37 protein-coding genes and 4 pseudogenes (1 of these 41 running past the window's edge) are annotated in these 40,445 nt (G+C 62.0%); 11 read left to right on the plus strand and 30 right to left on the minus strand.

From position 1 onward, the window contains the following. A protein-coding gene (locus tag GGQ64_RS14250; protein WP_183805338.1) for an amino acid ABC transporter permease crosses the window boundary here: on the plus strand, positions 1 to 218 show its final stretch. The gene continues 838 nt to the left of window position 1, outside the view; 218 of the gene's 1,056 nt are visible here — the last part of the coding sequence; its start codon lies beyond the left edge, outside the window; it ends in the stop codon at positions 216 to 218. Between the two features lie 142 nt (positions 219 to 360). On the opposite strand, the gene GGQ64_RS14255 is transcribed toward GGQ64_RS14250, so the two are convergent. Beyond that, the gene (locus GGQ64_RS14255; RefSeq protein WP_183805340.1) at positions 361 to 1,401 is read right to left on the minus strand and encodes an isopenicillin N synthase family dioxygenase; all 1,041 of its coding nucleotides are present in this window, start codon (positions 1,399 to 1,401) and stop codon (positions 361 to 363) included. 193 nt (positions 1,402 to 1,594) lie between these two features. Further along, positions 1,595 to 1,897 (minus strand): hypothetical protein, encoded by a 303-nt coding sequence (locus GGQ64_RS14260; RefSeq protein ID WP_183805486.1) that lies wholly within the window; start codon positions 1,895 to 1,897, stop codon positions 1,595 to 1,597. Between the two features lie 129 nt (positions 1,898 to 2,026). Between GGQ64_RS14260 and GGQ64_RS14265 the strand changes: the two are divergent. Next, positions 2,027 to 2,470: pseudogene (locus GGQ64_RS14265) on the plus strand (IS5 family transposase); the annotation flags it as partial. Between the two features lie 27 nt (positions 2,471 to 2,497). On the opposite strand, the gene GGQ64_RS14270 reads toward GGQ64_RS14265, so the two are convergent. From GGQ64_RS14270 to GGQ64_RS14290, 5 genes and pseudogenes are all read right to left on the minus strand, one after another. Further along, the gene (locus GGQ64_RS14270) at positions 2,498 to 3,268 is read right to left on the minus strand and encodes an ABC transporter ATP-binding protein (RefSeq protein ID WP_183805478.1); all 771 of its coding nucleotides are present in this window, start codon (positions 3,266 to 3,268) and stop codon (positions 2,498 to 2,500) included. Between the two features lie 13 nt (positions 3,269 to 3,281). Then, positions 3,282 to 4,274 carry an ABC transporter substrate-binding protein gene (locus GGQ64_RS14275; protein ID WP_183805342.1) on the minus strand — a complete coding sequence of 331 codons (993 nt, stop codon included), beginning with the start codon at positions 4,272 to 4,274 and terminating at the stop codon, positions 3,282 to 3,284. Between the two features lie 44 nt (positions 4,275 to 4,318). After that, positions 4,319 to 5,179, minus strand: a complete 861-nt coding sequence (locus GGQ64_RS14280) for an ABC transporter permease (RefSeq protein WP_183805480.1) — start codon at positions 5,177 to 5,179, stop codon at positions 4,319 to 4,321. Between the two features lie 190 nt (positions 5,180 to 5,369). Further along, positions 5,370 to 6,715, minus strand: a pseudogene (locus tag GGQ64_RS14285) (LLM class flavin-dependent oxidoreductase). A gap of 101 nt (positions 6,716 to 6,816) precedes the next feature. Next, positions 6,817 to 7,749, minus strand: coding sequence for a TauD/TfdA dioxygenase family protein (locus GGQ64_RS14290; RefSeq protein WP_183805344.1), 933 nt, complete (start codon positions 7,747 to 7,749; stop codon positions 6,817 to 6,819). 337 nt (positions 7,750 to 8,086) lie between these two features. On the opposite strand from GGQ64_RS14290, the gene GGQ64_RS14295 reads away from it, so the two are divergent. From GGQ64_RS14295 to GGQ64_RS14310, 4 genes are read left to right on the plus strand one after another with little or no spacing between them, the layout of a single operon-like run. Further along, positions 8,087 to 8,374 carry a DUF971 domain-containing protein gene (locus GGQ64_RS14295; RefSeq protein WP_183805346.1) on the plus strand — a complete coding sequence of 96 codons (288 nt, stop codon included), beginning with the start codon at positions 8,087 to 8,089 and terminating at the stop codon, positions 8,372 to 8,374. A gap of 9 nt (positions 8,375 to 8,383) precedes the next feature. Further along, positions 8,384 to 10,120 carry a fumarate reductase/succinate dehydrogenase flavoprotein subunit gene (locus GGQ64_RS14300; RefSeq protein WP_183805348.1) on the plus strand — a complete coding sequence of 579 codons (1,737 nt, stop codon included), beginning with the start codon at positions 8,384 to 8,386 and terminating at the stop codon, positions 10,118 to 10,120. A gap of 11 nt (positions 10,121 to 10,131) precedes the next feature. Then, a complete protein-coding gene (locus GGQ64_RS14305) occupies positions 10,132 to 10,365 on the plus strand; it encodes a 4Fe-4S dicluster domain-containing protein (RefSeq protein WP_183805350.1) in 234 nt (77 codons plus the stop codon). Between the two features lies 1 nt (position 10,366). Then, a complete protein-coding gene (locus GGQ64_RS14310) occupies positions 10,367 to 11,323 on the plus strand; it encodes a HEAT repeat domain-containing protein (RefSeq protein WP_183805352.1) in 957 nt (318 codons plus the stop codon). 17 nt (positions 11,324 to 11,340) lie between these two features. Here GGQ64_RS14310 and GGQ64_RS14315 read toward each other — a convergent pair whose 3' ends face one another. Beyond that, positions 11,341 to 12,147 carry a Crp/Fnr family transcriptional regulator gene (locus GGQ64_RS14315; protein WP_425488511.1) on the minus strand — a complete coding sequence of 269 codons (807 nt, stop codon included), beginning with the start codon at positions 12,145 to 12,147 and terminating at the stop codon, positions 11,341 to 11,343. Between the two features lie 343 nt (positions 12,148 to 12,490). Here GGQ64_RS14315 and GGQ64_RS14320 point away from each other — a divergent pair, with 343 nt between their 5' ends. Genes GGQ64_RS14320 through GGQ64_RS14330 form a run of 3 tightly spaced genes read left to right on the plus strand, consistent with a single transcriptional unit; the run spans position 12,491 to position 15,521 of the window. Beyond that, the gene (locus GGQ64_RS14320) at positions 12,491 to 13,903 is read left to right on the plus strand and encodes an ABC transporter substrate-binding protein (RefSeq protein WP_183805354.1); all 1,413 of its coding nucleotides are present in this window, start codon (positions 12,491 to 12,493) and stop codon (positions 13,901 to 13,903) included. Between the two features lie 8 nt (positions 13,904 to 13,911). Further along, positions 13,912 to 14,694 carry an ABC transporter permease gene (locus tag GGQ64_RS14325; protein ID WP_183805356.1) on the plus strand — a complete coding sequence of 261 codons (783 nt, stop codon included), beginning with the start codon at positions 13,912 to 13,914 and terminating at the stop codon, positions 14,692 to 14,694. Then, a complete protein-coding gene (locus GGQ64_RS14330) occupies positions 14,694 to 15,521 on the plus strand; it encodes an ABC transporter ATP-binding protein (protein ID WP_183805358.1) in 828 nt (275 codons plus the stop codon). Before GGQ64_RS14325 ends, GGQ64_RS14330 begins: the two co-directional genes overlap by 1 nt. 47 nt (positions 15,522 to 15,568) lie before the next feature. Here GGQ64_RS14330 and GGQ64_RS14335 read toward each other — a convergent pair whose 3' ends face one another. From GGQ64_RS14335 to GGQ64_RS28300, 10 genes and pseudogenes are all read right to left on the minus strand, one after another. Further along, positions 15,569 to 16,783 (minus strand): MFS transporter, encoded by a 1,215-nt coding sequence (locus tag GGQ64_RS14335; protein ID WP_183805361.1) that lies wholly within the window; start codon positions 16,781 to 16,783, stop codon positions 15,569 to 15,571. 163 nt (positions 16,784 to 16,946) lie between these two features. Then, positions 16,947 to 17,918 carry a sugar-binding domain-containing protein gene (locus tag GGQ64_RS14340; RefSeq protein ID WP_183805363.1) on the minus strand — a complete coding sequence of 324 codons (972 nt, stop codon included), beginning with the start codon at positions 17,916 to 17,918 and terminating at the stop codon, positions 16,947 to 16,949. A gap of 98 nt (positions 17,919 to 18,016) precedes the next feature. Continuing rightward, the gene (locus GGQ64_RS14345) at positions 18,017 to 18,736 is read right to left on the minus strand and encodes an amidohydrolase family protein (protein ID WP_183805365.1); all 720 of its coding nucleotides are present in this window, start codon (positions 18,734 to 18,736) and stop codon (positions 18,017 to 18,019) included. Positions 18,737 to 18,746: 10 nt separating this feature from the next. After that, a complete protein-coding gene (locus GGQ64_RS14350; RefSeq protein ID WP_183805367.1) occupies positions 18,747 to 19,736 on the minus strand; it encodes an ABC transporter permease in 990 nt (329 codons plus the stop codon). A gap of 10 nt (positions 19,737 to 19,746) precedes the next feature. Beyond that, positions 19,747 to 22,260 carry an ATP-binding cassette domain-containing protein gene (locus tag GGQ64_RS14355; RefSeq protein ID WP_183805375.1) on the minus strand — a complete coding sequence of 838 codons (2,514 nt, stop codon included), beginning with the start codon at positions 22,258 to 22,260 and terminating at the stop codon, positions 19,747 to 19,749. 66 nt (positions 22,261 to 22,326) lie between these two features. Continuing rightward, positions 22,327 to 23,370, minus strand: a complete 1,044-nt coding sequence (locus GGQ64_RS14360) for a substrate-binding domain-containing protein (protein ID WP_183805377.1) — start codon at positions 23,368 to 23,370, stop codon at positions 22,327 to 22,329. A 205-nt stretch (positions 23,371 to 23,575) separates the two neighbouring features. Beyond that, positions 23,576 to 23,772, minus strand: a pseudogene (locus tag GGQ64_RS27810) (IS6 family transposase); the annotation flags it as partial. Between the two features lie 26 nt (positions 23,773 to 23,798). Then, positions 23,799 to 24,341 carry a chromate transporter gene (locus tag GGQ64_RS14365; RefSeq protein WP_343059478.1) on the minus strand — a complete coding sequence of 181 codons (543 nt, stop codon included), beginning with the start codon at positions 24,339 to 24,341 and terminating at the stop codon, positions 23,799 to 23,801. Next, positions 24,338 to 24,922 (minus strand): chromate transporter, encoded by a 585-nt coding sequence (locus GGQ64_RS14370; protein ID WP_183805381.1) that lies wholly within the window; start codon positions 24,920 to 24,922, stop codon positions 24,338 to 24,340. Before GGQ64_RS14370 ends, GGQ64_RS14365 begins: the two co-directional genes overlap by 4 nt. 9 nt (positions 24,923 to 24,931) lie before the next feature. After that, positions 24,932 to 25,315, minus strand: a complete 384-nt coding sequence (locus GGQ64_RS28300) for a tripartite tricarboxylate transporter TctB family protein (protein WP_183805383.1) — start codon at positions 25,313 to 25,315, stop codon at positions 24,932 to 24,934. Between GGQ64_RS28300 and GGQ64_RS14380 the strand changes: the two genes are divergently transcribed. Continuing rightward, positions 25,265 to 26,095, plus strand: a complete 831-nt coding sequence (locus tag GGQ64_RS14380) for an ATP-binding cassette domain-containing protein (RefSeq protein WP_425488512.1) — start codon at positions 25,265 to 25,267, stop codon at positions 26,093 to 26,095. The genes GGQ64_RS28300 and GGQ64_RS14380 overlap by 51 nt on opposite strands. Before the next feature lie 4 nt (positions 26,096 to 26,099). On the opposite strand, the gene GGQ64_RS14385 is transcribed toward GGQ64_RS14380, so the two are convergent. From GGQ64_RS14385 to GGQ64_RS14425, 9 genes are all read right to left on the minus strand, one after another. Beyond that, the gene (locus GGQ64_RS14385) at positions 26,100 to 26,549 is read right to left on the minus strand and encodes a hypothetical protein (protein ID WP_183805387.1); all 450 of its coding nucleotides are present in this window, start codon (positions 26,547 to 26,549) and stop codon (positions 26,100 to 26,102) included. 223 nt (positions 26,550 to 26,772) lie between these two features. After that, positions 26,773 to 27,450 carry an RraA family protein gene (locus GGQ64_RS14390; protein ID WP_183805389.1) on the minus strand — a complete coding sequence of 226 codons (678 nt, stop codon included), beginning with the start codon at positions 27,448 to 27,450 and terminating at the stop codon, positions 26,773 to 26,775. A gap of 7 nt (positions 27,451 to 27,457) precedes the next feature. Beyond that, positions 27,458 to 28,474, minus strand: coding sequence for a hydroxyacid dehydrogenase (locus GGQ64_RS14395; RefSeq protein ID WP_183805391.1), 1,017 nt, complete (start codon positions 28,472 to 28,474; stop codon positions 27,458 to 27,460). Then, the gene (locus GGQ64_RS14400) at positions 28,471 to 29,319 is read right to left on the minus strand and encodes an HpcH/HpaI aldolase/citrate lyase family protein (RefSeq protein WP_183805394.1); all 849 of its coding nucleotides are present in this window, start codon (positions 29,317 to 29,319) and stop codon (positions 28,471 to 28,473) included. Before GGQ64_RS14400 ends, GGQ64_RS14395 begins: the two co-directional genes overlap by 4 nt. Next, positions 29,316 to 30,521, minus strand: coding sequence for a CaiB/BaiF CoA transferase family protein (locus GGQ64_RS14405; protein WP_183805396.1), 1,206 nt, complete (start codon positions 30,519 to 30,521; stop codon positions 29,316 to 29,318). The genes GGQ64_RS14400 and GGQ64_RS14405 overlap by 4 nt, the downstream gene beginning before the upstream one ends. Before the next feature lie 7 nt (positions 30,522 to 30,528). Then, complete coding sequence (locus GGQ64_RS14410) at positions 30,529 to 31,605, minus strand: ABC transporter ATP-binding protein (RefSeq protein ID WP_183805398.1); 1,077 nt, start codon at positions 31,603 to 31,605, stop codon at positions 30,529 to 30,531. After that, the gene (locus GGQ64_RS14415) at positions 31,598 to 33,316 is read right to left on the minus strand and encodes an ABC transporter permease (protein ID WP_183805400.1); all 1,719 of its coding nucleotides are present in this window, start codon (positions 33,314 to 33,316) and stop codon (positions 31,598 to 31,600) included. The genes GGQ64_RS14410 and GGQ64_RS14415 overlap by 8 nt, the downstream gene beginning before the upstream one ends. Positions 33,317 to 33,376: 60 nt before the next feature. Beyond that, positions 33,377 to 34,474 carry an ABC transporter substrate-binding protein gene (locus GGQ64_RS14420; protein ID WP_183805402.1) on the minus strand — a complete coding sequence of 366 codons (1,098 nt, stop codon included), beginning with the start codon at positions 34,472 to 34,474 and terminating at the stop codon, positions 33,377 to 33,379. 3 nt (positions 34,475 to 34,477) lie between these two features. After that, positions 34,478 to 35,230, minus strand: coding sequence for an IclR family transcriptional regulator domain-containing protein (locus GGQ64_RS14425; protein WP_183805404.1), 753 nt, complete (start codon positions 35,228 to 35,230; stop codon positions 34,478 to 34,480). Positions 35,231 to 35,421: 191 nt separating this feature from the next. Between GGQ64_RS14425 and GGQ64_RS28090 the strand changes: the two are divergent. Next, positions 35,422 to 35,547, plus strand: a pseudogene (locus GGQ64_RS28090) (IS6 family transposase); the annotation flags it as partial. 210 nt (positions 35,548 to 35,757) lie between these two features. Here the strand turns inward: GGQ64_RS28090 and GGQ64_RS14435 are convergent. From GGQ64_RS14435 to GGQ64_RS14445, 3 genes are all read right to left on the minus strand, one after another. Next, complete coding sequence (locus GGQ64_RS14435) at positions 35,758 to 36,540, minus strand: ATP-binding cassette domain-containing protein (protein ID WP_183805406.1); 783 nt, start codon at positions 36,538 to 36,540, stop codon at positions 35,758 to 35,760. Continuing rightward, a complete protein-coding gene (locus tag GGQ64_RS14440; RefSeq protein WP_183805408.1) occupies positions 36,533 to 38,788 on the minus strand; it encodes an ABC transporter permease in 2,256 nt (751 codons plus the stop codon). The genes GGQ64_RS14435 and GGQ64_RS14440 overlap by 8 nt, the downstream gene beginning before the upstream one ends. Positions 38,789 to 38,868: 80 nt before the next feature. Beyond that, entirely contained in the window at positions 38,869 to 39,951 is a 1,083-nt protein-coding gene (locus GGQ64_RS14445; RefSeq protein WP_183805410.1) for a substrate-binding domain-containing protein, read from the minus strand. Positions 39,952 to 40,445 lie beyond the last annotated feature (494 nt).

Below are 40,445 nucleotides of genomic sequence, written 5' to 3' on the forward strand. Positions count from 1 at the left end.
TCGGCTTTCTGCTGGCGACATCCCTGCTTGCCGTCATCGGCATCTTCGACCTTCTCAATGCCGCCCGCGCCGCAGCCGCGGATCCAAAATGGCTGGGCTTCTACAACGAGGCCTACATCGTCGTCGCCGTCGTCTATTTCGTCATCTGCTTCGGAGCCTCCCGCTACAGCCAGTGGCTGGAGCGGCGGCTGGCCGCCGGCAGGCGCCAGGCGTGGTGACAGAATACGTTCTGTCAGCTTGAAATGGAAAATGCGGGCGGACCTGGGAGGTCGTCCGCCCGCGTCGGCGTCCCGCAAATGTCGAAACGCCGTGACTGCCCGGCCCAGATCGGGCCGATGATAGGTTTTGCGCGGGTCAGGATCAGGCCTTGGATGGCTTTTCCAGAAGATGCAGCAGGTCCGGATGATGCTTCGCCGCCACATCCGGGTGGGAGCGCAGACGGCTCTTCAGGTGGTTGATGCCGACTTCGCGAAAGATGGGGTTGAGCGGATCGACCGTCACGCCGCGTTCGCCACGTTTCAGCTCCTCCGGCAACGGAATGACAGGGATGGCCGCGTCATAGCGCGCGCCGAGGAAGAAGGCGACGGAGAAGCGTTCCGTACCCGCGGGCGGGGTGACGACGTCGTGCACGTCGGCCCGCACGAAACCGTTCGTCGCAAGCTCCAGAAGCTCCCCGCTGTTGACGACGAAGGTCCCCGGCACCGGCGGAGCCTCGATCCAGACGCCGTCCTCGGTACGGATCCGAAGGCCCGGCGTCGTATCCTGAAGGAGAACCGTGACGAAACCGCCGTCCTTGTGTGCCCCGACGCCCTGGTCGCTGCCGGCGGCATCGCGACCGGGATAGCGGATGATCTTCAAAAGCTGCGAGGGCGACGGCTCATAGATCTCGGCAAAGGCGCCTTCCGGCTGGCCGAGCGAAAGCGCGATGGCCTTCAGCACGTCGATGCCGACGCGGGTGACTTCCGCCTGGTAGCGCAGCAGCAGCGCCTTCAACTCCGGCAGGGCCTCCGGCCACTGGTTCGGACCGTAGAGGCGGTTCCAGGGCGTATCCGGCCCGCTCTCGACCGGCGTGCCTTCGGTGTTGATGTCGAGCTGCTCGCGCCAATCCTGCTCGCCGCGGGTCCGCTCGTAACCGGCGCGGTTGTAGCCGCGAAAATGCGACGATTTCACCATTTCGATCGACAGCTTGTCCGCCTCGGCCAAGGCGAAGAACCGTTTGGAGGCGGCCAGCACGTCCTCGATCAGGCTCTGCGGGACGCCATGGCCGACGAGGTAGAAGAAGCCGTGATCGTGCAGAACGCGGGTCAGCTCCCTGATGAATTCCTCACGCTCGGCGGGGCTTCCATAGAAGCGGGAAAAATCGACGGTCGGCAAGTGGAGAGGCCTAGTATGGATCGTCATGCGGTGGTCCTCGAAAGAAGGGTTCAGACGGGCGGCGCGTCACCCGATGATTTCTGCTGTCGGCGCCCCGGTCGCGACGAAGGTTGAGGCGCCACCCAGACCGGATGCAGGATGAGCCATGACGTCGCAAAGCCAGTGATCGAAACAAGAGTTAGCAAAGCCTATGGCCTACTAAAACTATAGGCAAAGAAAATTATTCCATGTTTGAACCAATAAGAGCATTGTTGATTTCGTCGTGCTTCACGGAGATTTCATGGTGGGCCTGGGGCGGGGCTTGCCGGTCGATTTTCACCTTATCGAGCGTGCGACGATTGAGAAGTCCGATCAAAGGATCTTGGTTGCACACCGCTGACCCCAGCAGCTTTTGAGCACCGAGCGACAATGAGCGAATGACGCTCGGAGCCGGATCACGACTACGGGCCAGAATCTTGAAGATCACCGAGGCCGAGCAGACGCGATGATCGAGCGCCTCCTGGCAGGCGGCATCGACAGCCACCAGACCCGCGCAAACATCATTCGGCTGTGGCAAAGCCGGCATAGGGGAACGGGTGCTCGAGGCGCTGACGGCAGACCGCGATAACCAGTATCTGATGATCGATAGTGCGATCGTTCGTGCCCATCAGCAGGCGGCATCCGGAAAAGGGGGGCCAAGGATCAGGCGCTGGGGCGTTCCCGAGGTGGACTGACCACCAAGATCCACATGCTCGCCGATGCGCTGGGTCGACCGCTGCGCTTCATCGTGACCGCCGGCCAGGTCGGAGACATCACGCAAGCCCCGGCTCTTCTGGAAAGGCAGAGCGGAGATGCCGTTCTGGCGGATAAAGCCTATGACAGCAATGCCTTGCGTGAGACGATTGCCGACATGGGAGCAGAGGCGGTGATCCCGTCAAACCGCACGCGCAAGATCATCATCCCGCACGATGAAGTCGCCTACAAACATCGCAATCGCATCGAACGCTGCTTCAACCGGATGAAGCATTTCCGCCGCTTCGCCACGCGCTACGACCGCAGGACCATTCACTTCGAAGGCTTCATCCACATCGCCGCCGCTATGATCTGGTTACGCTGAATGTCGATCCGGCCTAGTCCCTCGACGTCAGTGCAAACCAAATTCCCGTAACAAATCTTCTCGGTATTTGACGAACCTCGGTTCGCTGCGATCGCGCGGGCGCGGTAGATCGATGTCGAGAAAGCGAATCGCACCGCCCCTTTCTTTCGGCAGGACGAGAACCCGGTCGCCCAGATAGACGGCCTCCTCCAGATCGTGTGTGACAACGACCATTGTCACCCTCTCTTCGCTCCAGATGCGAGTGAGTTCCTCTTGCATGGTGATCTTTGTCATCGCATCGAGCGCACCGAGGGGCTCGTCCAACAGCAATATCTCGGGCTGCACTGTCAGAGCCCGCGCAATCCCGACACGCTGCGCCATTCCGCCCGACAATTGCTTAGGATAGGCATCACCGAAATCGCCGAGGCCTACCAGCGAAATATATCGCCGTGCCCACTCTTCCGCCTGTTTTCGAGGTTCGCCTCGAACCTCGAGACCGAACGCCACGTTACCAAGAACCGTCAGCCAGGGCAGAAGCCTGGGTTCCTGGAAAATGACGGCGCGTTCCCTGCCGACGCCAGTGATAGATCTGCCGTCGATCTGAACATCTCCGCCATCAGCGGCCTCAAGCCCCGCGAGCACACGCAAAAGCGTGGTCTTGCCTGATCCACTCGCTCCAACGATCGTCAGGCACTCGCCCGGCCGTATATCGAGATTAAACCCCTTCAGTACGGTCAAGGCTTTCTGGTTGATTGTGAAGGTCTTGGTCAGGTCTCGAACCGTGACCTGACCCCTTACATTATCTGAAGCAAGCGTCATCATAGCACCGCGTTCACTGAGTGCTGCTATCGCGCTTGTAGAGGATGCTTTCGGCCTGATACTTGCCTTTCGGCAGAGCACCTTCCCGTTCCAGAACCTCTATCCAGAAATCGACGTCCCGTGCGGTCGGAGTTGCAGCCGGCCGGAGCCCAAATCCCGCCCAGAACTGTGCGATTTCCTTGTTCTCCCCTCTTCGCTCAAGAACTTCGGCAAGCTTTGCCTTTGCATCTTCCGGATTTTCTCTCGCCCAGTCAGCGGCGCGGCCGGATTGCTCCACAAAGACCCTGACGGCGTCTGGGTGGGCATTGATGAAGTCGCGTTTCAGAACGACAAAACCGCCTGCGATTTCCCCAAGAATATCAGTATCCGTGAAGATCGCCCGCACGCCGCCATTCTTGCGTAACTGACCGTCGAACGTGGCTTGCCAATGCCCGACGGCGGCAATGTCGACTTGCTTCGAACGGAGCGTCTGCTCGAGTTGCGGTCCGGGAACCGTCACCAATTGCACCTCGTTCTGCTGCTTGCCTTGCTTGTAAAGCGCCTCGCGCACCACATAATCCAGATGAGCACCCAGCGTGTTCACAGCGATTGTCTTTCCGGCAATATCGTTCACCGATGTAATCGGACTGTCCTCAAGCACATAGAAGGTGCCTCTCGTCGTCTCGTTGATTCCGTTTCCGGGAAAGACGCCGACGAAGTCATTTCCGCTCGCAATCGCGTTGAGCACTGCCGGCGTAGCGGCACTCCCCACGTCGATGCTGCCTGATGCCACTCCAAACAGGCTTTGAGGGCCGCCCTGCGAATATCCGAGCGATTCCAGCCGGACATCGGTGCCTTCGAAATAGCCAAGCTCGTTGGCAAGTTCGAAAGCCTCGATGCCGCCATTCGTCGAGAGATGGCGGAAGGTGACTTTTTCGCCTGCCTGGGCCGATAGCGGCGTGACCGCCGAAAGTCCTGCCATCACGATAAAGCTCAGTGTAAGCGAACGGAAGGATAACGATCTCATCAAGGTCTCCATCAAGGAAAGGAAGCAAAACTGGGAGAATGTGGTCAATTCGATACTTCGCTCCATTGGCATAACCTCTTCTGAAGCAGGACCAGCGCGTAATTCACGATCAAACCAAGCAGGGCGAGCAGGAAGATTGCTGCAAACATCAACGGAATTTGGAAATTGTACTGCGCATTCATGACCTGAAAGCCGATACCGCTGTTTGCACCAATCATCTCGGAGGCGATCAGGAGGAGAAGCGCCGTCGTTGCAGAAAGTCTTAGTCCAACAAAGATGGAGGGAATGGCTGCCGGTATCACGACGCGGCGAAAGACCGTAAGGCGCGAGGCCCCATAAACGCGGGCCATCTCGATGAGCTTGGGATCGACTTCCTTCACACCGCTGGTCGTGTTCAGCAAGAGCGGGAACAACGTCGCCCAAAAAATGACGAAAACCTTAGACGCCTCGCCTAGCCCCAGCAGCAGGATGAAGACAGGATAAAGTGCGAGTGCTGAAGTCTGCCTGAAAAGCTGAAGGATCGGATCGAGCGCTCGGTCGACGGCGCGAATCTGCCCCATGAACAACCCGATGGGTATCGCTACGACAACAGCTGCGAGGAAGGCGATGCCAGATCGCTGCAGGCTGATCGCGATATCGTCGAGCAGTGCCCCGCCGACAACCCCGTTCCACAGAGCGACCAGTATGGTGTCGAGCGGTGGCAGGACCGCGGAATTGAACCATCCAACGTGGCTCGCAACCTGCCAGAGCAAAAGAAATCCGAGCAAGACACCGTAACGGGACAGGAATCGTCCCACCAGAGAAATTGGATGGTTCAGGATCTCGACGTTTGCGCGGAACGAGCGGCGGAACGAGCGTCTGCCGTCCCCAATCAGGATCGCTTTTTCAGTGTTTTGCAAAGTCATGGTTTGTCCTTTTGGATCAGCGAGACCTTGTTGATCGAGCGCCCCTGCAACCTTTGCGAGCTCCGGATAAAAGTCGAAATTCGTCGCACCGTCGGAAGGAGAACCGGGATGACGCCACGCAGCGATGTACTGGCCGCCGCCAGGAAGAAACACCCCGAGCTTGATTCGCGAGCCCGGCGTGCCATCTGCGTTACTCCGCAGCCACGGATTTAGGCTTGGGGTTCCAGCGCGGGACCTCCAGTCCGAGGTTCTCCCGTAGGGTCGCTCCCTCGTATTCGGACCGGAACAACCCACGCCGACGCAGTTCGGGAACGACGAGTTCGATGAAATCCGTCAAACCACCGGGCAGCGTGGGCGGCATGACGTTGAAGCCATCAGCTCCACCGTTTTTAAAGCGGTCCTCCAAGAGATCCACGATATCTTCGGCAGTCCCGACAACCTGCCAGTGTCCCCTCGCCCCGGCGATACGCTTGGCCAACTGGTTGATCGTGAGGTTGTCTTTCCGCGCCAGATCGAACAGCAGGTGTTGCCGGCTTTTCCCCCCGTTGGTTTCCGGCAACTCCGGCACCGGTCCGTCGAGTGGATACTGGGACAGGTCAAAATCGCCGATCATGTAGGATAGCAGTCCCACACCGACCGCGGGGTGGATCAGTTCTTGCAGTTCCTCGAATTTTTCCTCGGCTTCCTGTCGCGTGCGACCGACGACAGGGAATATTCCGGGCATGATCTTGAGCTGGCTCTCGCTGCGGCCATATTTTGCCAATCGACCCTTGAGATCGGAGTAGAATGCCTGGGCATCGGCAAGCGTTTGCTGTGCCGTGAAAACGACTTCCGCTGTGCGTGCTGCAAGTTCCTTGCCTGGCTCCGAGGAACCGGCCTGGACGACCACCGTGTGACCCTGTGGTGAGCGCGCGACGTTGAGTGGACCTTTCACTGAAAAATGCTTGCCGCGGTGCCCGAGGACATTCAGTTTTTCGTGGTCGAGATAAAGGCCTGTCTCCTTGTCATGAAGGAAAGCGGCGTCAGCATAACTGTTCCACAGGCCCAACACGACATCGATGAATTCTTCAGCCCGCTCGTAGCGTTCGTGGTGTCTGGGATGGGCCGTGTCCCAAAATTCTGAGCCTCGGCTTCAGTATTGGATGTGACAAGGTTCCAGCCCGCCCGGCCGTCACTGATGAGATCGAGCGAGGCGAAGCGTCGCGCCAATCCGTAAGGATCATTGTAGGTCGTTGACGCTGTCGCAGTGAGACCAATCCTGCTGGTTACGGCTGCAAGACCGGAGAGAAGCGTCGTCGGCTCAAAGAACGCGGACCTCGCAACGCGCGTCCCGGTCTCGGCGCTGGTGTCCTTGACAGCGACGATATCATCCAGAAAGACCATATCGAACTTGGCGGCCTCCGCCTGCTGGGCGATCTGCACAAAAGCCTTGAAGTTGGATCCGAGATCGGCCTGCGCGTCTTTCTGGCGCCATGCGGCAACGTGGTGCCCAGGCGACATCGCAAAGACCCCAAGCTTCATCTGCTTGTTCGACATGATTGATCCTTCTCATTGGACAAATGGAGTTTCTGCCAATTCCAAACAGCAACGTGGACGTATCGCGGGAGACCAAGACCTATAAGTGCGCCACCCGTGGTCTACCCGGCTTTCGTCACTGGAATCTTGGTAACTTTCGTGCGGGTGACGCTTCGACGGCCGTCCACGCCGACAGGCACATCACCGTCAACCGTGGCACGCCGAACCACCCGGTGCTGGTCGCCATAGTCGTTCACCGCATAGTGCTGCGTTGCACGATTGTCCCAAATCGCGACATCGCCGGCTTGCCAGTGCCAACGCACAGTGTTTTCAGGTGATGTGATATAGCTTTGTAAGATTTCGTAGAGTTTGGCGGAATCGCTTTTAGAGAGGCCGACGAACCTGCGGACAAATGAGCCCAGCAGCAACGTGCGCTCCTTGGTTTCCGGATGAACCCTGACCACAGGATGCTCGGTCTCGTAAACCGTGGATGTGAACACCTTATCGTAGTGTTCGGCCTCTTCGGCACTCGCTCGCGGCCGCGCCGCGGCATAGTCGTAGTCATTGCTATGGATCGCCCATAGGCCTTCAACCAGCAACTTCAGCGGCGGGGGAAGATCCTCATAAGCAGCATGGGTATTTGACCAGATCGTGTCGCCGCCGGCCGGTGGTACGACGACACCCCGAAGCACCGAGAACTTTGGATAGGCGTCGACGAAGGTCACGTCCGTATGCCATTGGTCAGCCCGCCCTCCGCCCCGTCCGGAGTCCAACTCCAGGATAGAGGAGGTCCCTTGGACGGCACCTTGCGTAGGATGGGGAACGAGGTCACCGAGCCGCCTGGCGAAGCGCTCCTGTTCCGCATCGTCCAAATGATCCTGCCCCCTGAAAAACACCACCTTGTGCCGCAGGAGTATGCGGTTGATCGCCGACACTGTCTGCTCCGGCAAATCACCCGACAACCTGACGTTTCTTACTTCAGCGCCGGTCCTGACGGTCAGCGGAATTATATCGGAGTCGGCTATTTCCTGCTCGGCCAGTACGGGCTTGGACATTTCATCCTCCATTGTTCAGCGTGACCACAAAACCGGAACTCTAGGTAACTAGAAAATATATTTTTTATATAGAAATTATAGACTAAAAAATTCAGCAATTGTGAAACGTTCGTCCAAGGCCAGTCCTTGACGCAGACGCTCAGCCGGTGTTCGACGCGCCGCTGCGTACTGGCCAGTGGATGTGCTCCAAACGCGTCCCGGTTCCTTAGATGGCTGGATGCCTTGGCTCAAAGGCCGTTGGGAGCAAGGAGGACGAAGCCGAACGTCCATGTTGGCAATTTATTGCGTGTTTCGGCTTCCTCGATTCCTAAGATGGGCGAGCCAATCAGGAAACGTCATGATCGCTCTCAGTCTCAAGGTCAACGCAGCCCGCAGCACCCTATCCGTCACCTGGGACGACGGCGTCGTGTCGGACATCCCGGCGGCGGCGCTGCGGGCGCATAGCCGCGCGGCCGGCCAGGTGCGGTCCCGCATCGACGGTCGGGCAGAAGTGTTCGAGGCGATCACGCTCACCGGCGCCGACCCCATCGGCGCCTATGCGGTGCGCCTCGTTTTCTCCGATGGTCACGACCGCGGCATTTACCCTTGGGTTTATCTGCGCGCGCTCGCCGATTCCACAGTTTGAGGAAAGAGAATGGACGATTTTGTCGACGGGCTTTCGGAAGTCACCTGTGACGTGCTGGTGATCGGCGGGGGAACCGCCGGGCCGATGGCGGCCCTCAAGGCCAAGCAGAAGAACCCGGCGCTGAACGTCGTGCTTCTGGAGAAGGCCAACGTCAAACGCTCCGGAGCGATTTCCATGGGAATGGACGGACTGAACAACGCCGTCGTGCCCGGTTATGCGACGCCGGAACAGTACACCAAGGAGATCACCATCGCCAACGATGGCATCGTGGACCAGGCTCCGGTCTTCAAATACGCCGCACGCTGCTACGACATCATCCAGGAGCTCGACCGTTTCGGCATCCGCTTCCAGAAGGACGCCAATGGCGACTTTGACCTCAAGAAGGTTCACCATCTCGGCACCTACGTGCTGCCCATGCCGAATGGCGAGACGGTCAAGAAGGCGCTCTATCGACAGTTGAAGCGCGAGCGCATCCTCATCTCGAACCGCATCATGGCGACGCGCCTGCTGACGGCGAAAGACGGACGCATCGCCGGCGCCGTCGCGGTCAACACCCGCACGGCCGAATTCCTGGTGTTGCGCGCCAAAACCGTCATCCTCTGCATGGGCGCGGCGGGACGGCTCGGGCTGCCGCATTCGGGCTATCTCTTCGGCACCTACGAGAACCCGACAAATTCCGGCGACGGCTACGCCATGGCCTATCATGCCGGTGCGGCGCTCGCCAATCTGGAGTGCTACCAGATCAATCCGCTGATCAAGGACTATAATGGCCCGGCCTGCGCCTATGTCGCCGGCCCTTTCGGCGCCTACACGGCCAATGCGGAGGGCAAGCGCTTCATCGAGAGTGATTGCTGGTCCGGCCAGATGATGCAGGAGTTCTACAACGAGCTGCAATCGGGCAAGGGGCCGGTGTTCCTCAAGCTCAACCACCTTCATCCCGATACGGTCGGCGAGATCGCGGACATCCTGCACAGGGTCGAGCGCCCGTCGCGCGGGCGGTTCCACGAGGCACGCGGCACCGATTATCGCGAGCGCATGATCGAAATGCACATCTCCGAGATCGGCTTCTGCTCCGGCCACAGCGCCTCGGGCGTCTTCGTCGACGAGTATGCGCGAACGACCGTGTCCGGCCTCTACGCCGCCGGCGACATGGCGAGCGTGCCGCACAACTACATGCTCGGGGCGTTCACCAACGGCGCCGTCGCAGGCGAACATGCAGCCGAGGTCGCGCAGGAGATCGACCTGCCGGACTACGACGCAGATTTCGTGCGGCTGGAACGCGAGCGGATCCTCGCCCCGACGCGGCGGACGGACGGCATTCCACCGAACCAGCTCGAATACAAGGCGCGGCGGCTCGTCAACGACTATCTGCAGCCGCCCAAGGTGACGGCGCGCATGCAGATCGGCCAGGCCCGGCTCGCCGAGGTGCGGGAGGATTTCGATATGGCGCTCGTTGCGCGCAATGCCCATGAATTGCTGCGGGCGCTGGAGGTCTCGTCCATTCTCGACTGCGCCGACATGGCGGCCCACGCCTCGCTGTACCGTACCGAAAGCCGCTGGGGACTCTATCACAACCGCGTCGATTACCCTGAAAAGGACGACGAGAACTGGTTCTGCCACACACTGCTTCGCAAGGTCGATGGCCGCATGGTCTCGGAGAAGCGCGCCATCCAGCCCTACATCGTGCCCATCGAAACCGAAGAGCGGACGGCCTACGAACGTCTGCGCGTTTCCAACCAAGCCTGACGAGAAAAACCATGCCGCTTGCTCTTTCCCCCACCGCCGTGCCCGTTGTCGTCGACGAGGCGAAGTGCATCGCTGACAAGGGCTGTACCGTCTGCGTCGACGTCTGCCCGCTCGATGTGCTGCGCATCAGCGATCTTACCAGCAAGGCCTATATGAAATTCGACGAGTGCTGGTACTGCATGCCCTGCGAGACCGACTGCCCGACCGGGGCTGTCACCGTCAACATCCCTTACCTGTTGCGCTGACATGAGCGTCTTCGACCCCTTCGAGGATTTCGGCGATGCCGAGGAAATCGCCCTCCGCCTCGCCGACGCCGATCCGGCCGTCCGCCGTCTCGCCGTCATCGATCTTGCCGAAGCGGCCAGCCCGGATGTCCTTCGGCATCTTCTCGCCGCGGCCGGCGACAGCGACGCGAGCGTGCGCCTCCAGGTGGCCATCGCGCTTTCGGATTTCGGCACGGCCGATGCCGCCGCCGGGCTCGCCGCGCTCGTGGCGGATGCGGATAACGGGGTGGCACGCGCCGCGGCGGACAGCCTCGCCGAGTTGAAGGACGCAGCCGCCGCGCCCGCCGTCCTGCCGCTCGCCACCCACGAAAGCGCCTTCGTCCGCGCGTCCGCCTTTCGCGGCCTCAAGGGGCTTCGCGCGCCGGCGGCGCTCGGTCCGGCACTCGCCGCCATGAAGGATGCGAGCGCAAAGGTGCGGGCGGAAGCGCTCGGCGTCGTCGCCTATCTCAAACGGGAGGAGACCCTGCCGTCGCTGATCGCGGCGACGCGTGACACGGATGCTTCGGTGCGGGCGGTCGCGGTCAACGCCCTGTCCTTCACCAGCCAGGGCGCCGCAGCCACTGCCGTCGCCGCTGCGCTAGACGATGAAAACTGGCAGGTAAGGGCCGCCGCTGCGGAATCGCTCGGCCGCATCGGCCATGCCTCGGCCATTGACGACCTGACGGTCGGGCTCGCGGACGACTATTGGCAGGTCCGGCAAAAATGCCTCACGGCACTCGGCCGGTTGAAGGCACTGCCGGCGGTCCAGGAGATTGCGGCCTTGCTGGCCAGCGACTTGCCCTCGCTGCGCAAGGAGGCGGCCGCAGCGCTAGGCGAGATCGCCGATCCGTCGACACGTGATGCGCTGACGGCCCATGCCTCCGATGCCGACCCCGACGTGCGCAAGACGGTGCGCTGGGCGTTGACTCGGATCGGTTAATTCCACCCGAAGCGCGGCTACGCGCCGCGCTTCGAGACCATCTCCATCAGCGCATGCGGGCTCTCGATGCGGATGTGGCGCGGCGTCACGGTGACGAGCCCATCCTTCTGGAACCGCTTCATCATCATCGTCACCCATTGCCGCGTCGAGCCGACCATGGCCGCGATCTGGTCATGGGTGACCTTGGCGTTGATGATGATTGCGCGCCCGTCGCGCACGCCGTGGAGATCGCCGAGATTGATGAGGAACTGCGCCAGGCGTTCGATGACCGAGCGGGTGCCGAGCATCTGCGCCATGGCGGAATAACATCGCCCCTTCGCCGCCAGCCCCTGCAGCAGACAGAGGGCGAAATTCGGCAGGTCGACGACCAGTTTCTTCAGCGCCGGCGCGGGAAGGAAGAGGATGCGGCAGCCGCTCAGCGCTTCGCCGGACCAGATATGGACACCGCCGCCGGTCATTTCCGGACCGCCGATGAAATGGCCCTTCGTCCAGTAGGCAAGCGTGATCTCGCGCCCCGAGGGTGCCGTATAGAACACCCGCACTTCGCCGGCCTCTATGATAAAGATGCCGCCGTGCCTGTCGCCCTGGGTGAAGATCGGTTCGCCCGTCTTGAAGGAAAGCTGGCGGCCATGCGCCTTCAGCTTTTCCCATTCCTCCGGCCTAAGGGCGTCGAGAAAATGTGCGCCTTCATCCAGACCCTCGACGCTTTCGCTGAGGAAGAGCGCCTGGTCGCCGGGAAGGATGACGGGGGCGGGCAGGTCGAGGACGGGGTTCTGTTTCGGGCGCACCTCCAGGTTGGCGGTCACGCGGACGTCGAGGCTCACATCGGTCTCCTTCACACCTAATCACTTTTAAAATTATACTTATTCTACCAATTAAGAAGAAAAATAATTGCGACTTCGGGAGTGAGCTTGGAAGATTGTCGTGTGGGGTCTTTTCGGATGCCTTTCTATAAGTAGATGATAACAAACGACTATTTCGATCTTTTTGGCGATAACCAGCTTGCCGCGCGCCCGGCGCCTCGCAGCCCGGTCGCTCCGCCGCGCGCAAGTAATTGCTTATGCCTTTGGGCCCGCCATTCCATAAATTTCGACGACAGCAGCTCGGCGATCGCCGCTGGGGTCAAGAGGCTCAGCGCCCTTCGGGGGCCCATCAAGAGGTATGACCATGACTTTGCGCGCCCACCTGGCTGCGATCACGCTCGCAACCCTCGGCTTCGTTTCGACGGCCGATGCCGAAACCATCCGTGTCGCGATCGGCACACAGGATACGACGATCAACACCGCCACGGGCGGCCTGCTGATCCGGGAGCTCAAGCTCCTCGAAAAATACCTGCCGCGGGACGGCAAGTATCAAGGCGCCGACTACGACATCCAGTGGAAGAACTTCACCAGCGGCGCGCCGATCACCAACGAGCAGATCGCCGGCAAGCTGGATTTCGGCGTAATGGCCGACTTCCCCGGCGCGTTTAACGGCCTCGCCCATATCAACGCCGGCCGCAAAAGCCTGTTCATCACGCCGCTTTCCGGCAGCGTCGGCGGCAGCGGCAACGGCATCGTCGTGCCGGCCGGCTCCGAGATCCAATCGCTTGCCGAACTCAAGGGCAAGACGATCTCCGTGCCCTTCGCCTCCACCTCGCACGGCATGCTGCTGCGCGCCGTCAAAGCCGAGGGCTGGGATGCGGAAAACGACGTCAAGATCATCACCCAGGCGCCGGAAGTCGCCGGGGCGGCACCGAAGGCGGGCCAGATCGAGGCGCATGCGGATTTCGTGCCTTTCGCCGAGCTCTTCCCCTGGCGCGGCATCGCTCGCAAGATCTATGACGGATCGCAGTCGAAGACGCCGACCTTCCATGGCGCGCTCGTCGACGCGGACTATGCGGAAAAATATCCCGAGATCGTGGTCGCCTACCTTCGCGCCGCGATCGAGGCCGATCAGCTGATCGCCAGGGAACCGGAGAAATACAGCGAGCTGATCGCCAAGGTCAGCGGCGTCGAGGCGGAGGTCGATTACCTCTTCCACGGCCCGCTCGGCCTGCAGACGCGCGACCTCACCTGGAAACCCGAATACCGCCAGGCCGTCGCGACGGCGATCGACACGCTCAAGCTTCTGAAAAAAACAGATCGCTCGCTCGACGTCAGCACCTTCGTCGACGACCGCTTCATCCGCGAAGCCTTCAAGGCCTCGGGTCTCGACTACGAGGCCGCGCTGGAGAACTATACCCAGCTTCCGCTCGAAGCGAAGGACGCTGCGACTGGCGAGGCGATCAGCGATGGAACCCGTGTCGCGCAGATCTGGGTGGAGGGCGAGCCGTTGGTCCGCAACTTCGCTTCCGCTGAAAACGCGCTCAAGTCTCTCAAGGTGCTCGAGGCCGAAGGCACGCCCGTTCGCGTATTTTATACGCAGGATCGCGAAAGCGGCATCAAGCTTCTTGGCGCCCAGGCCTGGTTCGTGCATGCCGACGGCGGCAAGGTCGAGGCCTTCCTGCTGAAGGAAAGGGCTGAAGCCTGGGCCAAGGCCAATGGCGGTAGCGTTCTCGACTTCGGTGCCGTCAAGGCATCCATCGTGGCCAGCAACTGAGGTCGGCCATGAACGCACATCCCGCCGGGCGCTGGATGCGCCGAGCAGGGTCCCTCGCCATCTGCCTTATCGCCTGGCAGATGGCATCGGTCCTGAGGCTCGATCTCGGTATCGTCACCTTCCGGAACGTGCCGCCACCCGTGGACGTCGCCGCGGCGGCATTGGATTTCCTGCGCTCGCCGCGGCTCTACGATCACCTCGCCAGCAGCCTTCGGAGGGTCCTGGCGGGCTATGGCATCGCGGCCGTCGCCGGTGTCGCGCTCGGCCTCGTTATCGGCCGGTCGCGGTGGCTCGCGGACTTTCTCCAGGCGCCACTCGAACTCCTGCGCCCGATCCCGGCCGTTGCTTGGATTCCGCTCGCCGTACTGATGTTCCCTTCGTCCGAATGGTCGATGATCTTCATCACCTTCACGGGCGCGCTGTTTCCCATCCTCATCAACACCGTTCACGGCGTGGAGAACGTCGATCCACGACTGATCGCCTCGGCGCGCAGCCTCGGCAGCACGCGAACGGCGATGCTCTTAGAAGTGATCCTTCCGGGAGCGGCGCCGAACATCGTCACCGGCCTCGTCATCGGCATGGGCACGTCCTGGTTCTGCCTCGTCACCGCGGAGATGATCTCCGGCCAATTCGGCATCGGCTATTATACCTGGGAGTCCTATACCTTGCAGAACTATCCCGAAATCATCGTCGGCATGATCCTGATCGGCCTGCTCGGCATGGGAAGCAGCGCGCTTCTGCGGGTGGCGGGCACAGCGCTTCTTCCCTGGCATGCAAAGGAGGGCCGATGATGAACAGCCACGACCCCAACCTTCACGCATTGACGGGTCGCATCAAGGCGCGGAACGTTTCGATCCGCCTCGGCCACGGCAGCAGCGCCTTCGAGGCGGTCAGCGATGTGAGCTTCGAGGTCTCGCCCGGCGAATTCGTCTGCCTGCTCGGCCCCTCGGGTTGCGGCAAGTCGACCCTGCTCGGTGCGCTCGCGGGCCATATCGCGCCCGCTGCCGGGACGCTGGCCGTGGACGGGGACGTCGTGAAAGGGCCTGGTCCCGAGCGGGGCATCGTCTTCCAGCATCATACGCTCTTCCCATGGAAGAGCGCCCGCGACAATGTCGCCTTCGGTCTCAAGATGCGGGGCGTGGCGCGCGGCGAGCGGCGGCGCGAAGCCGAGCGCATCCTCGAACTCGTCGGCCTCGACGGGTTTTTCGACCGCTATCCGCGCCAGCTCTCGGGCGGCATGCAGCAGCGCGTGGAGATCGCCCGCGTGCTCGTCAACAAGCCGCGGCTGCTGCTGATGGACGAGCCCTTCGGCGCGCTGGACGCCCTGACGCGGCTGCGCATGCAGGAACTGCTGCTCGACATCTGGGAACAGTTCCGCAAGACGATCGTCTTCGTTACCCATGACATCGACGAGGCGCTACTGCTCGCGGACCGCATCATCGTCATGAAGGCCCAACCCGGCCGCATCCATGAAGAGATCCGCGTGCCCTTCGAAAGGCCGCGCGGAACGGACATCATGGCGTCGGCGGATTTTGTACGCCTCAAGCAGCATTGCCTGCATCTGCTGCACAGCGATCGGCGCGCCGACACGCTCACCCGCCTGTCGCCCCTCGGGTGAACCGCTGAAACACGCGACCACTCCACGCGTCAACCTCAGCGGCCGCATCATTTTTCTTGCCCTTCATCGATTCGGGGCAGGAACCAGGCCAGCAGCCCGGCCAGCGGGAGGAAGGAGCAGAGCCGGTAGACAGCTTCGACGCCATAACTGTCAGCAAGACCACCCAGAATCGCCGCCGCGATACCGCCAAGACCGAAGTTCAAGCCGTAAAACAGTCCTCCGATCAGGCCGATGCGATTGGGCAAAAGGTCCATCGCATAGATCAGGATAGAGGCAAAGGCACTGGCCATGATCAGATTGATCAGCACTGTCAGCACACCCGTCCAGAACAGATCGGCATAGGGCAGGATCAGTGTCAGCGGCAGTGGCCCGAGCACCGATATCCAGATGATGCGGTAGCGCCCGATGCGATCTCCCACAATCCCGCCAATCAACGCACCTGCTGCCGAAGCCAGCAGGAAGACGAACAGCATCATCTGAGCAGAGGGGATCGAGAGGCCGAACTTATCCATCAGGAAGAAGGTGTAGAAGGACCGGAAGCTCTCGCCATAAGCATTCTTCGAAAACATCAGCAACGTCAGCACAACGAGGCCCACACCGATTGTGAGCGAGGTATGCCCGACGTGCCCGCCGCCATCCTTCTTGTCTCTCGAGCGCATCGCCACGAACTCGGCGCTGATCAGCCGCTGTTTGCTGCCGATCCAGACCAGCAGCATCATGGCTGAAAGGGCGGCAACGGCGAACCAGGCGAGGCTCGGCTGCCCCCAGGGTACGATTATCAGTGCCGCGAAAACCGGGCCAAGTGCACCTCCAGCCTGGCCACCGACCTGGAAGATGCCTTGCGCCAGCCCTTGTCGGCCGCCGGCGGCATAACGCGCCATCCGTGTTGCCTCGGGGTGGAAGATCGACGAGCCGATCCCGATCAAGGCGACAGAAACGAGAATGGCCGGATAGCTGGTCGCAAAGGCCAGACTCACCAGTCCTGACAGAGTGAACATCATCCCGACCACCGGCGAATACGGTGCAGGATGACGATCGGTCACCATACCGATCACCGGCTGCAACAGCGACCCGGCGATCTGAAAGGTCAGGGTGATCATACCGATCTGTACGAAATTCAACGCATAGACGTCCTTCAGGATCGGATAGGCCGCAGGGATCAAGGACTGCATCAAGTCGTTCAACAGATGCGTCAGCCCCAGCACCAGCAGCACAGCAATATGGGTTCTCGGGCGGGCCGCGGGCAGAATGGCTGTTGTCATGTGCTTGTCGTCGGATTTCTCGAAATGAGCGGACAGTGTAGTAGTTGTTCTACCCGCATCCTTGATCACAAGACCTGTGATAAGCAAGCGCGCAGTCCCTGAAAACGCCCGGTCCTGATGGCGAGAGAACGCTTCGACCACGGGCAAGGTGGCGGCGACCGCCTCAATCCATGCCGAGTACCAGCTTCGCCGTGTTCTCGTCGGTGATCAGCGCATTGGCGAGGCGACCGTGCAAGGCGGCGCGGATCGCCGGCGCACGGTGGACACCCGAGGCGACGATGGTCGTCGGCCGGTCGGCCGGCCGCGTGCGGATGAAGGACGTGAGCCGGTTGTGATAGTCGGCATTGACGATGACGCCTTCGGCCGAAATCGCGCAGCCGAGCAGCTCGCCGACTGCGCCGGCCGCCATTGCCTGTCCCAGTTCGGCGGCGGTGATGAAACCGTCCTTGTAGAGCGTCGCCTCCGGCCCCCAATAGCCGATGCCCATGACGAGGAGCGACGCCTCCGCCACCAGCGCATCAAGGACGCGGTGGCCGGGCTGGGTCTGCAGTAGCTCGCGCTCGGCCTCCGTATAGGTGACGACCGGGACAGGGAAGGGATAGCATTGCGCGTTCAGCCGTTCGGCAAGCCGCGTGCAGACGTCGTAGTGGGTGGCGCGGCCGTCGCGCGTCAGGTTGCCCATCAGCGAGACGCAGCGGTGTTGCGGCCGCTCCATCGGCGGCAGGCGGCGGGCGACCTCGCGCATCGCGCCGCCGCTGCCGAGCCCGATCGTCAGCGGCGCGACCTGGTCGAGGACCTTCTCGAGGTAGAAGGTCGCTTGCGTCGCGACGGAAGGGATGTCCTCAACACTGTCGCGTTCGCTCAGACAGACGTCGCAATAGACCAGACCGAAACGGTCGCGGAGGCGATCGGCCAGCTCGATGCATTTCGCCATCGGGTGGACGAGCTCGAAGCGGATCAGCCGCTCGGAATTGGCAAGCGCGATCAGCCGCTGCACGATCTGGCGTGAGACGTTGAGTTCGGTGGCGATCTGCTCCTGCGTCCGGCTCTTGAAGTAGTAGAGCCAGGCGGCACGTGCCGCCAACTCCAGTCGATGTTCCCCGGCCGGATCGGCCCGCTCAATATATCCTGACACGCTGTCTCACCCGGTCTTGTCCGCGCGCCCAGGCGCGGTGGCGATCCTCTAACATATGCGCCGCGCCACGCAATCGCGGACGCGGCGAAAGGCAATGGCTACAGCTTCAAGAGCCGCGCGATGTTGCCGCCGACGATCTGCCGGTAGCCTTCCTCGTCATCGGTCGCCCGGCGCATCTTCTGGAACTCGAACTCGTAGTCGACAAAGGGCGAATCCGTGCCCCAGATGACCTTGTGCGGGCCGATACGCTTTACCGCCGTCTGGATCTCGAAAATCGGCGCTCGCGAGGTCTCGAGATAGAGATTGTCGAATTCACCGGCAAAACTGATCGCCTGGTCGACCGACCAGAAGAAGCCCATATGCGCCATCATCAGCGACACTGTCGGGAAGCGCCTGGCCATGATGGCGAATTCCGGCGGGCTGTTGTAGAGGTCGCTCGCCCCATGCACGATGATGGGGAAGTCGAGCTCTTCCGCCACCTTGAACAACGGGTCGACAAGTTCCGGATCGGCCAGATGATAGCCGTTTATCGTCGGATGCAGCTTCAGACCCTTGAAGCCCCAATCGGAAATGCAGCGGCGAACGATGTCGGCGGCATCGCGCTCCCATGGATTGACGGCGCAATAGGGGATCAGCCGGTCCGGAAACTGTTCATAGGCATCCTTGACAAAATCATTGGTGAAATTGCCCTCGACGAAGGGAAAGACGACGCCCTTGGCGACGCCCGCCAGGTCGAGCTTGGCGACGAGCTCGGCGCCGGTCTGTACGGCGCCGGGCCGGTCGCCGAGGTGGTTGTGCGCATCGATGATCAGGGACATCTTCGTTCTCCTAGTGTGGGCGTTTCAGCGCGCCGATAGCCATAGCGAGCAGGATGAAGGCCCCGTTGAGGCCGTAGCGGAACGGCGCGCCCAGGCCGAGCAGGGTCAGGCCGTTGCCGAGGAAAGTGATGAACAGCCCACCGACAAGCACGCCCGGAATGGTGATTTCCGCCCTTCGCGACAGCAACGTGCCGAGATAGACGGCGGCAAAGGCGTCAAGCAGGTAGGGCTCGGCACCGCGCGGCACGGCAATGCCCGTGCGCGAGACAAGCGCCACGCCGGCCACCGCCGAAAGCAGGCCGGCGATGACGAAGCCGCCGGCAAACACCGCGCGGATGTCGATGCCGGCGAGCATCGCCGCGCGCGCATTGCCGCCGACTGCCTTCGCGCGCCGGGCAAAGGGCGTGAAGGTCATCACCGCCAGCATGATCATGAAGATGAGGATGCCGAGCAGGACCAAGGCCGAGATGCCGAATATCTTGCCCTGGCCGATGAAGAAGAAGGCGCGCGTCAGTCCACGCGGCAAGGAGAAGAGGATCTGCGGCTCGGCGCCATTGGTCATCATCAACTCGCCCGAGCGGATGATGAACATCATGCCAAGCGTGCCGATCACCGCCGGTACGCCGACATAGGCTGCGATGAGGCCGTTGACGAGGCCGATGCCGACACCGAAGGCGAGCGGCGCGGCGATGACCAGCCAGAGCGGCTGACCGTTCAGCACGAGGATCGCAGCGATCAGCCCCGCTCCGTCGGCGATCTGGGCGACGGAGAGATCGACGCCTCGCATCGACATCACCACGGCCAGTCCGAAGGAAATGACGATCAGCACCACGCTTTGGTGCATGACATTGGCGATGTTGGCGGGGCTCAGGAAAACCGGCTTGAGGATGGCGAAGACGACGAGCACGCCGAGCATGCCGATTGCCGGGCCATAGGTGCGCAGCATATCGACGAGGGTCGCCGACAAGGCTGGGTGCGGGGAGGTGGACGAGGTTTGCATCGGGCGCTCCCTAGAAGATCAGCACCTGGCCGATGGCGCGGCGGCGGAAGACGCCAAGCGCAATCGACAGGATCAGGATGAGGCCCTGCACGCCCGGCAGCGCCTGGCTGGAGACACCGATGAGGATCAGGCCGTTCGACAGCGAGGCGAGGAAGATGGCGGCGATCACCGTGCCGACGACATCGAGCTCGCCCGCCTTGGTCAGCGTGCTGCCGAGGAAGGCGGCGGCGAGCGCCGAGATGAGGAAATCGACGCCGGTTGCCAGTGCCGAGGCGCCGTAGCTATAGGCCGACAGGATGACGCCGGCGAGACCCAGAATCAGCCCGCCGATGGCAAACGAGGCAAAGGCATAGGCGGGCTTCGTCACGCCGCGCAGGTTGGCCGCGACCGGATTCAGGCCGACGGCGTACATGCGAAGCCCTAGCCGTGTGCGCTTTAATACGACGTGCAGCAGCGCTGTGACGATCACCAAGAGGATGAAGACGAAGGGAACCGGCCCGACATAGCCCTGGCCGAGGAAGAAGAATTCGGGCGGGCCGGAGAGCGTCAGCGCCTGCCCGCCATTGTAAAGCAGCGTCCCGCCCATGGCGACGAACATCATGCCGAGGGTGGCGACGAAGGGCGGCATGCGGAGAAGCAGCACGAGGCCGGCATTCACCGTGCCGATCGCCAGGCCGAGGCCGCCGCCGAAGAGAATGGCGGCGAGCGTTCCCTGCCCGGCAAGCAGCGTGCCCGCGGCGAGATTGGCGGCGAACTGACTGGTGGCGCCGGCCGACATATCGAAGCCGCCGGCAATCAACACCACCGTCAGCCCGAGCGCGATGAAAGCAAGCACGCTGCCCTGCTTCAGCACGTCGAAGATATTGCCGATGCCAAGGAAATGCGGTGCAAGCAGCGCGATGACGGCGATGGTCACGACCATGCCAAGCGCTGTGCCCCAGCGCGACAGAAGTCGCTCGACACGGCCTGTGTCCGCGGGGACAGCGCTTGTTCCGGCCACATCCTCTTCCTGACCGGTGGCCGAAGCCCAGTTGAGCAGCGCCTCGGGCGTCGCCTCGCATTGGTCCTCGAAAGTTTTGACAATTTTGCCCTTTGCCATGACGACGGTGCGGTCGCACATGGCGGAGATTTCCTCGAAATCCGAGGAGATGAAGATGATCGCGGCCCCTTGGCGCGCCAGCTCGACCATCTGCCGGTAGATCTCGATCTTCGAACCGACATCGACGCCGGTGGTCGGTTCGTCGAAGAGAAAGACCTGCGAATTGCCGGTGAGCCAGCGGCCCACGACGACCTTCTGCTGGTTGCCGCCGGAGAGGTTGCGGGTCAGCGGCCTGATCGAGGCCGGCTGGATCTTCAGCCGCTCGACCAACTCACGCGCGGCATTGGCTTCGGCGACCGGATTGAACAGGCCAAAGCGCGCCCAGCGGGAAATGTTCGGTAGTGACAGGTTCTCGCGCACCGTCATGTCTATGACGAGACCCTCGTGCCGACGATCCTCGGGGATCAGCGAGAAACCGTCATTCTTGGCGTCGCGCGGCGTTGCCGGGTCGGAGGCCCGTCCGTCGATGGTAACGCTCCCCTGCCGCCGTTTTAACGCGCCGACCAGTGTCAGCGCCAGTTCCGAGCGGCCGGCGCCGACGAGGCCGGCAATGCCGAGGATCTCGCCGCGCCGCACAGTGAGGTCGACCCCGTTGAGCTTGTGTCCATGCGCAAGATCGCGCACCTCGAGCAGCGGCTGGCCGATCGGCACCACTTCCTTCGGATAGAGCTGGGCAATGTCGCGGCCGACGATCATCTTGACGACATCGGCGCGAGAGACGCCGTCGACCGGCAGCGTGCCGATCAGCTTGCCATCGCGCAACACGCTGATGCGGTCGACAAGGCTCAGGACTTCATCGAGATAGTGGGAGATATAGATGACGGTGACGCCCTGGTCGCGCAAGCCGCGGACGATTCCGAAAAGATGCTCGGCCTCATGATCGCTCAGCGACGCGGTCGGCTCGTCGAGTATCAGCGCCGTCGGGTTGCGCATCAGCGCCGCGGCGATCGCCACCTGCGCCCGCTCGGCGATGGAAAGATCGCGCACAAGCGTATCGGCGGAAAATCCGGCATCGATGCGTTTCAGCGCCGCATCGACGCGTTCGCGCATGGCGCCGCGGTCGAGCAGCCCAAGCGCGCCGGTCATCTCGCTGCCGAGCAGTATGTTGTTGGCGACGTCGAACTGGGGAACGAGCTGCTGGTCCTGGTGGACGATGGCGACACCACGTGCCTCGGCGTCCCGCGTATCGCGCAGGCGAACTGCCTCGCCGCCGATCCGGACCTCGCCGCCGTCCTGCTGGTAGACGCCCGTCAGGATCTTGACCAGCGTCGATTTGCCGGCGCCGTTCTGGCCGAGAAGCGCATGCACCTCGCCGCGCGTGATCGCCAGCGACACATCGTCGAGTGCGACGACGCCAGGAAAGACTTTGCGGATGGCTCGGCATTCAATGACAGTCTCGGACTGCCTGGATCGTGGATCGGACATCATTCAGGACTTCAGTTGTCGGAAGGAGAGGGCCGGAGGAGATGGCTCCTCCGGCAGTGGCGCGCCTTATGGGAGGATCGGGCGCACGACGACGAGGTCAGAGGTCTGCGGATAGCGGCCCTCGACATCGGTCTTGGCAATACCGAGATCGTCCCAGATCGTCTCGCCCCAGCGTTTCTCCGCGGCCGCGACGCCATTCGCATGGGTGGCGATATACACCTCGGTGAAGATGGCGCTCGGGAAGGACTTCTCGCCGCCGACAGACTTGGTGATCGCTTCCGCCGCGAGCTTGCCGATTGCCGGAACGTCCTGGACGATGGTGGCCACGAAAGGGCTTTCCTCGTCGAGCAGCATCTGGAAGCCGATGCGGTCGCCGTCGATCGAGGCGATCTTGATCTCGCTGCGGCCGGCGCGGCGCGTCGCTTCCACGGCGCCGGAGACGAGCAGGTCATAGGCGCCCCAGACGCCAGCGATGCTGCCGGCTTCCGGATTGGCGGTCAGCAGGTCTTCCATCTGCGTCTGCACCTTGGCAGCGCTGTGCTCGGTCGGGACCCACTGGACCTTGACGGCCGGATAGTCGGCGACGACCGCCTCGAAGACGCGCTTGCGCGTTTCGAGCAGCGGCGCGCCAGGCACCCAGAAGCCGATGACCGTGCCCTTGTAGTCGATGGCCGACAGCAGCGAGCGCGCGAGCATCGCCGCCATCAAGCTCTCGTCACCGCCGACATCGGCGATCGCACCTTCGGTCTTGGAACCGACCGAGGTGGTGATGACCGGGATGTTGGCGGCGTTGGCCTTGGCGATGACCGGGGCAAGCTGCTGCGGATCGCCGAGCTGGACGATGATGCCGGCAACGCCGGAATTGATCAGGTTCTCGATGTTCTCATTGTGCTTGCGCGGATCCGTACCGCCATCGGTTACGACAACTTCCGCGCCGGCCGTCTTGAGCACGCTTTCGGCGCCCGCGATGATGTCGCGATTGTAGTCGTTGGTGATTTCGCGCGCGGCGAGCCCGATCTTCTTGCCGGCCAGCTCCTGCGAATATGCTGCCGTCGACACGAGCAGCGACGCCACAAGCGTCGTCAATCCGATACCCTTCAACAGGTTCATTCGTTCCTCCTCCTTGTTGATTGACCGAACTGTTAGATGAATTCGATCAATTGCTCCTTGCGTAAATAATTGATCGAGAAGATGCGCCACGTCAATGTAAATTCCGTCGATATATCCAAACTTTTATTCTGCTTGGCATCATTTGATCGACTCTCGGAAGTGCTGGAGATATGTCATGAAGCTCAGGCAGCAGCCTCTGCAGGAGCTTCCAGGGCGCGATCGCGCCGAGGCGATGCAGATGGACAGCGATGGCTGAGCGTTTCGTGCGGGGCGGAACGAAGAGATTTCGCACTGCGGAGAAGACGATTGCTGAGACCTGTGCGATCAATGCTCAACGCCGGGCATGACATGTCGTCGTGCCGCTTCGTAGGAGCGGAGCTAGTCGGCAACGATATGCTTCGGCCCAGTTTTCGCAGCTTTCGGGCCGTTTAGATGGGCATGCGCATAAGGACAGTCAGAACCGCACCGAACCCCAAGACGACGATCGCCGACATGTTGGGGCGCAGCATCAACAGCATCGTGGACACAGCGGTTATGAACGCTGCTGCGAACCCTCCGCCGACCAGGCGAAAAAGTGTCATGCTGCCTGCAATACTCAATCCGACCCCTACTGGAGCAAGCCCTTTGCGCAACGCCCTGTTCCATTTCTTTTCGCTATGGTGATTGGAAAGTCGAAAGACCCCATAGCAGAGCAAGGCCGACGGCATCATCAGCGCGAGGGTGGCGACAAGCGCTCCCGCCCATCCCGCCACCTTCCAGCCGATCAGTGTGGAAAGCATCGTGCCCGGCCCTGGTGCTGCCCGGGCAACGGCGAACATTTCCACGAATTGTTCTGCGGTAATCCACTTTTGAATATCCACCGCCTGGTGCTGCAATCCAGGAATGATCGCCGATCCACCTCCTACCGACAGAAGCGAGAACGGTGCCAGGACAGCGATCAGCGCGACAAGAATATTGTGGTCATCCTTCACAACGTTCTCCATGCCAAGGTTACACTGATCGCCGCGAAACACAGGACTACCGGCAACATCGGCCAATGCAGGACGCCAACGCAAAACGCAGTTCCCGCAATGACTGCAAGGCCCGGAGGAAAAGCAATGGTACGGCGGATGCCGCGTATGCAGATGATCATCAGCATTCCGATGGCGGCGAAGACGACGCCATCGGAGATCGCCTGAAACACCGGATTGTGCGACAGAGTGCCGTAAACGGTGTAAAGGCCGAGGACGGCGAAGAAGGGCCCGACCAGCAGTGCCAAGCAGCAGGCCAGGACTCCGACGCTACCGGTAAAACGGCTACAGCAGCAAATGGTCAAGTTGGTTATTGTAGGTCCGGGCAACATCTGGGCGAAAGCAAAGCTGCTTGCGAAGTCTTCATCCGTCATCCAACCGCGACGCTGCACGAACTCTCGGTAAAGCCACCCGGAAAGCCCTCCGCCGAAGCTCATCAGTCCGACTTTCAGACAGAAGAGAACGAGCCTGGCGATCGTAGGCCCCTCCCCTACTCTGTCTATCGACCTGGCAGTCGGCACCTCGGATTCATTGTCGGACATGGCGGCGGCCTAAACCGAGGGAAGCCATTGGAGTGAAGGGAACGCCCGGCCAAGAAGCGTGGGGGGCCACGGAATATGCAAAGTGCGATCGAAGACGAAGTATACGAACAGCGACAGGCAGAGTGCTTGCGCAAGTACGACATGCCACTTCTCCCTTGCCTCGACCCGCATGAACAGGATCACGAATATCGGGATCGACGGGATCAAACCGATGGCTGCCATCGACACCATCAATCCGATCAGCCAGCCGAAGAAGATAGCCGCTCGGGTTACCACTTCGCGCTTCGTGAGATGCCCCGTATCGGATTCCAGATCCATGTGAATGCCTTCATCGTTCTCGGGATGCCAGAACAGGTCGACAATCAGGCACAGGATAGCGTGCTGGTCGGACATGACCTGCCCGAAACATCGGCGCCCTCAGATGCGCCGAATGCCTCGACGGAAGAAGCGCTTTCGGCAACCAACCTGGTTGTCCACGGACGCGCGCCCGTCGAATTGACGGTGTACAAGGGCGAGATCGTAGGTCTCGCCGGCCTCGTCGGGTCTGGGCGTACGCGGCTAGCCCGCGCGCTGATCGGCGATGTGCGCAGTACCGGCACGATCAAGATCGGCGGCCGAAAGGTGGGGCGCCTGACGCCGGAACGCGCCACCCGCGCCGGTCTTGCGTTGGTGCCGGAAGACAGGAAGGTATCCGGGCTGGCACTCGGCGCTTCCGTCGAGGCCAACATCGTCGTCAGCGCCCTTGGCAAGCTGATGTCGGTCGTCGGCCTCGTACGCCCCGGCAGCAGACCGCGCCTGGCAACACAGATGATCAAGCGCTTCGTCATCCGCCCACCGGACCGCAAGAAGCTCGTCGGCAACCTCAGCGGCGGCAACGCGCAGAAGGTCCTGCTTGCCAGGGCCGTGGGCTCGAAGCCGGTCGCCATGATCCTCGACCAGCCGACGGCGGGCGTCGACATCGGCGCCAAGGCCGAGCTTCACAACCAGATACGCCTTTCCGCCCGGCAGGGCGCCGGAATCCTGGTCATTTCCGACGACCTGGATGAACTGCTCGAACTAAGCGACCGGATTCTTGTGGTGAACTCAGGCGTCGTGACAGGAAACCACCGGAAGGCGGATCTGACCCCCGCCAGCCTGCTTGCCGACATGAGCCGTTCGACCACGAACGGCTGACGGTTCAGCTGTTGCGGAACGACTTGAGCGCGGCCAACATCGCCTTGCCCTTGGCTGTCTCGCGCATGTCGAGGAGGTCCGTAAAGGTGAAGACGCAGGCGCCTTCGACCGGAGACTGTTCCATCGCGGCAAGGGCGAGGGCAAATTCCGGCGCGGAGATGTCGAAGCTCCGGCCCCGGCCGGCATGCATCCCCTCCAGATAGAGCGCCTTTGCCTGCAGCGTGCAGATCGCCTTCTGGCCGCTTCTATTTATGATGTCGGTCGCGACTTCCGCAGGCCAGTTCTCGCTTCGGCCGAGAATCTGGTGGTAGGCCATGACCTCGAAGACATCCACGACGCTCGCCAGCATTGCCGCGTTCTGGCCGAACACCTCTTCGACTGCATTGCCGAAATCCGATCGGAAGAACGGAAGTGTGTTGATCGAATATTGAAGCCCGCCCTTGATGGGTGCCAAAGCCTGTCGGACCCTTGCGATGGCCCGGACCGTCGGCAGTCAGGCGATGCCGCAGAAACCAGTCGTTGTCGTAAATTTTGACGCCGCGCCTAAGATCCAAATTTGCGCTCCTCTCAAATGCCCCACGCTGATTACCCGACCTGCCAGCCCTATGGCAATGAATGGCCTCGCGTTTTGTAGACGCCGACAAAGCTTGCGATAGCCGCATACACTGACATGTTCGTTATTCTATAAACTCGCAGCCGGCGTCGCGGAGCGCCTTGTCCACCCATTCGCGGTTGACCGTACCGGCTTCCGTCTCGGCCATCTGTTTCGTTTCTGCCTCGTGCTTCTTGGTTGCTGCTTTGAAGACGTCCGCGGTATCCGCCCTCGGCACGCAGACGACGCCGTCGAGATCGCCGAGGATCAGGTCGCCCGGTTCGATCACCGTGCCGTTGATCGCGATCGGCAGTCCGATTTCGCCCGGTCCGGTGCGATAGGGACCGCGATGGGTCACGCCGCAGGCAAAGACAGGGACATTACGCTCCAGGAACGCTTCCGCGTCGCGGATGGCACCATTCATGACGAAACCGGCAACGCCGCGGCGGATCGCATGAGCGAGCATCAGTTCGCCCATCAGCGAATTCGCCGTTTCGCCGGCAGCGTCGATGACGATCACGTCGCCGGGCTGCGCCATGTCGATCGCCTTATGCAGCATCAAATTGTCGCCGGGGCGGCTTCGGACCGTCAACGCCGGGCCGGCGAGATTGCCCGACCTGTGCATCGGCCTGAGGCCAGTGCCTAGCGCACAGATGCGCGACATGGAATCGCTGACATTGGCGACAGGAAGGCTGCGGAAGGCATCCACGAGCGCCGGCTCGATACGATCCCAGTTCAGTTTGACGCGAAATCCGTAACTCATGGAAACCTCAGGCAGAAAGTTCGGTTGGACGGGCAATCGAGCGTTCGTCCGGCGCATTGCCGTCGAGGACGCTGATGATGTGTCGGGCGGCGATGACCGCCATCGCTTCGGCGGAACCGTAGGTCACGCCACCGATATGTGGTGTTGCGATCAGCGTGCCGAGTTCCCAGAGCGGGCTGTCGGCCGGCGGCGGTTCGATGGAAAAGCTGTCGAGCGCCGCCCCCGCCACCGTGCCGGTGGTCAACGCTTCAGCAAGTGCCGCTTCGTTGATGATACCGCCGCGTGCGGTGTTCACCAGCACCGCGGACTTCTTCATCAGGCCAAGGCGGCGGGCATCGATCAGATCACGGGTTGCCGACGTCAGCGGGCAATGGATACTCAGCACGTCGAGCGACGGCAACATGGCGTCGATATCGTCTGCCGAGGCAAAACCGTCGGCCTCTGCCGCACCGGACGCGAAAGGATCGTAAACAACGACCTCCATGCCGAGCGCTTCCGCCATGCGGGCCGTCTCACGGCCGATCCCACCATAGCCGACGAGGCCGATCGCGGCGCCCAGGAAATCTTTGCCGGTAAAAGTCGGCTTCGGCCATTCGCCGCCTTTCACTGCCCGGTCGAGCGGCAGCACTTCCTTGATCAGGCTGAGCGCCAGCGCGATCGTGTGTTCGGCGACTGCGCGGGAGTTCGACCCCATCGCCCGCAGCACCGGAATACCGAGCTTGGCGGCGGCCGCGATATCGACATTGTCGACGCCGACCCCGTGCTTGGCGATGACCTTGAGATTGGGCGAAGCTGCGATGACCTCTTGATTGATGCGGCCCTGGCGTACCATCAGCCCGTCGATCTTAAGGTCGGCGGCGCGTTTCGCCACGACTTCGGACGGATCGTAGGGCGGCGAAAAGAACACGTCGATGTCGTGCTCGTTCAACAGCCGGACCGCCTTCTCAGCAATCTTGTTATGGCTCACAAGGATGCGCCGGCCACGCTTACCGTGCTCAGTCCCCTGGATGATGTCATGGGTCATGAGGTGGCCCGTCCCTTCTCAAATCGCGCTAGAAGATTTTGGGCGCGCGTCACGATCGGGGCATCGACGAACTTGCCGTTCAGCATGAAAGCCCCTCGCCCGGCAGCGGCTTCCTGCTCGTTGGCCGCAACAACCTTCTGCGCCCAAGAAATCTCTTCCGAGCTGGGCGCGAAGCATTCGTTGAGAATCGGAACAACGGAAGGGTGAATGCAGCTCGCCCCGTCGAACCCGAAGTCGCGCGCCTCCAGCGCGGCGGCGCGAAGCGCTTCCTTGTCGGCGAAGTCCGCAATGGTTCTGAGCAGCCCCAGGGACAGCACGCCGGCTTCCTTGGCCGCGTAGTGGATCATCAGCTTGGGATAGCGCAGCACTTCCGGCGTCGGCTTTGCGTCCATGGCGGTCGCGAGATCCTCGCCGCCACATGCAAGTGCGATGACGCGCGGTCCCTTGGCGATGGCCCGAACCTCGAACAGGCCCTGCATGTCCTCGATCAGCGGCACGAAGGCGATCGGCGAGCGATCCGTCTCGTAACCTTCTAGGCTTTCCGCAAGGCGGACGAGAACATCCGGGCTGTTGACCTTCGGGACATAGAGCCCGTCGGCACCGGCAAGCGTTGCCGCCACCGCGTCCTCGACGAGCCGATCGGAGTGATTGACGCGCACGAAGACCTGGCCGCCGGCCTGCTTGATCTCCGGCACCCATTTGGCCAAACCGTTGCGGGCCTCGGTCTTGGCTGCCTCCGGCACGGCATCTTCCAGATCGACGATCACGGCATCGGCGCCACGTTGACCCGCCTTCTCCAGGAAGCGGGGCGCATTGCCCGGTACATAGAGGAGCGAAGAAATCATTCCCTGTCCTCCAGATCCGCCGGTGTCATGCCGATTTCCGCGAGAATGGCCTCTGTCTGCTCACCGACATCCGGCGCCGGATGGCGGAAGACGCCGGGCGTCGCGGACAGGCGCGGAAAGATGTTGTGCTGCGGAATGCTGCCGAGATCGGCATCCTCCACGTCCACCACGATCTCCCGCTCGGCGAAGTGCCGGTCGGTGCTGATGTCGGCGATGTCGTAGACCGGACCGACGGTGGCACCGGCCGCGCGCATGTCCGTCAGTGCTTCATCGCGGGTGCGGGTAACGAACCAAGCCCCGAGTGCTGCATCCACCAGTTCGCGGTACTTGACGCGCTCGACATTGGTCGAAAACCGCGGATCGTCCTTCATGTCCGGCCGTCCGACGATGTCGAAGATCCGCATCGCGATCACCTGGGTCGAGCCGGAAAGCGCGACATACTTTCCGTCGCTGCAGAGGTAGACGTTGCGCGGCGAAACCGTGTTGGAACCGGACCCGGACCGCTGCTTGACCTTGCCGGTGACATGGTAGATCGAGGCTTCCGGCCCGAGCGAGGCGAAGATCGGCTCCAGCAGCGACAGGTCGATGACCTGACCCCTGGCATCTCCGCGCTCGCGGGCGAACAGCGCCATCATCACCGCATTGGCGCCGGTGAGCCCCGAGATCATGTCGGCCAAAGCCAGAGGCGGCAGCACCGGCTCGCGATCCGGAAAACCGGTGCGTGAGGCAAAGCCGCTCATCGCCTCGACCAGCGTGCCGAAGCCCGGAAGCTTCGCATAGGGCCCGGTCTGGCCGAAGCCCGAGATCCGCACGATGATCAGCGACGGATTGAGTTCCAGCAGGCTTTCCGGCGAAAGCCCCATTTCCTCCAGCGTGCCCGGCCGGAAATTCTCGATGAAGACATCCGCCTTTTCGAGCAGCTTCTTCAGGGCTTCCAGCGCCTTCGGCTGGCGCAGGTTGAGCGCGATAGAGCGCTTGTTGCGGCCATAGGTCTTCCAGTGCAGCGAATGGCCGTGGTCGCGCCATTCGCGCAGCGCGTCCCCCTGCGGCGGCTCGACCTTGACGACGTCGGCACCGAAGTCACCAAGCTGCAGCGACAGCATGTTGCCGGCAACCACGCGACTGAGGTCAACAACGCGGATACCGTGCAGCAGGCCCTTCTGTTCCGGCTGAAACCGGACGGTTTTTTTCGTCTCTGCCATGGAAACCTCAATTCGCGCCGGGCTTGTCGGGGAAGACGGCGCAATGTTCCTGAGGGATGCGCACGAGGATCGAATCCTCCTTCAGTTCCGAAGGGGTCTGAATGCGGAACTCGATCGGACCCGAGCGAACCGCGTATTGCCAGACGGAACCCAGATAGGTGCGCTGTTCGATCGACACCCTCATGGTGTTCGGGCCGGTCGAACCGGTCAGCTCGATCTTTTCCGGACGGATAGCGACGACGACGGAGCCGTCTTTGCCGGTTGGGCCGGGAGGGGTGACGATCTCGCCGCCATCGGCAAGGCGGATGCGCGCGCTGTCAGTACCGCTTTCGACCATGGTGCCGTCGAAGAAGTTCGACGAACCGATAAAGTCGGCAACGAAGCTGTCGGCCGGCCGCTCGTAGATTTCGCGCGGCGTGCCGAGCTGGCGCATTCGGCCCATGCTCATGACGGCAATGCGGTCGGAGACGGCAAGCGCCTCGGCCTGGTCGTGGGTGACGTAGATGGTCGTGACGTTCAACCGTTCCTGCAGTTCACGCAGCCAGACGCGAGCACGTTCACGCAGCTTGGCATCGAGGTTCGACAAAGGCTCGTCGAGCAGCAGAAGCGGCGGGCGGTAGACGAGCGCGCGGGCGAGTGCGACACGCTGCTGCTGGCCGCCCGAAAGTTCGAACGGATAGCGATCCGCATAGGGCAACATCTCGACGAGGCCGAGCGCCTCCTTGATGCGCTCGTCGCGCTCGGCCCTGCCGATCTTGCGAAGCGTCAGCGGGAAAGCCAGGTTTTCCGCCACCGTCTTGTGCGGCCACAGCGCGTAGGACTGGAAGACGAGACCGATATTGCGCTTTTCCGGCGGCACCGTGTTGTTCGGGTTGCCATCGAACAAGACCCGGTCGCCGACGCTGATTGTGCCCGACGTCGCGTGATTGAGGCCGGCAACCGCAAACAGCGAGGTCGACTTGCCGCAGCCGGACGGCCCGAGCAGGGTCAGGAATTCGCCCGACGCGACGTGGATGTTGAGATTGTCGACCGCCGTGACGGCGCCGTACTTGATGGTGAGGTTCTGAAGGACGAGATCAGCCATAGATTCTGGCTCCCATGACGCGGCGTGCGAGAAGAACGAACGCGGCGGTAATGACGACTTGGATAGTTGCGAGGGCGGAGACCGGGCCGTTGTCGCCCTGGGCGACAAGCTGCAGCATGGTGGTGCCGATGATTTCGGACCCCGGCTGATAGAGGAAGGCCGCCGTCACATATTCCTTGAAGAAGTGGATGAAGAGCAGCGCGTAACAGCTGAACAGAGCCGGCTTCAGGATCGGCACGATGATGCGTGTCATCGTCGTCCACCAGTCGGCACCAGAAATGCGCGCACCGCGATCGAGCTCTTCGCCGACCTGAGCAAGCGCCGGCGCGATGGCACCGAAACCGACCGGGATGTAGCGGATCATGAAAGCGAGGATCAGCACGGCGATCGTCCCGCGGATGACGTCTGCTCCGGGAAGCCAGATCACCGCATAGAAGAAGCCGAGGCCGGCAATGATACCCGGCAAGGCGCGTGGGAAGAGCGCAATATATTCAAGCGCCCGGCTATGCTTGAAATCCGACCGGCGCGCGACCAGCGCAATGACCAGGATGAAGAACGTGCCGATCGCAGCACCGATCGTGGCGACCAGGACGGAATTGACGATCGAACGCACGTAGGTGGCCGATCCGAGAACCTGCTCGAAATTAGCGGTCGTCAGGACTTTCCAGAAGGGAATGAGCGGGGTGAGAAAACTCACCGCCGAGCGCATGAAGATGCCGCCGAAGATCGAGATGATCGTCAGGAATGCGAAGGCGAAGACGAACAGGAAGGCCGGCCAGCGCCAGGCGCCGAGATCGAGCGTCGAAGGACGGCTCGCCTTGCCGCGCACGGTAACGAAGCGGCCGGCGCCCTTCATCAGAAAACCCTGCAGCCAGACGAGGAAGGCAACGACGACCAACAGGATGACGGCGGCGGCACCGACGATGCCATATTCAGGGCGTACCGCAGCATTGATCCCGGCGTTGTAAAGGAAGGTCGTGACCGTCTGGATTCCGGACGGGCCGCCGAACAGCAGCGGGATGGCGAGCATCTCGATGCCGACGACGAAGTTCAGCACCGCCGAATAGATGATCGCGGGGCGGATCATCGGGATTGTGACCGAGAACAGCGCCCGGAAAGGACCGGCGCCGGTCGAACGCGCCGCATCTTCAAGCAGCGGATCAGCCTTGGTGACAGCGGCAAGACACATGAGATAGGTGAGCGGCGCCTGGCTGAGGCCCGCGACGATGCCCATGCCGGTGACGGTGTAGAGGTTCCATGGCGCACCGCCGAGATAGGTTTTTGCGGCGAGCGTCATGAAGCCCGACGGGCCGTACATGGTGAACCAGCCGAAGGCGATGACGAGGTTCGAGACGAACAGCGGCCAGATGAAGATCTCGCCCAGCCACTTGCGGCCCGGCAGATTGGTACGGCCGACGAGCACGGCCATGACGGCACCGAACACCTGCGCGACGACCATCGTCAAAGCGCCGAAATAGAGCGTGTTGAAGAAGATGCCGGCCATGCCCGGTTCGCTGAACAGGCGGCCGAAATTGCCAAGCGTCAGAACCGCGGTGTTGTCATAGAGCGGCTTGTCGAGGAAGGCCTGGAAGATGATCGGGGTGATCGGACCGAATACGAGGATCGTCGTCAGCGCCGCAACGCCCCAGTAGATCGCACGCGATCGGTCTATCCCCCGCCCGGCCGTGCCGGGGTGGCTGATATCCGTCATCGATTTTTCCTGTCAGGGTTGGTGGAAGGGCCGACGGAGCGACCGGCCCTTCGGCTCGGCTTACTTGCCGGCGATTGCAGCGTTCCACTTCTCGACGAAGGGACCCGCTTCGGTGATCAGGCGCTGATCGAAACCGGCGATGATCATGTTGTCGTTACCGACGGTGCTGCCGATCTTCTGGAAGGTGTACCGCACCTGATCTTCCGGCACGTCTTCACGGTAGGGAACGAGGCCGCCCTTGCCGACCTGCGTCTGGCCGTCCTGGCTGAGCGCATAATCGACGAACAGCTTGGCGGAGTTCGGATTGGCAGCGCCCTTCGGAATGCCCATGCCGCGCAGCATCATGATCGTGCCGTCGTCAGGGAACGCGAAGCCGAGGATTTCGCCGCCCGGCTGTTCCAGGCGCGGGAAGATGGTGATGCCGGAAACGGCGATGCCCATCAGGTATTCGCCGGTGGCGATCTTCTCGTTCATCGGACCGCCGGAGGTTTCGCCGCGGATCATCGGACCGATCTTGCGAAGGCCATCCCAGCCGGCTTCACCCTTCTTGTCCATATAGGCCCACCAGGCCGTCAGCCCGAAGCTGTTGCGGGCCGCGTCGTAGGTGGTGATCTTTTCCTTGAACGTATCCGGGTCGGCGACTGCGTCTTCGACCAGCGAGGCAAAGCCCTTCGGACGCTGTTCTTCCGGCAGGAGTGCCGCGTTATAGGTGATGACCAGCGGATCGGTGGAAAGCACATTGACGCCGGGATAGGGATGGGCGAATTCCGGGAGCTTGGCAATTTCCGGGCTCTTGTAGTCCTCCATCAGGCCATCCTTGCCGTAGGACGCCCAGCGGTCGTTGGCGCCGGATACAAGCACGTCGGCGGTGCGGGCACTCGATCCTTTCTCGGCTTCCCAGCGGGAATGAACGGTGCCCGAGCCCAGATCGACGGTTTCGACCTTGACCCAGGGGTATTTGGCGTTGAAGCCCTCGATGATCGGCTGCCAGTTGTTGTCGGCCATGTTGGAATAGATCATCAGGCCAGCTTCATTGCGCGACCCTTCAATGATCTTCGAATAGTCGGCGGGATAACCGGCCGGCACTTCCTGAGCCTGCGCAAAACCGGCAATGCCGGCAAACAACCCGGCGACGGCCGATAGAGTTACGAGTTTCATTCCTTACCTCCCTTTGGATAGACGACGACTGCGGCGGGCCAGCTCCTCACTGATCGCGCTGGCAGTTTCCCGGACCACTTCACTGATGCGGTCGGAATTTGTGACGAACCGGACCTGAGGGCCGGAGATATTGAGTGCGGCGACCGCCTTGCCATTCGCACCGACGATCGCAGCGGCAGCACCTGCGGCACCTTCGACGACGCCCATGGCGTTGAGATAGAAACCCGATGTCCGGGCACTTGCGACGGCCTCGCGCAGTCTGGAGCGCTCGGCATCGGACAGAGCCATGGCTTCAGCATAAGCTTCGACGTCCGCATCGGCGCCAGCGGCCAGAAGAACGATGCCGCTCGCGACCTTGTGGGCCGGACGTGTCGGAACGATATCGCGATCGTAGAGGATCTCGCGCTTCGGCAGGACCTTGTTGAGGTAGCGGATCGACTGGCCTTCCAGCACGGCGACGAAACCACTCTCTCCGGTTTCCTGAACCGCCTGGGAAAGGTGGGGCGACACGAGAGCGATCAGGGCGCCGTAGTTACGGCCATCCTGAGAGATCTCGCCGGGAAGCCTAAGCATCCGGTACTCGCCGCTACCAAGGCGATGGATGTAACCGCGTTCGGTCAGCGACTGCAGCATCAGCAGAGCGCTCGACTTGGGCATGGCAAGCGCCGCCGCAATCTCCGAAAGGCTCGCGCCCTCCGGTGAAGCCGCAAACCACTCGATCATATCCAAGACACGCTCGACACCGCGTCCGCTCACGATCACGCCTCCCTTGATCAAATGTTCAATATATTGAACTCATACATAATATTGAAGCGCACCAATTCGGTCAATCTCTTTCTCAATCGGCACGATGTGGCGGAGGAGGCGGCCGTCGCAGATTTCCCTGGTCAGCCGCATGTTGACCATCTGACGAGAAATCCCCGCTTCAAGTGATGTGGAGCGTGCTGGTGATCCTGAAAGCCATTGCCGAAAAGCTGAGCCGCCAGTCGAAGGACGACTTCAAAGGACGGCATTTTGAGCCATGGCTGATCATGCAGGCGGAACGTGGCTTCGAAGTCGACCACAGCACGATCATTTGAGGTCACCGCCATGGCAGCGGTCGAGGCCGGGCTGGCAAAAATAGAAGCGTTCATAGGCGCCGCCAATGTCTGCATGGTGTCAAGGGCGGCGGGCAACAGTGGTGCTGCAAGCGTATACGAGCGCGCACTCCATGAGAATTTGAAACCGAAGTGTATCTCCCAGAGAACTGTCTGAAGGCCGATACTGACGGTTCGATCTGGTCGTCAAATTTCTCTTGCCCTGTCGGCCGTAAGCATCTGCGCTCGCGTGCCGGAGACGATAATCTCCAGGACCTCGTGCTCGTCGGTATTCTTGATGTAGCGGTCTCCGACATTCTCGCCGCGCTTCAGCACCATGACACGGTCCCCCACGGCAAAAATATCGACGAGGCGGTGCGAGATGATGATCTGGGCGACACCTTGCTTCTTTAGCTCCAGCATGGTTTCGAGCAACCGCTCGGTTGCCATCACCGAGAGATTGGCGGTCGGTTCGTCGAGGATCACGACGCGCGGCTCGAACGAGATCGCGCGGGCGATCGCCACCGATTGCTGGCGACCACCCGACAGGCTTTCGACTTTCTGATAGACCGAATTCACGTCAACCTTGAGCCGCTTGAGCACGCTATCGGCTTGCGCGTACATCTTCTTGCGGTCGACGAAGAGGCCCTTGAGCGGCCAGCGGCCAAGAAAGATGTTCTGGCCGACGTCCATGTTCCCGCACAGGGCGAAATCCTGGTAGATCATCTCGATGCCGGCATCACGGCTCTCGTGCGGGCTCTTGAACCGCACCGGTTGTCCGGCGACGGAGATTTCGCCGGTGTCGCGCTGATAGGCGCCGGTCAGGATTTTCATGAGTGTCGACTTGCCGGCCGAGTTGTCGCCGACCAGGCCAAGAATCTCGCCCGGATAAAGGACGAGGTCGACGTTGCGGAGCGCCTGCACGGCTCCGAAGGCTTTCTCGATGCCCCGCATCTCCACGATCGGTTTCAGCGCGGCCGCGTCAGGCATGGGTGGTTTCCGGATTTCGGGAGCGCCGGGCGAAGCGGGCCCGCACGCGGCCGAAGATGTTGGCCTGACGCACCCAGATGTCGATCAGCACAGCAATGATCAGGATGAAGCCGATGAAGACGTTGATCCAGTGTTGCGGCATGGTGAAGCCCTGGACGTTGAGTTGCAGCAGCGCCCGCACCAGGGTGATCACCGCCGCGCCCGCGAGCGCGCCGATCATGGTGCCGTGGCCGCCGAAGATCGACCCGCCGCCGATGATCACAGCTGCGATGGCATCGAGTTCGCGGAATTGACCCGCGACCGGGTTGAAGCTGCGGAAGTAGGCAACATTGATGATCCCGGCCATGGTCGCGCAGAGGGCCGCAAGCAGGAGCGAGATGAACCGCACCCGGTTGGTATTGATGCCGGCATAGGCTGCGGCACGGACGTTACCCCCGGTCGCGTAAACCTTTTGCCCGAACGGCATATAGGCGAGCACGATACCGGCGAGCAGGGCGACGAAGAGCATCCAGATCGTCTGGACGCTTACCACCTCGGCGACCGAACGGAAAAGTCCCTCCGGCAGCGAGATACGGAAATGCAGCAGGATGTCGTTCACCTTGCGGCCCAGCAGGTTGTAACCCTCGGGCCAGCCGGTCAGTTGCTGACCGGCGACGAACCAGGCGGCGAGGCCGCGGGCGATGTAGAACATGCCGAGCGTGGCGATGAAGGCCGGCAGCTTGAAGCCGACTGTCACGATCGCGTTGACGAGCCCGGCGGCCATTCCCGCGAGCAGGCCCATCGCCACCGCGGTGAGCGGGTCGGCGCCGAGCACCTTCAGGAAATAGGCGGCTGTGCTTCCGGCGAGAGCGAGGACGGCGCCGACCGAGAGGTCAATGTCGCCGGCGGCTATGACATAGGTGAGCCCGATCGTGATCAGAGCCAGTTCGGTGTAGTTGAGCAGGATCGCGAAGGTATTGGACAGGTTCCACCAGTAGTCGGGCCGGAGAACGAGACCCGTCAGCCACAGCAGCGCGGTCAGGATGATGGCGAGCGCGTCGCGCCGGGCGAAGAATTTGCCGAGACCTGTCGCCGACAGTGCCATGTCGGTTGCCATCGCCCCCTTTGTCTGGACGCCCTCGATCGCGATGCCGCCGATCTCGTAGGCCGGCGGCGGCGGCTCGCCGCGGAGCCATGCCCAGAACCGTCCCGCCATCTGGCGGCGGATGAGATAGGGCTCGATGAGAACGGCAATGACAAGCAGCAGGCCAAGGAAAACCGGCACCGCGCCCACCGGCAGCGAGAAGACCGCGTTGACCGCGACCTCGTCGTCGCCGATTTTGATAATGCGGATGATCGGCCAGCCCTCGCGCAGCACCTTGTCGAGCAGGACCACCAGCAGCGCGCCAAGGCAGGATCCGGCGACCCTGCCTCGACCGCCAAGGATCGAGGCGCCACCGATCATCACTGCGGCAATGGCAGTGAGCTCGCCGCTGACGCCGTAGAGCGGGGTCACGCCCTTGTCCTGGGCAGCCGACATGAGGCCCGCAAGCGCTGCACAGAGTGAGGAGATCAGATAGGCCCGGATACGCACCCAGTTCGTCGGGATGCCGGCATAGACTGCCGCCTGCTCGTTGCCGCCGGTGGCGAAGGTCTCGTAGCCCCAGCGGGTCTTGGCGAGCACATAGGCGCCGACCACAGCGACGATGCCGAAGATCACGATCTGGTTGTTGAAGCCAAGGATGTTGGTCTCGCCGAGGTGGAAGAACAGCGGATGCTCGCTTGCCTTGGCCGGATAGTAGATCGACTGGCCGTGGGTGAGTGCGAGCACGAAGCCGCGGCCGATGAAAAGGACCGTCAGGGTGGCAATGAACGCCGGCACTTTCAAGATGGTGACGAGCACGCCGTTAATGAGGCCGATCAGCGTGCCCAGGAGCATGCAGAGCATCACCGACGTGACGACTCCGAGATCGAGAAAGTTCGGTGCGAACAGCCGCGCGAAGACCACGGCGACAAGGCCGTAGGTCGAGCCGACTGAAAGGTCGAGGTCCTTGTTGACAATGACGAAGGTCATTCCGACCGCGATGATGGCGACCCGCGAGGTGTCCCGGAGCACCGCGTGAAGCGCCTCCGTCGACCCGAAGAACGCGGGATTGACGAAAGCGCCGCCGAGATAGAGCAGCACGAGCAGGGCGAGCAGCCCCGCCTCCCAGCCGCCGGCCAGCTGGGACGGTGCACGGCCCAATAATTTGGTCGCGGTCAGCGCCATATCTCTTAAAGCCGATTGTTGCTATCGCGGCACGGGACGGCTCCCGCCCTCCCGTATCGATGTCAGGCGTTCCGGCGGACTCAGTTCTCGAAGCGCTTGCCGACTGTTGCGACGGTTTCCTGCGTCACAAGCTGGGCGCGGGTGTCGAGGTTGGCCGCCGCGATGCCACGGTCGATCTGCAGATAGAGCTGCATGACCGGCCAGAAGCCCTGCAGGAAAGGCTGCTGCCCGAGGGCACCGGTCAGATCGCCGCTCTTCAACGCATCCTGCTGGGCCGGGCCGAGGTCGAAGCCGTAGGCGCAGATCTTGCCGGTCATCCCGGTCTGGGCGACCGCCTTGGCGAGTGCCGGCGTGAACACGTTGTTGCCGGCAAATGCGCCGACGACGTCACCGCGCGATTCAAACAGCGTGACGATGCCGCTCACCGGATCGTTCGGGTTGGTGTCGATACCAGTGTTCTCAGGCCCTGCATCCACCTTGAAGGCGTCAAGCTTGCCTGCGTCCTTCAAGCCCTTGACGATTGCGTTGAAAGCCGAAGTCACGCGATTGTTCACCTCGATGTTGCCCATTGCGGTCGACGAGGGCAACACGATCGAACCCTTCTCGATGCCCTTGTCCGCCAGGCATTTGACCAGCGCTTCGCCGGCGATCGCGGCGGCGGAGGCGTCTTGGCCGGTATGGCTGATGGCGCTGCGGTCGAGGATCGTGCCGTCGAACGAGTTGGTCGTGGCAACCGGGATGCCAGCCGCCTCGGCGGCCTTGACGATGTCATTATAGGCGCCGACCTGCGGCGTGGTCATGATCAGTCCGTCGATGGTAGGGTCCTGCACGATTTGGTTCAGGATCTCGATTGCACGCGCCGGGTCGTCGGTCGGCGATTCCGAGCCGAGCAGAAGTATTTTGGCACCGATCAGGTTTCCGGCGACGGTCGCGCCGACATAGACCGGATCAAAGAAGCCGTTGCCGGCCGTATGTGTCACGATGGCGAAAGTGAGATGGCCATCGGCCGAATGGAAATCCTTTGTGCCGGTGGCTTCCTTTGCAGCCTCTTCGAAGCCGTAGCCACCGACCGCTTTCTCGACGCTGCCGGACTGCGCCACGGCGTTCGAGACGCCGAGCAGTAACGCCGCAGCGCATGCCGCGGATGGGGAAATACGTCTCATGATCGTCCTCCCTTGCAACCAACGGTCGGAAGACGTTCGGGCGAGCTTATCCACGGGTACCGAATGCTTCCTCCCGCACAAGGATACTCTGCGCAAAACCGGCCCACGTAAATAGCGAACTCACCTTCACGGGCCGATTGATCGGTTTCGGAGCCGGACATGAGAGAGGAGGTAGCGGCTCAACGACACCGTGCCGGATGTCATCGTCGCAAACCTTCACATTGACGCCGGCAACCTAAACCCCGGAATGATGTCAGCGCCGTGAAAGGTCCAATGCAGGGATGATGCGACCGACGCTATCCTGTGGTCACGGATTTCTTGCCGGAGGTTTGTCATCGGTCAGTGGGCCCGCGTTCGCGAGCCCACTGTTTTCACGGATGCCGCAGGCGTTTACAGCAAGAAGTCTCCCTTCTCGAAGGTGACGAGCTTGTCGATGTGGAGGGCGAAGTCGGTCTTGCCGTCGCCGTTGGTGTCGGCGGTGACGTAGGTGTCCT

The organism is Mycoplana azooxidifex (genome assembly GCF_014196765.1).
In the GTDB taxonomy this organism is placed as follows: domain Bacteria; phylum Pseudomonadota; class Alphaproteobacteria; order Rhizobiales; family Rhizobiaceae; genus Mycoplana; species Mycoplana azooxidifex.

Bases quoted from the DNA above. Each gene is read 5' to 3' on its own strand.
- GGQ64_RS14255 (WP_183805340.1), bottom strand. From the start codon at position 1,401: ATGACGATCCATACTAGGCCTCTCCACTTGCCGACCGTCGATTTTTCC.
- GGQ64_RS14270 (WP_183805478.1), bottom strand. From the start codon at position 3,268: ATGACGCTTGCTTCAGATAATGTAAGGGGTCAGGTCACGGTTCGAGAC.
- GGQ64_RS14275 (WP_183805342.1), bottom strand. From the start codon at position 4,274: ATGAGATCGTTATCCTTCCGTTCGCTTACACTGAGCTTTATCGTGATG.
- GGQ64_RS14280 (WP_183805480.1), bottom strand. From the start codon at position 5,179: ATGACTTTGCAAAACACTGAAAAAGCGATCCTGATTGGGGACGGCAGA.
- GGQ64_RS14290 (WP_183805344.1), bottom strand. From the start codon at position 7,749: ATGTCCAAGCCCGTACTGGCCGAGCAGGAAATAGCCGACTCCGATATA.
- GGQ64_RS14295 (WP_183805346.1), top strand. From the start codon at position 8,087: ATGATCGCTCTCAGTCTCAAGGTCAACGCAGCCCGCAGCACCCTATCC.
- GGQ64_RS14300 (WP_183805348.1), top strand. From the start codon at position 8,384: ATGGACGATTTTGTCGACGGGCTTTCGGAAGTCACCTGTGACGTGCTG.
- GGQ64_RS14305 (WP_183805350.1), top strand. From the start codon at position 10,132: ATGCCGCTTGCTCTTTCCCCCACCGCCGTGCCCGTTGTCGTCGACGAG.
- GGQ64_RS14310 (WP_183805352.1), top strand. From the start codon at position 10,367: ATGAGCGTCTTCGACCCCTTCGAGGATTTCGGCGATGCCGAGGAAATC.
- GGQ64_RS14320 (WP_183805354.1), top strand. From the start codon at position 12,491: ATGACTTTGCGCGCCCACCTGGCTGCGATCACGCTCGCAACCCTCGGC.
- GGQ64_RS14325 (WP_183805356.1), top strand. From the start codon at position 13,912: ATGAACGCACATCCCGCCGGGCGCTGGATGCGCCGAGCAGGGTCCCTC.
- GGQ64_RS14330 (WP_183805358.1), top strand. From the start codon at position 14,694: ATGAACAGCCACGACCCCAACCTTCACGCATTGACGGGTCGCATCAAG.
- GGQ64_RS14335 (WP_183805361.1), bottom strand. From the start codon at position 16,783: ATGACAACAGCCATTCTGCCCGCGGCCCGCCCGAGAACCCATATTGCT.
- GGQ64_RS14345 (WP_183805365.1), bottom strand. From the start codon at position 18,736: ATGTCCCTGATCATCGATGCGCACAACCACCTCGGCGACCGGCCCGGC.
- GGQ64_RS14350 (WP_183805367.1), bottom strand. From the start codon at position 19,736: ATGCAAACCTCGTCCACCTCCCCGCACCCAGCCTTGTCGGCGACCCTC.
- GGQ64_RS14355 (WP_183805375.1), bottom strand. From the start codon at position 22,260: ATGTCCGATCCACGATCCAGGCAGTCCGAGACTGTCATTGAATGCCGA.
- GGQ64_RS14360 (WP_183805377.1), bottom strand. From the start codon at position 23,370: ATGAACCTGTTGAAGGGTATCGGATTGACGACGCTTGTGGCGTCGCTG.
- GGQ64_RS14370 (WP_183805381.1), bottom strand. From the start codon at position 24,922: ATGTCCGACAATGAATCCGAGGTGCCGACTGCCAGGTCGATAGACAGA.
- GGQ64_RS14380 (WP_425488512.1), top strand. From the start codon at position 25,265: ATGCCAGAACAGGTCGACAATCAGGCACAGGATAGCGTGCTGGTCGGA.
- GGQ64_RS28300 (WP_183805383.1), bottom strand. From the start codon at position 25,315: ATGTCCGACCAGCACGCTATCCTGTGCCTGATTGTCGACCTGTTCTGG.
- GGQ64_RS14390 (WP_183805389.1), bottom strand. From the start codon at position 27,450: ATGAGTTACGGATTTCGCGTCAAACTGAACTGGGATCGTATCGAGCCG.
- GGQ64_RS14395 (WP_183805391.1), bottom strand. From the start codon at position 28,474: ATGACCCATGACATCATCCAGGGGACTGAGCACGGTAAGCGTGGCCGG.
- GGQ64_RS14400 (WP_183805394.1), bottom strand. From the start codon at position 29,319: ATGATTTCTTCGCTCCTCTATGTACCGGGCAATGCGCCCCGCTTCCTG.
- GGQ64_RS14405 (WP_183805396.1), bottom strand. From the start codon at position 30,521: ATGGCAGAGACGAAAAAAACCGTCCGGTTTCAGCCGGAACAGAAGGGC.
- GGQ64_RS14410 (WP_183805398.1), bottom strand. From the start codon at position 31,605: ATGGCTGATCTCGTCCTTCAGAACCTCACCATCAAGTACGGCGCCGTC.
- GGQ64_RS14415 (WP_183805400.1), bottom strand. From the start codon at position 33,316: ATGACGGATATCAGCCACCCCGGCACGGCCGGGCGGGGGATAGACCGA.
- GGQ64_RS14420 (WP_183805402.1), bottom strand. From the start codon at position 34,474: ATGAAACTCGTAACTCTATCGGCCGTCGCCGGGTTGTTTGCCGGCATT.
- GGQ64_RS14435 (WP_183805406.1), bottom strand. From the start codon at position 36,540: ATGCCTGACGCGGCCGCGCTGAAACCGATCGTGGAGATGCGGGGCATC.
- GGQ64_RS14440 (WP_183805408.1), bottom strand. From the start codon at position 38,788: ATGGCGCTGACCGCGACCAAATTATTGGGCCGTGCACCGTCCCAGCTG.
- GGQ64_RS14445 (WP_183805410.1), bottom strand. From the start codon at position 39,951: ATGAGACGTATTTCCCCATCCGCGGCATGCGCTGCGGCGTTACTGCTC.